Origin of the sequence: Streptomyces sp. JJ38 (genome assembly GCF_019303475.1) — a bacterium.
GTDB lineage: Bacteria > Actinomycetota > Actinomycetes > Streptomycetales > Streptomycetaceae > Streptomyces.
The window spans coordinates 116,545-169,873 of record NZ_JABLSI010000006.1 but is presented as its reverse complement, the minus strand read 5'-3'; the positions used below and the strand labels follow the sequence as shown (position 1 = coordinate 169,873).

56 protein-coding genes and 1 pseudogene (2 of these 57 running past the window's edge) are annotated in these 53,329 nt (G+C 73.7%); 35 read left to right on the top strand and 22 right to left on the bottom strand.

Annotation, left to right across the window (positions count from 1 at the left end; translation table 11 throughout):
• Together HPT28_RS05080 and HPT28_RS05075 are read right to left on the bottom strand one after the other, a co-directional pair.
• Positions 1–277, bottom strand: partial view of an Hsp20/alpha crystallin family protein gene (locus HPT28_RS05080; RefSeq protein WP_219089650.1) — the 5' portion only. The gene continues 146 nt to the left of window position 1, outside the view; the window shows 277 of its 423 coding nt (coding positions 1–277); it begins with the start codon at positions 275–277; the stop codon falls past the left edge of the window.
• Positions 278–600: 323 nt separating this feature from the next.
• Entirely contained in the window at positions 601–1,284 is a 684-nt protein-coding gene (locus tag HPT28_RS05075; protein WP_219089648.1) for a CBS domain-containing protein, read from the bottom strand.
• A gap of 185 nt (positions 1,285–1,469) precedes the next feature.
• On the opposite strand from HPT28_RS05075, the gene HPT28_RS05070 reads away from it, so the two are divergent.
• Positions 1,470–1,946 (top strand): cyclic nucleotide-binding domain-containing protein, encoded by a 477-nt coding sequence (locus HPT28_RS05070; RefSeq protein ID WP_219089647.1) that lies wholly within the window; start codon positions 1,470–1,472, stop codon positions 1,944–1,946.
• 231 nt (positions 1,947–2,177) lie between these two features.
• Entirely contained in the window at positions 2,178–3,911 is a 1,734-nt protein-coding gene (locus HPT28_RS05065; protein WP_374226917.1) for a GAF domain-containing protein, read from the top strand.
• A 12-nt stretch (positions 3,912–3,923) separates the two neighbouring features.
• On the opposite strand, the gene HPT28_RS05060 is transcribed toward HPT28_RS05065, so the two are convergent.
• Together HPT28_RS05060 and HPT28_RS05055 are read right to left on the bottom strand one after the other, a co-directional pair.
• On the bottom strand, positions 3,924–4,619 hold the full coding sequence (locus tag HPT28_RS05060; protein ID WP_219089645.1) for a response regulator transcription factor: 696 nt from the start codon (positions 4,617–4,619) through the stop codon (positions 3,924–3,926).
• 132 nt (positions 4,620–4,751) lie between these two features.
• Positions 4,752–5,441, bottom strand: a complete 690-nt coding sequence (locus HPT28_RS05055) for a CBS domain-containing protein (protein ID WP_219089643.1) — start codon at positions 5,439–5,441, stop codon at positions 4,752–4,754.
• Positions 5,442–5,682: 241 nt separating this feature from the next.
• Between HPT28_RS05055 and HPT28_RS05050 the strand changes: the two genes are divergently transcribed.
• The 6 genes and pseudogenes from HPT28_RS05050 (at position 5,683) to meaB (ending at position 14,595) form a co-directional block, all read left to right on the top strand.
• Positions 5,683–6,462: an HAD family phosphatase gene (locus HPT28_RS05050; RefSeq protein WP_219089711.1), complete on the top strand. Its 780-nt coding sequence runs from the start codon at positions 5,683–5,685 to the stop codon at positions 6,460–6,462.
• Positions 6,459–8,879, top strand: a complete 2,421-nt coding sequence (locus HPT28_RS05045) for a glycoside hydrolase family 65 protein (RefSeq protein WP_219089641.1) — start codon at positions 6,459–6,461, stop codon at positions 8,877–8,879. The genes HPT28_RS05050 and HPT28_RS05045 overlap by 4 nt, the downstream gene beginning before the upstream one ends.
• Before the next feature lie 174 nt (positions 8,880–9,053).
• Positions 9,054–9,245 (top strand): annotated as a pseudogene (locus HPT28_RS05040) (DUF1918 domain-containing protein); the annotation flags it as partial.
• Between the two features lie 203 nt (positions 9,246–9,448).
• Positions 9,449–11,332, top strand: a complete 1,884-nt coding sequence (locus HPT28_RS05035) for a methylmalonyl-CoA mutase subunit beta (RefSeq protein WP_219089638.1) — start codon at positions 9,449–9,451, stop codon at positions 11,330–11,332.
• The gene (scpA, locus tag HPT28_RS05030; RefSeq protein ID WP_219089636.1) at positions 11,332–13,542 is read left to right on the top strand and encodes a methylmalonyl-CoA mutase; all 2,211 of its coding nucleotides are present in this window, start codon (positions 11,332–11,334) and stop codon (positions 13,540–13,542) included. The genes HPT28_RS05035 and scpA overlap by 1 nt, the downstream gene beginning before the upstream one ends.
• Before the next feature lie 48 nt (positions 13,543–13,590).
• Positions 13,591–14,595 (top strand): methylmalonyl Co-A mutase-associated GTPase MeaB, encoded by a 1,005-nt coding sequence (gene meaB / locus HPT28_RS05025; RefSeq protein WP_219089634.1) that lies wholly within the window; start codon positions 13,591–13,593, stop codon positions 14,593–14,595.
• A 196-nt stretch (positions 14,596–14,791) separates the two neighbouring features.
• Here the strand turns inward: meaB and HPT28_RS05020 are convergent, their stop codons facing one another.
• Positions 14,792–15,391, bottom strand: a complete 600-nt coding sequence (locus tag HPT28_RS05020) for an FMN-dependent NADH-azoreductase (RefSeq protein WP_219089709.1) — start codon at positions 15,389–15,391, stop codon at positions 14,792–14,794.
• Positions 15,392–15,497: 106 nt separating this feature from the next.
• Here HPT28_RS05020 and HPT28_RS05015 point away from each other — a divergent pair, with 106 nt between their 5' ends.
• From HPT28_RS05015 to HPT28_RS05005, 3 genes are all read left to right on the top strand, one after another.
• On the top strand, positions 15,498–15,905 hold the full coding sequence (locus HPT28_RS05015; protein WP_219089632.1) for a helix-turn-helix domain-containing protein: 408 nt from the start codon (positions 15,498–15,500) through the stop codon (positions 15,903–15,905).
• 25 nt (positions 15,906–15,930) lie between these two features.
• Positions 15,931–16,773: a hypothetical protein gene (locus HPT28_RS05010; protein WP_219089630.1), complete on the top strand. Its 843-nt coding sequence runs from the start codon at positions 15,931–15,933 to the stop codon at positions 16,771–16,773.
• Between the two features lie 82 nt (positions 16,774–16,855).
• Complete coding sequence (locus tag HPT28_RS05005) at positions 16,856–17,194, top strand: rhodanese-like domain-containing protein (RefSeq protein WP_219089628.1); 339 nt, start codon at positions 16,856–16,858, stop codon at positions 17,192–17,194.
• A 63-nt stretch (positions 17,195–17,257) separates the two neighbouring features.
• On the opposite strand, the gene HPT28_RS05000 is transcribed toward HPT28_RS05005, so the two are convergent.
• From HPT28_RS05000 to paaA, 5 genes are read right to left on the bottom strand one after another with little or no spacing between them, the layout of a single operon-like run.
• Positions 17,258–18,322 (bottom strand): 2Fe-2S iron-sulfur cluster-binding protein, encoded by a 1,065-nt coding sequence (locus HPT28_RS05000; protein WP_219089707.1) that lies wholly within the window; start codon positions 18,320–18,322, stop codon positions 17,258–17,260.
• A gap of 2 nt (positions 18,323–18,324) precedes the next feature.
• A complete protein-coding gene (gene paaD, locus HPT28_RS04995; RefSeq protein ID WP_219089626.1) occupies positions 18,325–18,846 on the bottom strand; it encodes a 1,2-phenylacetyl-CoA epoxidase subunit PaaD in 522 nt (173 codons plus the stop codon).
• Positions 18,843–19,541 (bottom strand): 1,2-phenylacetyl-CoA epoxidase subunit PaaC, encoded by a 699-nt coding sequence (gene paaC, locus HPT28_RS04990; RefSeq protein WP_219089705.1) that lies wholly within the window; start codon positions 19,539–19,541, stop codon positions 18,843–18,845. The genes paaD and paaC overlap by 4 nt, the downstream gene beginning before the upstream one ends.
• Before the next feature lie 35 nt (positions 19,542–19,576).
• The gene (paaB, locus tag HPT28_RS04985; RefSeq protein WP_219089624.1) at positions 19,577–19,870 is read right to left on the bottom strand and encodes a 1,2-phenylacetyl-CoA epoxidase subunit PaaB; all 294 of its coding nucleotides are present in this window, start codon (positions 19,868–19,870) and stop codon (positions 19,577–19,579) included.
• The gene (paaA, locus tag HPT28_RS04980; RefSeq protein ID WP_219089622.1) at positions 19,867–20,862 is read right to left on the bottom strand and encodes a 1,2-phenylacetyl-CoA epoxidase subunit PaaA; all 996 of its coding nucleotides are present in this window, start codon (positions 20,860–20,862) and stop codon (positions 19,867–19,869) included. The genes paaB and paaA overlap by 4 nt, the downstream gene beginning before the upstream one ends.
• Before the next feature lie 123 nt (positions 20,863–20,985).
• Between paaA and HPT28_RS04975 the strand changes: the two genes are divergently transcribed.
• Positions 20,986–21,972, top strand: a complete 987-nt coding sequence (locus tag HPT28_RS04975; protein ID WP_219089620.1) for a DUF5819 family protein — start codon at positions 20,986–20,988, stop codon at positions 21,970–21,972.
• Entirely contained in the window at positions 21,969–23,321 is a 1,353-nt protein-coding gene (locus HPT28_RS04970) for an HTTM domain-containing protein (protein ID WP_257578038.1), read from the top strand. The genes HPT28_RS04975 and HPT28_RS04970 overlap by 4 nt, the downstream gene beginning before the upstream one ends.
• 9 nt (positions 23,322–23,330) lie before the next feature.
• Here HPT28_RS04970 and HPT28_RS04965 read toward each other — a convergent pair whose 3' ends face one another.
• Entirely contained in the window at positions 23,331–24,230 is a 900-nt protein-coding gene (locus tag HPT28_RS04965) for a cytochrome c biogenesis CcdA family protein (protein WP_219089618.1), read from the bottom strand.
• Positions 24,227–24,838, bottom strand: coding sequence for a redoxin domain-containing protein (locus tag HPT28_RS04960; protein ID WP_219089616.1), 612 nt, complete (start codon positions 24,836–24,838; stop codon positions 24,227–24,229). The genes HPT28_RS04965 and HPT28_RS04960 overlap by 4 nt, the downstream gene beginning before the upstream one ends.
• Positions 24,839–25,139: 301 nt before the next feature.
• Between HPT28_RS04960 and HPT28_RS04955 the strand changes: the two genes are divergently transcribed.
• Positions 25,140–25,913, top strand: a complete 774-nt coding sequence (locus tag HPT28_RS04955; protein ID WP_219089615.1) for a flavodoxin family protein — start codon at positions 25,140–25,142, stop codon at positions 25,911–25,913.
• A 15-nt stretch (positions 25,914–25,928) separates the two neighbouring features.
• On the opposite strand, the gene HPT28_RS04950 is transcribed toward HPT28_RS04955, so the two are convergent.
• Complete coding sequence (locus HPT28_RS04950; protein ID WP_219089613.1) at positions 25,929–26,390, bottom strand: NUDIX domain-containing protein; 462 nt, start codon at positions 26,388–26,390, stop codon at positions 25,929–25,931.
• Between the two features lie 200 nt (positions 26,391–26,590).
• On the opposite strand from HPT28_RS04950, the gene HPT28_RS04945 reads away from it, so the two are divergent.
• Together HPT28_RS04945 and HPT28_RS04940 are read left to right on the top strand one after the other, a co-directional pair.
• Positions 26,591–27,241 (top strand): DUF5701 family protein, encoded by a 651-nt coding sequence (locus HPT28_RS04945; protein ID WP_257578037.1) that lies wholly within the window; start codon positions 26,591–26,593, stop codon positions 27,239–27,241.
• 109 nt (positions 27,242–27,350) lie between these two features.
• Positions 27,351–27,959, top strand: coding sequence for a CatB-related O-acetyltransferase (locus HPT28_RS04940; protein ID WP_219089703.1), 609 nt, complete (start codon positions 27,351–27,353; stop codon positions 27,957–27,959).
• Positions 27,960–28,023: 64 nt separating this feature from the next.
• On the opposite strand, the gene HPT28_RS04935 is transcribed toward HPT28_RS04940, so the two are convergent.
• Genes HPT28_RS04935 through HPT28_RS04925 form a run of 3 tightly spaced genes read right to left on the bottom strand, consistent with a single transcriptional unit; the run spans position 28,024 to position 29,818 of the window.
• Positions 28,024–28,719 carry a hypothetical protein gene (locus HPT28_RS04935; protein WP_219089609.1) on the bottom strand — a complete coding sequence of 232 codons (696 nt, stop codon included), beginning with the start codon at positions 28,717–28,719 and terminating at the stop codon, positions 28,024–28,026.
• Positions 28,716–28,994: a DUF397 domain-containing protein gene (locus HPT28_RS04930; protein WP_219089607.1), complete on the bottom strand. Its 279-nt coding sequence runs from the start codon at positions 28,992–28,994 to the stop codon at positions 28,716–28,718. Before HPT28_RS04930 ends, HPT28_RS04935 begins: the two co-directional genes overlap by 4 nt.
• Positions 28,991–29,818, bottom strand: a complete 828-nt coding sequence (locus tag HPT28_RS04925; protein ID WP_219089605.1) for a helix-turn-helix transcriptional regulator — start codon at positions 29,816–29,818, stop codon at positions 28,991–28,993. Before HPT28_RS04925 ends, HPT28_RS04930 begins: the two co-directional genes overlap by 4 nt.
• 117 nt (positions 29,819–29,935) lie before the next feature.
• Here HPT28_RS04925 and HPT28_RS04920 point away from each other — a divergent pair, with 117 nt between their 5' ends.
• From HPT28_RS04920 to HPT28_RS04905, 4 genes are all read left to right on the top strand, one after another.
• Positions 29,936–30,169 (top strand): hypothetical protein, encoded by a 234-nt coding sequence (locus tag HPT28_RS04920; protein WP_219089603.1) that lies wholly within the window; start codon positions 29,936–29,938, stop codon positions 30,167–30,169.
• A gap of 366 nt (positions 30,170–30,535) precedes the next feature.
• Entirely contained in the window at positions 30,536–31,513 is a 978-nt protein-coding gene (locus HPT28_RS04915; RefSeq protein WP_219089601.1) for a hypothetical protein, read from the top strand.
• A 43-nt stretch (positions 31,514–31,556) separates the two neighbouring features.
• Positions 31,557–31,799 (top strand): type II toxin-antitoxin system Phd/YefM family antitoxin, encoded by a 243-nt coding sequence (locus HPT28_RS04910; RefSeq protein WP_219089600.1) that lies wholly within the window; start codon positions 31,557–31,559, stop codon positions 31,797–31,799.
• Entirely contained in the window at positions 31,799–32,173 is a 375-nt protein-coding gene (locus HPT28_RS04905) for a type II toxin-antitoxin system VapC family toxin (protein ID WP_219089598.1), read from the top strand. Before HPT28_RS04910 ends, HPT28_RS04905 begins: the two co-directional genes overlap by 1 nt.
• A 67-nt stretch (positions 32,174–32,240) precedes the next feature.
• On the opposite strand, the gene HPT28_RS04900 is transcribed toward HPT28_RS04905, so the two are convergent.
• Positions 32,241–32,711, bottom strand: a complete 471-nt coding sequence (locus tag HPT28_RS04900; protein WP_219089596.1) for a hypothetical protein — start codon at positions 32,709–32,711, stop codon at positions 32,241–32,243.
• 133 nt (positions 32,712–32,844) lie between these two features.
• On the opposite strand from HPT28_RS04900, the gene HPT28_RS04895 reads away from it, so the two are divergent.
• Positions 32,845–33,462 carry a TOPRIM nucleotidyl transferase/hydrolase domain-containing protein gene (locus HPT28_RS04895; protein ID WP_219089594.1) on the top strand — a complete coding sequence of 206 codons (618 nt, stop codon included), beginning with the start codon at positions 32,845–32,847 and terminating at the stop codon, positions 33,460–33,462.
• A gap of 16 nt (positions 33,463–33,478) precedes the next feature.
• Here HPT28_RS04895 and HPT28_RS04890 read toward each other — a convergent pair whose 3' ends face one another.
• Complete coding sequence (locus tag HPT28_RS04890) at positions 33,479–33,958, bottom strand: SRPBCC domain-containing protein (RefSeq protein WP_219089593.1); 480 nt, start codon at positions 33,956–33,958, stop codon at positions 33,479–33,481.
• Positions 33,955–34,515, bottom strand: a complete 561-nt coding sequence (locus HPT28_RS04885; protein ID WP_219089591.1) for a dihydrofolate reductase family protein — start codon at positions 34,513–34,515, stop codon at positions 33,955–33,957. Before HPT28_RS04885 ends, HPT28_RS04890 begins: the two co-directional genes overlap by 4 nt.
• 126 nt (positions 34,516–34,641) lie before the next feature.
• Between HPT28_RS04885 and HPT28_RS04880 the strand changes: the two genes are divergently transcribed.
• The 3 genes from HPT28_RS04880 to HPT28_RS04870 are packed head-to-tail and all read left to right on the top strand — an operon-like array spanning position 34,642 to position 37,267.
• Positions 34,642–35,853 carry a cytochrome P450 gene (locus HPT28_RS04880; protein WP_219089589.1) on the top strand — a complete coding sequence of 404 codons (1,212 nt, stop codon included), beginning with the start codon at positions 34,642–34,644 and terminating at the stop codon, positions 35,851–35,853.
• Complete coding sequence (locus tag HPT28_RS04875; protein WP_308119080.1) at positions 35,850–36,650, top strand: TrmH family RNA methyltransferase; 801 nt, start codon at positions 35,850–35,852, stop codon at positions 36,648–36,650. The genes HPT28_RS04880 and HPT28_RS04875 overlap by 4 nt, the downstream gene beginning before the upstream one ends.
• Positions 36,651–36,706: 56 nt before the next feature.
• A complete protein-coding gene (locus tag HPT28_RS04870) occupies positions 36,707–37,267 on the top strand; it encodes a Uma2 family endonuclease (protein ID WP_257578036.1) in 561 nt (186 codons plus the stop codon).
• Between the two features lie 77 nt (positions 37,268–37,344).
• Here the strand turns inward: HPT28_RS04870 and paaN are convergent, their stop codons facing one another.
• Complete coding sequence (paaN, locus tag HPT28_RS04865; protein ID WP_219089585.1) at positions 37,345–39,039, bottom strand: phenylacetic acid degradation protein PaaN; 1,695 nt, start codon at positions 39,037–39,039, stop codon at positions 37,345–37,347.
• 86 nt (positions 39,040–39,125) lie between these two features.
• Here paaN and HPT28_RS04860 point away from each other — a divergent pair, with 86 nt between their 5' ends.
• Positions 39,126–40,679 carry a 3-hydroxyacyl-CoA dehydrogenase gene (locus HPT28_RS04860; RefSeq protein WP_219089583.1) on the top strand — a complete coding sequence of 518 codons (1,554 nt, stop codon included), beginning with the start codon at positions 39,126–39,128 and terminating at the stop codon, positions 40,677–40,679.
• Positions 40,680–40,714: 35 nt separating this feature from the next.
• On the opposite strand, the gene HPT28_RS04855 is transcribed toward HPT28_RS04860, so the two are convergent.
• The gene (locus HPT28_RS04855) at positions 40,715–41,935 is read right to left on the bottom strand and encodes an RNA-guided endonuclease TnpB family protein (protein ID WP_219089581.1); all 1,221 of its coding nucleotides are present in this window, start codon (positions 41,933–41,935) and stop codon (positions 40,715–40,717) included.
• Positions 41,936–42,114: 179 nt separating this feature from the next.
• Here HPT28_RS04855 and HPT28_RS04850 point away from each other — a divergent pair, with 179 nt between their 5' ends.
• Positions 42,115–42,699 (top strand): TetR/AcrR family transcriptional regulator, encoded by a 585-nt coding sequence (locus HPT28_RS04850; RefSeq protein WP_219089579.1) that lies wholly within the window; start codon positions 42,115–42,117, stop codon positions 42,697–42,699.
• A 237-nt stretch (positions 42,700–42,936) separates the two neighbouring features.
• On the opposite strand, the gene HPT28_RS04845 is transcribed toward HPT28_RS04850, so the two are convergent.
• The gene (locus HPT28_RS04845; protein WP_219089577.1) at positions 42,937–43,419 is read right to left on the bottom strand and encodes an Lrp/AsnC family transcriptional regulator; all 483 of its coding nucleotides are present in this window, start codon (positions 43,417–43,419) and stop codon (positions 42,937–42,939) included.
• 197 nt (positions 43,420–43,616) lie between these two features.
• Between HPT28_RS04845 and pdhA the strand changes: the two genes are divergently transcribed.
• The 9 genes from pdhA to HPT28_RS04800 all read left to right on the top strand — a co-directional run.
• Positions 43,617–44,768 carry a pyruvate dehydrogenase (acetyl-transferring) E1 component subunit alpha gene (pdhA, locus tag HPT28_RS04840; RefSeq protein ID WP_219089575.1) on the top strand — a complete coding sequence of 384 codons (1,152 nt, stop codon included), beginning with the start codon at positions 43,617–43,619 and terminating at the stop codon, positions 44,766–44,768.
• Positions 44,765–45,823, top strand: coding sequence for an alpha-ketoacid dehydrogenase subunit beta (locus tag HPT28_RS04835; protein WP_219089573.1), 1,059 nt, complete (start codon positions 44,765–44,767; stop codon positions 45,821–45,823). Before pdhA ends, HPT28_RS04835 begins: the two co-directional genes overlap by 4 nt.
• Positions 45,823–47,235, top strand: a complete 1,413-nt coding sequence (locus HPT28_RS04830; protein WP_219089571.1) for a dihydrolipoamide acetyltransferase family protein — start codon at positions 45,823–45,825, stop codon at positions 47,233–47,235. Before HPT28_RS04835 ends, HPT28_RS04830 begins: the two co-directional genes overlap by 1 nt.
• Before the next feature lie 113 nt (positions 47,236–47,348).
• A complete protein-coding gene (locus HPT28_RS04825) occupies positions 47,349–48,254 on the top strand; it encodes an NTP transferase domain-containing protein (RefSeq protein WP_219089570.1) in 906 nt (301 codons plus the stop codon).
• Between the two features lie 32 nt (positions 48,255–48,286).
• The gene (locus tag HPT28_RS04820) at positions 48,287–49,597 is read left to right on the top strand and encodes a molybdopterin molybdotransferase MoeA (RefSeq protein WP_219089568.1); all 1,311 of its coding nucleotides are present in this window, start codon (positions 48,287–48,289) and stop codon (positions 49,595–49,597) included.
• A gap of 14 nt (positions 49,598–49,611) precedes the next feature.
• Positions 49,612–50,790, top strand: coding sequence for a TrkA family potassium uptake protein (locus HPT28_RS04815; protein ID WP_219089567.1), 1,179 nt, complete (start codon positions 49,612–49,614; stop codon positions 50,788–50,790).
• Between the two features lie 107 nt (positions 50,791–50,897).
• Positions 50,898–51,875, top strand: a complete 978-nt coding sequence (locus tag HPT28_RS04810; protein WP_219089565.1) for an NAD(P)H-quinone oxidoreductase — start codon at positions 50,898–50,900, stop codon at positions 51,873–51,875.
• Positions 51,876–52,202: 327 nt separating this feature from the next.
• Complete coding sequence (locus HPT28_RS04805; RefSeq protein ID WP_219089563.1) at positions 52,203–52,763, top strand: hypothetical protein; 561 nt, start codon at positions 52,203–52,205, stop codon at positions 52,761–52,763.
• 38 nt (positions 52,764–52,801) lie between these two features.
• Positions 52,802–53,329 carry the 5' portion of a bacterial proteasome activator family protein gene (locus HPT28_RS04800; protein WP_219089561.1) on the top strand. The gene runs 18 nt beyond the window's last position, so 528 of the gene's 546 nt are visible here — the first part of the coding sequence; it begins with the start codon at positions 52,802–52,804; the stop codon falls past the right edge of the window.

Here is a 53,329-nt window from a genome sequence, read left to right as displayed (position 1 = left end):
ACCCGTAGCGGATCTCGCTGCGGTGCTTGTCGACCTCGCGCTCGGTGCGCTCGGCCTTGACGGTGAGAACGCCGTCCTCGACGGTGACGTCCAGGTCCTCGACGTCGATACCGGGCAGCTCCGCACGGATCACGTACCGGCCTTCCTCCGTGTACTCCTCGACGCGCATGGTGTAGAGGTCCGCCATGCCCGGCATCGTGAAGCGGGTCGGGAAGTCCTCGAACCAGTCGGGCAGCTCCGCGAAGGGGAACCGCTGCCTGCGTGCGAGCGTGGCCATGACCAGGTCTCCTCCTCACTCTCGACTCTCGTGTGGCGACGTGGTGACGCCCTTCGCCTTCAGTGAACCGCGCGGGCACCGGCCGTCGGCAGGGCCGAACGTCCCGCGCGGGTCCCGGGTCGGCACGGGGGCCGGTCGGCCCTCGCGTGGGCCCGCGCGAGGTGTTTTCCTGGAAGTGACGGAAAGGGTCCGATACGAGAGACGCGGGGAAGCGGTTAGAGGCCCGCGCACCGCGTAATCAGGGTCCGCGAGAAGCGGATGGGCCCTTTCCGCCGTCGCGTGCCGCCCGTGCCCCGCACGTCGCGGCGGCCGGTCGCGGGCGTTCAGCCGGTGGGCGCGTTCGCGGTGTCGCCGGTGGTGTCGTCCGTGTGGAACGACAGGTGCTCGTCCACGGCCACCACGCCGTCCACGGCGCGGCACAGCCGGACGACGAGCGGCACCGTGCTCCTCGACTCCACCGTGCCCCGCAGGGTGACCCGCCCCGCCCGCACGTCGACGGCGAGCTGGTGGGGGGCCAGCCCGAGGGTGTGCTGCAGGACGTCGAGCTCGATCTCGTCGTGGATGGCCTGGTCGTGGCGGAGGAAGACCCGCAGCAGGTCGGAGCGGCTGACGATGCCGACGAGCCGGTCCGCCGCGTCCACCACGGGCAGCCGCTTGACGCCCTGGACCTCCATGAGCTGGGCCGCCTCGACCACCGTCCACTCCGGGCGGGCGCAGATCGCCGGTGCCGACATCAGCTCCTCGGCCCGCGCCCCCTCGGCCTTGGCGTGCTGCCAGGCCTCCAGGTGCGGCACGACCGTCAGCCCTGAGGCGTCGGGCTGGTCGCTCGCCTTGCGCAGGAGGTCCGCCTCGGAGACGACGCCCATCGGGCGCCCGGCCGCGTCCACGACGGGCACGGCCGTGACCCCGTTGTCGGCGAGCAGCTCCACGATCTCCTTGAACGGCAGGTCCCGCGGGGCCTTGACGACGTTCCGCGTCATGAGGTCCCGCACGGTGCGATGGCGCATGATCCACTCTCCGTTCGTCCCGCTCGTCGTCGGCGACCCCTTCAGCCTCCGCCCCGCCCGGCACCTCGGGGAGGGCCGTGCGGGTCCGCCCCACGGGGCCCTTCGGTCCTGCCCCGGCCGGGCTGTCCGGCGTCAGGATGGAGCGGGAACGGTTCAGGCTCGGCGGCGACCCGGGAGGCAGCACCATGATCACCACTTCGAACAGCCTGCTGAGCTCGCTGCCGGAGGAGGGCCGGGCACGGCTGCTCGCCCTGTCGCGTCCGGTGGAGTATCCCGCCGGAACGCGGATCTTCCGCGAGGGGCAGCGGGCCGACCGGTTCTGGATCATCCGCAGCGGGACCGTGGCGATCGATCTGCAGGTGCCCGGCCGCCGCCCCGCCGTCGTCGAGACGCTCCGCTCGGGCGACCTGATCGGGTGGTCGTGGCTGGTGCCGCCGCACGCCTGGCACCTGGGGGCCGAGGCCCGCAGCCACGTCCGGGCGTGGGAGTTCGACGCCGTCCACGTGCGCGAGCTGGCGGAGGAGGACCCGGGTCTGGGCTACACGCTGGCCGTGCGGGTGGCGGAGATCGTCGGGCACCGGCTACAGCACGCCCGCACCCGGCTGCTCGACCTGTACGGGCCGTACGGCAGCGGCCAGTGGCCGGAGGGGAGCCTCCGCTGAACCGGTGAGCCCACCGCCCGGCTCATCCGTGCCCGCCGCACTCCGGCTGGTCGTGGAGCCACACCGGTCCGATTCCGGCCGCCGAGGTCCACCACGAGGCGGCCCCCGGCCGCGATCGCGTGCCCGCCGTCCGGCCTACGCGTGCCCGTCGCGCCGTGCGGCGGGCACGGGCCTGCCGGTACCGTGAGGCGGGGGGACCGCCGCACCTTCGGACACCCGCAGGAGGCCCCCGTGACCACGGAGTGGGGCGGATCGTCCGAGGGCCTGCCGCGGCTGCCCCTGGACGAGCTCGTGGACGAGCTGCAGGCCCGCGTCGACGAGATGCGCCGGACCCGGGACCGGGTGCACAGCCTGCTCGAAGCCGTGCTGACGGTGGGCAGCGAGCTGGATCTGCCGCAGGTGCTGCGCCGCATCGTGGAGGCCGCGACGGTGCTGGTCGATGCCGAGTACGGGGCGCTGGGCGTGATCGGCGACGACGGCATGCTTGCGCGGTTCGTGCCCGTGGGCATCAGCGAGGAGCAGTACGCGGAGATCGGCCACCTGCCCACCGGGCACGGCCTGCTCGGCGAGCTGATCCGGCACCCGAGGCCGCTGCGGCTGGCCGACCTCTCCGCGCACCCCGCCTCGCGGGGCTTCCCCGCAGGCCACCCGCCGATGCACACGTTCCTCGGCGTACCCGTCCGGGTGCGCGACGAGGTGTTCGGCAACCTCTACCTCACCGAGAAGCGCGGCGGCCGGGCGTTCGACGCCGAGGACGAGTCCGTGCTCTCGACGCTGGCCGTGGCGGCGGGGGTCGCCATCGAGAACGCCCGGCTGTACGAGCAGGCCCGCAACCGTCAGCGGTGGCTGGAGGCCAATGCCGAGGTCACCGCCAGCCTGCTCTCGGGCGCCGATGAGTCCGCCGTCGTCGAGCTGATCGTCCGGCAGGCCCGGCACATCCTCCACGCGGAGCTGGGCGCCCTGGCCGTTCCCGTGCACGACGGCGCCGAGCTGCGCTTCGTGCGTGTCTCCGGTGAGCGGTGGGAGGGGCACCAGGGGCTGGTGGTCCCGGCCGAGGGCTCGTTCGTGGGCGCGGCGGTGCGTGCGGGGAAGCCCATCACCAGCCCCGACATCGCCCACGATCCCCGCGTCACCGGGGGGCCGCGGCGTTGGCAGGGGCTGGGGCCCGCGGTCGCGGTGCCCATGGAGTCCCGGGAGGACGTGCGCGGGGTGCTGCTGCTGGCCCGCGAGGAGCCCCCGGCGTTCGGGGAGTACGAGGCCGCGCCGCTGCTGACCTACGCCGGTCAGGCCGCGCTCGCCATGGAGCTGGCCGACCGGCGCCGGGACGCGGAGCAGGTCGCGCTGCTGGAGGACCGCGACCGCATCGCCCGCGACCTCCACGACCTGGCCATCCAGCGGCTGTTCGCCACCGGGATCTCACTCCAGTCGGCCTTGCGCTTCGTCGATCACCCCGAGGCCGAGCATCGGCTCCTGCACGCCGTGGACGACCTGGACGAGACGGTTCGCATCATCCGCTCCACCATCTTCGGTCTGCGCCGCCGGGAGCCGGGAGTCCGTCGGCACGGGCTGCGGGTGCGGGTGGCGGAGGCGGCCGAGGAGGCGGCGCGGGCGCTGGGCTTCACTCCGTCGCTGCACACCGAGGGCCTGGTGGACACGGACGTTCCCGCCGAGGTGGGGGACGAGGTGGTCACCGTGCTGGCGGAGGCGCTGACGAACGTGGCCCGGCACGCCCACGCGACCGCCGCCGACGTGGCCCTGGTCGTCGGCGGCGGCCGGGTGAGCCTGACCGTGCGGGACGACGGTGTCGGCATCCCCGTGGGCGGACGCCGCAGCGGGCTGCTCAACCTGGCGGAGCGCGCCGAGCGGCTCGGCGGCGGGCTGACCGTCGAGACAGCGGAGGCCGGCGGTACCCGGCTCGTCTGGTCGGTTCCCCTGGGCGGTGCCGGGCCGCCGCGGGACGGGTAGGCGAACGGTCGGTCAGTGGGGGCGGTGTGGCGCGGTCGTGGGCGGCGCGTGGGTGGCCAGGACGGCCGCCTGGACGCGGCGCTCGACGCCCAGCTTGGCCAGCAGCCGCGAGATGTTGTTCTTGACCGTCTTCTCGGACAGGTAGAGCCGTCGGCCGATCTGCCGGTTCGTCAGGCCCTCCCCGATCAGGTCCAGGATCTCCCGCTCCCGGGGGGACAGGGCGGCCAGCGCGGAGTCCTCCGCGGGGGCGTTCTGCTCCTGGCGCAGGTTGTCCAGCAGCCGTGCGGTGGTCGCCGGGTCCAGCATCGACCGGCCCGAGGCCACCGTCCGTACGGCGGCGACCAGGTCGGAGCCCTTGATCTGCTTGAGCACGTACCCGGCCGCGCCCGCGAGGATCGCGTCGAGCAGCGCGTCGTCGTCGTCGAAGGAGGTCAGCATCAGGCAGGCGAGGTCCGGCAGGCGCGAGCGCAGTTCGCGGCAGACGGCCACCCCGTCGCCGTCCGGCAGCCGCACGTCCAGGACCGCCACGTCGGGGCGCAGCGCGGGGATGCGGGCCAGGGCTTGGTCTGCGGTGGCGGCCTCGCCCACGATGGCGATGTCGCCCTCGGCGTCCAGCAGGTCGTGCAGGCCACGGCGGACCACCTCGTGGTCGTCCAGGAGGAAGACCTCGATCTGCTGCTCTGCCGCGGCCTCTGGTGTCCGGTTCATCGTTCCGTCCTCGGCTGCTCGTGGGAGCGTCCCGCGGATTCCATCGTGCGGGGCGCGGGCGGGCGCCGCCATGGGCCGACCGGCCCCGCGAGGCGGCCGTGCGGGCCGTCGTGCTGCCGACGCGGGCCGTCGTCAGGGCGCCGAACCGACGGTCTCCTGCCCGGTCCGCCGCGCCGTCGCGATGTCGCCGCGGTCGAAGCACACGTCCACGACGCCCTCGACGGCGCGGGCCATCCGGGTGGCCAGGGGGACGAGCGCGGGGTCGCCGAAGGCTCCGGTGAAGGTCACCACGCCCTCCTCCACGCGGACGCCGATCGCCGGCCTGCGGTGCGGGAACAGCGGTTCGACGACCTGCCGACGCACCTCCTCGGCGAGCTCCTCGTCCGCACGGAGGAACACCTTCAGCAGGTCCGCCCGGCTGACGATGCCCGCGAGCCGGCCCTCGCCGTCCACCACGGGCAGCCGCTTCACGTGCCGTACGGCCATCGTGCGGGCCGCCTGGGCGAGGGTGGCGCTGGCGAACACGGAGACCGCCGGGCTGGACATCAGGTCCCGGGCCACCAGGCCCCCGGCCTTGGCCAGCTCCTCCAACCGCCGGTAGCGCTCGAAGGCGGAGGTGTCGCTGTCGCGGAACTCCTCCTTGAACAGCAGGTCCGCCTCGGAGATCACGCCGACGACCCGGCCGTCGCCGGCCAGCACCGGCATCGCGCTGATCCCCCACTGCCGCAGGGTCCGGGCGACCTCCTTGAACGGCGCGTCCGGGCTGACGGCGACGACGGTCTGGGTCATCACGTCGCTGACGGTGTGGGGCGAGGTGTCCATCGCGTCCTCCCGCGGCCGGTGCCGGCACCTTCCACCGTCAGCCTGCGGGAGCCCGGCTCCCCCGGGCAGGGGCCACCCGGCCCCGCCCCGACGCCGACCGGCCTCAGCCCGCCGCGCCCCGCGGGAGTCGCGGCGGCCGTCGTCATGGCCCACGATGGGGACGTCGGCCCCCGCCGCCGGCCGCCCATCGACCCGATCGACCCGGCCGACCCGTTCCCCGGGCCCGGAAGAGGCGCGGATGATGACGTCACCGCCCCCGCTCGCTCCGCCGCCGCGCGGGGCCCGCGCCGTCGTGTTCGACACCGACGGCGTCCTGCTCGACTCGGCGGGGCTGCACGCCGCGGCCTGGAAGGCCGCCTTCGACCCCTGCTTCGCGGCCGCCGGGCAGCCGCCCTTCGACCCGGACGCGGAGTACCGGCGCTGGGTGGACGGCCGGTCCCGGCTGGACGGTGCCGCCGCCCTGCTGGCCGCCCGCGGGCTCCGGCTGCCGCCGGGCGATCCCGCGGACGGTCCGGGCACCGGCAGCGTCCACGCGCTCGCCGCGGCCAAGGAGGCCGCGTTCGCCCGGGGCCTGGCCGAGCGGGATGTGCCCGCGCTGCCCGGCGCCCCGCCGCTGCTGCGGGCGCTGGGGGACGCGGGAGTGGCGTGCGCGGCCGTCTCCGCCTCCCGGCACGCTCGTCAACTGCTGCGCCGCGCGGACCTGCTGGAGTGGTTCGCCGTCGTCGTGGACGGCGCCGAGGCGGCACGGCTGGGCCTGCCCGGCAAGCCGGACCCGGCGCTGTTCCTGGAGGCGGCCGCCCGGCTGGGCGTGCCCCCGGCGGAGTGCGTGGCCGTGGAGGACGCGGTGGCGGGTGTCGAGGCCGCCCGGCGCGGCGGCTTCCGGACCGTCGTCGGCGTGGACCGGACGTCGGGCGGGAACGGTGCCGGAGCTCAGGAAGACGCACTGCGGGCCCACGGCGCCGACGTCGTCGTCTCCCACCTGGCCGAACTGCTGGACGCGGCCGTGAGGACCCCGACATGAGCGAGCACGGGGATGGCCGCCGGTGGGAGTACGAGGGGTACGACCCCGACCAGGAGCGGCTGCGCGAGGCGCTGTGCACGCTCGGCAACGGCTACTTCGCCACCCGGGGCGCCGCGCCCGAGGCCGTGGCGGGCCCCGCCCACTACCCGGGCACCTACCGCGCCGGCTGCTACAACCGTCTGACCTCGCGGGTCGCCGGGCACACGGTCGAGAACGAGGACATGGTCAACCTGCCGAACTGGCTGCCGTTGCGCTTCCGCGTCCGGGAGACGGGGGACGGCGCCGCCGGCCCGTGGCTGTCACCGGACGACGCCGAGGTGCTGGCGTACCGGCAGAGCCTCGACCTGGCCGGGGGCACCCTCACCCGCCGGATGCGGCTGCGTGACGGGGCGGGCCGGGTGCTCGGGGTGCGGCAGCAACGGCTCGTGCACCTGGTCGACCCGCACCTGGCCGCGCTGCGCACCGAGTTCACGGCGGAGGGCTGGACGGGCGTGCTGGAGGTCGAGTCGGCGCTCGACGGCGACGTCCGCAACGAGGGCGTTGAGCGGTACCGGGCCCTGCGCGGGCGGCACCTGACGGGCTGGCGCACCGGGGAGACCCCGCAGGGCGTGCTGTGGCTGGAGTGCCGCACCAGCTCCTCCGGCGTCCGGCTGGCGCTGGCGGCGCGGACCCGGTCGGCCGCGCCCGACCCGGAGCCGGTGCGGGCGCGGGCGGCGGAGCGCGCCGTCACACAGACCCTGAACGTCCCGCTGGCTGAGGGGCGCACGGTCGCGGTGGACAAGGTCGTCGCGCTGCACACCTCGCTGGACGCGGCCGTCAGCGACCTGGTCTACGCGTGCGAGTGCCGGGTGTGTGACGCGCCGCAGTTCGAGCGACTGCGCGCCACGCACCGGGCCGCGTGGGCGCGGCTGTGGCGGCGGGCGGAGCTGACGGCGCCCGGCGAGCCGGGCCGCCTGCTGCGGCTGCACCTGTTCCACGTGCTGCAGACGCTCTCCCCGCACACCGCGGGGCTCGACGTCGGCGTGCCGGCGCGGGGGCTGCACGGCGAGGCGTACCGCGGGCACGTCTTCTGGGACGAGCTGTTCGTGCTCCCGTACCTGAACCTGCACCTCCCCGAGGTCTCACGCGCGCTGCTGCTCTACCGGTACCGGCGGCTTCCGAGGGCGGTGCAGTCGGCCGTGGCGGCCGGTCGGCGCGGGGCGCTGTACCCGTGGCAGAGCGGCAGCGACGGCCGCGAGGAGACCCAGCGGCTGCACCTCAACCCGCGCTCCGGACGCTGGCTGCCGGACCACTCCCACCTCCAGCACCACGTCGGCTCGGCGGTGGCCTACAACGTGTGGCACTACGGCCGGACGACGGGCGACCTCGGCTTCCTGCACGGTCCCGGCGCCGAGATGCTGCTGCAGATCGCCCGCCTGTGGGGCGACGCGGCCGTGTGGGACGGGGCGCGGGGCCGCTACCGCATCCGCGGGGTGCTGGGGCCCGACGAGTACCACGACGCCTATCCCGGCGCCGTCCGGCCGGGGATCGACGACAACGCCTACACCAACGTCACCGCCGCCTGGGTGCTGGCCCGCGCCCTGGACCTGCTGCGCGAACTGCCCGAGCCGCGGCGGGGCGAGCTGGCCGAGCACCTCGCCCTGTACCAGGAGGAGACCCGCCGGTGGGAGGAGGTGTCCCGGAAGCTGTACGTGCCCTGGCACCGCGGCGTGATCAGCCAGTTCGAGGGGTACGGCGACCTGGCCGAGCTCGACTGGGCGGCCTACCGCGAGCGCTACGGCGAGTTCCGGCGGCTGGACCGGGTCCTGGAGGCGGAGGGGGACAGCGTCAACCGCTACCAGGCGTCGAAGCAGGCGGACGTGCTCATGCTCGGCTACCTCTTCCCGCCGGACCGGCTCGCGGACCTCTTCCGGCAACTGGGCTACCGGATGGACGACGAGCTGTGGCGCGCGACCGTGGACTACTACCTGCGCCGCACGAGCCACGGCTCCACCCTCTCCAGCGTCGTCCACGCCTGGGTGCTGGCCCGGGCCCGCAGGCCGGACAGTTGGGCGTTCTGCCGGGAGGCGCTCCTCGGCGACGCCGCCGACCTCCAGGGCGGCACCACGCCCGAGGGCGTCCACCTGGGCGCGATGGCCGGCACGCTCGACCTCGTGCAGCGGGGCCTCACGGGCCTGGAGGCCGACGGAGACGGCGACGGCCTGCGGCTCGACCCGGCTCCGCTGCCGCAGCTCTCCCCCTTCTGCGTCTCGGTGCGTTACCGGGGGCACTGGGGTGTGCGGCTTCGGCTCCAGGGCCGACGGCTGGAGGTCACCGTCCCCGCCTCCGCCGAGGCACCCCTGCCGCTGACCGTCGCGGGTCGCGCCTACGCCGTCGCCCCCGGCTCCTCCCTCGTCGTCGACCTCCCGGTCGCCTGACCCCCTGACCCCCCTGGCCCCCTGGCCCCGTGCGCCCCGTGCGCCCCGTGCGCCCCGGCAAAGGGTCGAACGGCCCGGGGCGAGGGCCGCTCGACCCCTGTCTCCGGGCGCCCGCGGTGCCACGGTGGTCAGGAACGGACGAGCGGTTCGGGCGCGAGCGGGACGGTGATGGCGATGCGGGCGCGGGTCGGAGACCAGCTCATCGTGCGGACCCCGAGCGACGGCGTCGCCCGGCGCGACGGTGAGATCGTCGGGTTGCACCACGCGGACGGCACACCCCCCTACGACGTGCGCTGGTCCGACACCGGGCGGGTCTCGCTCGTCTTCCCCGGCCCGGACGCCCACGTGCACTCCCTGCGCCCGGCCCGGGGCCCGGAGGAGGACCCCAGGGAGCGTGTTCCGTGACCGGAGTCATGGATTCAGCCTGGCGGAGCCGGGGAATGGATGGCCCCTCCACCGGTTCGTGGCCCCTGAAACCGTCTGTACGGGCCCCTTATTCTCCTCCGAGAGTCCAAGGTCACAGCGGTGCGGCGCTGCGCTCCCGGGTGCGGACGGCCTAGCCTGCCGCTATGACGGTCCTGCCTGATGACGGGCTCTCTCTGGCCGCCGAGTTCCCGGAAGTCACGCGCGCGCAGTGGCAGCACCTCGTCGAGGGTGTGCTGCGGAAGTCCGGCGCGAGTGACGCCACCGGGGCAGGAGCCGAAGAGGCGCTCTCCACCGCGCTAGAGGACGGGCTCAGCACCCGCCCGCTGTACACCTCCGACGACGCCCCCGAGGGTGGCGCCGGGTACCCGGGCTTCGCCCCCTACGTACGGGGTGGCACCCCCAAGGGCGCCTCGCCGGCGGGCTGGGACGTGCGTCAGCGGTTCCGGTGCGCGGACGCCGCCCGCACCCACGAGGAGGTCCTGGGCGACCTGGAGAACGGCGTCAGCTCGCTGTGGCTGGTGCTCGGCCGGGCCGGGCTGCCGGTGAGCGCGCTCCCGGCCGCGCTGGAGGGCGTCTACCTGGATCTCGCCCCCGTCGTGCTGGAGCCGGGCGAGGAGTTCGACGCCGCGGCCCGGGCGCTCCTCGACGTCCACGAGCAGCGTGGCGTCGCGCCGTCGGAGGTGCGCGGCAACCTGGGCGGTGACTCGCTCGGGCTGCTGGCCCGCACCGGGGACGACGCGCCGGTGGACGAGCTGCTCGCGGACGCCGTCCGGTGGGCGGGCCGCGTCGGCGGCACCCACCCGGGGCTGCGGGCCATGACGGTCGACGCGCTGCCGTACCACGAGGCCGGGGCCTCGCCCGCCGAGGAGCTGGGCTGCTCCCTGGCGACGGCGGTGGCGTACCTGCGGAGTCTGACGGAGGCCGGGCTGAGCGCCGAAGCGGCCTGCCGCCAGCTGGAGTTCCGGTACGCGGCGACGGCCGACCAGTTCACGACGATCGCCAAACTGCGCGCGGCCAGGCGGCTGTGGGCGCGGGTCGCCGAGGCGTGCGGCGTCACCTCGGACGCGGCGGCGCAGCGCCAGCACGCCGTGACGTCGTCGGTGATGATGACCCGCCGCGACCCGTGGGTGAACATGCTGCGCACGACGGTCGCGACGCTCGCGGCCGGGGTGGGCGGGGCGGATGCCGTGACGGTGCTGCCCTTCGACGACGCGGCGGGGCTGCCCGACGCGTTCGCGCGCCGCATCGCCCGCAACACCTCGACGATCCTGATCGAGGAGTCGCACTGCGCGCGGGTCGTCGACCCGGCCGGCGGCTCCTACTACGTGGAGCGGCTGACGGAGGAGCTGGCACGGGCGGCCTGGGCGTGGTTCCAGGAGATCGAGGGAGCGGGCGGCCAGCGGGCCGCGCTGGGCTCCGGCCTGGTCGGCGAGCGCGTCGCGGCCACCTGGGCGCGGCGCCGCGAGGCGCTGGCGCACCGCCGCGAGCCGGTGACGGGCGTGAGCGAGTTCCCGCTGCTGGACGAGGAGCCGGTGCGCCGGGACCCGGCGCCGGAGCCGCTGTCCGGCGGGCTGCCCCGGGTGCGCAGGGACGACGCGTACGAGGTGCTGCGGGCGCGCTCGGACGCGCACCGGGAGGCCACGGGCGCGCGGCCGAAGGTGCTGCTGGCCGCGCTGGGCTCGGCCGCCGCCCACACCGGGCGGGTGACCTTCGCCGCGAACCTGTTCCAGGCGGGCGGCGTCGAGCCCGTGACGGTGCCGGTGGACGCGGAGAGCGCGGCCGGCGCGGTGCGCGAGGCCGGGGCCACGGTGGTGTGCCTGTGCTCCAGCGACAAGGTCTACGCCGAGGAGGCCGCCGCGGTGGCCGAGGCGGTCAGGGGCGCGGGCGCCCGCACGGTGTTCCTCGCCGGGCGCCCCGGTGAGCTGCGCGAGACGCTGGAGGCAGCCGGGGTGAGCGGGTACGTCGCCGTCGGCGGGGACGCGGTGGGCCTGCTGGCCGGCGTCCTGGACGAGCTGGGAGTGAAGTGATGAGCCACATCCCCGACTTCACCGGAGTCGAGCTGGGGGGCGCCGCCCCGAAGGGTGACGCCGAGGCGTGGCGGGCCGCGTTCGCGGCGGCGGCGGACGGGCGGGGCCCGGAGGAGAGCGTCTGGGAGACGCCCGAGGGCATCGGCGTCAAGCCGCTGTACACCGCCGACGACGTGGCGGGCCTGGACTTCCTGGACACCTTCCCGGGCGCCGCGCCCTATCTGCGCGGCCCGTACCCGACGATGTACGTCAACCAGCCGTGGACGATCCGCCAGTACGCGGGCTTCTCCACGGCCGAGGAGTCCAACGCCTTCTACCGGCGGAACCTGGCGGCCGGGCAGAAGGGCCTGTCCGTCGCGTTCGACCTGCCCACGCACCGCGGCTACGACTCCGACCACCCGCGGGTGACGGGTGACGTCGGCATGGCGGGCGTCGCGATCGACTCGATCTACGACATGCGGCAGCTGTTCGACGGCATCCCGCTGGACCGCATGAGCGTGTCGATGACGATGAACGGGGCGGTGCTGCCCGTCCTGGCGCTGTACATCGTCGCCGCCGAGGAGCAGGGCGTCCCGCCCGAGAAGCTGGCCGGAACCATTCAGAACGACATTCTGAAGGAGTTCATGGTCCGCAACACCTACATCTACCCGCCGCAGCCGTCGATGCGGATCATCTCGGACATCTTCGCGTACACCTCGCAGAAGATGCCGCGCTACAACTCGATCTCCATCTCCGGCTACCACATCCAGGAGGCCGGGGCCACGGCCGACCTGGAGCTGGCCTACACCCTGGCCGACGGCGTCGAGTACCTGCGCGCCGGGCTCGGAGCGGGGCTGGACGTGGACGCGTTCGCGCCGCGGCTGTCGTTCTTCTGGGCGATCGGCATGAACTTCTTCATGGAGGTCGCCAAGCTGCGCGCGGCGCGGCTGCTGTGGGCGAAGCTGGTGAAGGGCTTCGACCCGAAGAACCCCAAGTCGCTGTCGCTGCGCACGCACTCGCAGACCTCCGGCTGGTCGCTGACGGCGCAGGACGTGTTCAACAACGTGACGCGGACCTGTGTCGAGGCGATGGCGGCCACCCAGGGCCACACCCAGTCGCTGCACACCAACGCGCTGGACGAGGCGCTGGCGCTGCCCACCGACTTCTCCGCGCGCATCGCCCGCAACACCCAGCTGCTGCTGCAGCAGGAGTCGGGCACCTGCCGGACCATCGACCCGTGGGGCGGCAGCGCCTACGTCGAGCGGCTGACGTACGACCTGGCGCGCCGGGCCTGGAGCCACATCCAGGAGGTCGAGGAGGCCGGCGGCATGGCGAAGGCCATCGACGCGGGCATCCCCAAGCTCCGGGTGGAGGAGGCCGCGGCCCGCACCCAGGCGCGGATCGACTCCGGGCGCCAGCCGGTCATCGGCGTCAACAAGTACCGCGTCGCCAGCGACGAGCAGATCGAGGTGCTCAAGGTCGACAACTCGGCCGTGCGCGCCCAGCAGATCGACAAGCTGCGGCGGCTGCGCGAGGAGCGCGACGAGGCCGTCACGCAGGACGCGCTGCGGGCGCTGACCGCCGCGGCCGAGAAGGGCCACCAGGACGGCGGTTCGCTGGACGGCAACCTGCTGCACCTGGCCGTGGGCGCCGCCCGGGCGAAGGCGACCGTCGGTGAGATCTCCGACGCACTGGAGAAGGTGTACGGACGGCACGCCGGTCAGATCCGTACGATTTCCGGTGTGTACCGAGAAGAGGCAGGGCAGTCCTCCGCGTTGGCGGGCACCCGCGAGCTGGTGGGCGACTTCGAGCGGGCCGAGGGCCGCCGTCCGCGCATCCTGGTCGCCAAGATGGGCCAGGACGGGCACGACCGCGGCCAGAAGGTCATCGCCACCGCCTTCGCCGACCTGGGTTTCGACGTCGACGTCGGCCCGCTGTTCCAGACGCCGGACGAGGTGGCGCGGCAGGCGGTGGAGGCCGACGTCCACATCATCGGCGTCTCCTCGCTGGCCGCCGGGCACCTTACGCTCGTCCCCGCGCTGCGGGACGAGCTGAGGGCGCAGGGCCGGGAGGACATCATGATCGTGGTGGGCGGGGTCATCCCGCCCGCGGACGTGGAGCCGCTGCGGGAGATGGGCGCCGCCGCGGTCTTCCTGCCGGGCACGGTCATCCCGGAGGCCGCGCACGACCTCGTGCGCACCCTCGCCGCCGACCTCGGCCACGAACTGTAGGACCACGGCAACACTGGCACTGAAGGCACGGACCGTAGACGGGTGGGCATGGCTGGCCGTATGGGGAAGCCGGATCTCGACACGTACGTACAGGGCGTCCTGGAGGGCTCACGGGCCTGGGTCGCCCGGGCGATCACGCTCGTCGAGTCCAGCCGTCCCGACCACCGCAGGCTGGCGCAGCAGCTCCTCACCGAGCTGCTGCCGCACGCCGGCAAGGCGCGGCGCGTGGGCATCAGCGGGGTGCCCGGCGTGGGCAAGTCGACGTTCATCGACGCGCTCGGCACCCTGTTGACCGGGCTCGGTCACCGGGTCGCCGTCCTCGCCGTCGACCCGTCCTCGGGCCGCACCGGGGGCTCGATCCTCGGCGACAAGACGCGCATGGCCCGGCTCGCCGTGGACCCGAACGCCTTCGTGCGGCCCTCGCCCTCCGCGGGCACGCTGGGCGGGGTCGCGCGGGCCACCCGGGAGTCGATGGTCGTCATGGAGGCCGCCGGGTACGACGTCGTGCTCGTGGAGACCGTCGGCGTCGGGCAGTCGGAGACGACGGTCGCGGCGATGACGGACACCTTCCTGTTGCTGTCCCTCGCCCGCACCGGTGACCAGCTCCAGGGCATCAAGAAGGGCGTGCTGGAGCTGGCCGACCTCGTCGCCATCAACAAGGCGGACGGACCGCACGAGCGGGACGCCAAGGCCGCCGCCCGGGAACTGGCCGGCGCGCTGCGGCTGTTGCAGCCGCCGAACGCCGAGTGGAGCCCGCCGGTGCTGACGTGCAGCGCCCGCGAGGGCACCGGGCTCGAAGCGCTGTGGGAGCGCGTCGAGCAGCACCGCGCCCTGCTCGCCGGGACGGGGGCACTGGCGGCGAAGCGCAGCGAGCAGCAGGTGGAGTGGGTCTGGTCGATGGTGCGGGACCAGCTGCTCGACCGCCTCACCCACCACCCCGAGGTCCGGGCCCTCGCTCCCGGGCTGGAGGCCGACGTCCGCGCCGGGAAGCTCACCGCCTCCCTCGCCGCGGACCGCATCCTCACCGCCTTCACCGGTACCGAAGCCGTCTAGCCCCGCGCGGCGGCCGCGGGCTGCGCACCGGGCACCCCTGCGCGGGGGTGCCCGGTGCCGGGGGCTGCGCTTGCCAGCCCTGCGCCTCAGCGCAGACCTCCCAAGCGCGCGGGGCAGTGCCCGGCTCGGCTGGGCGGCGTGCCCCGGAGGAGTGCGGGGAACCGCGCCAGCGCGCGGGGCGGCGTCGTGGAGCGGCTCAGGCGTGGGCGGCGGCGAGGACCTTGGCGCGCTGGCGGGCGGCGGCGTCCGCGGCGTCCCGGGACTGCTCGAACAGCGGGATCAGGTCCTTCATGGCGGGCACGGACGGCGCCATGGTCAGCTCGGGCACGATGAACTCGACGTCCAGGCCCATCTGGGTGCCGAGGACGTACTGCAGGTAGTTCTGTACGTAGTCGTTGCCCTCCTGCGGGGTGCCGGGGCCGTAGGAGCCGCCGCGGCTGGCGACGACCGTGGTGGGCGTGCCGGCGGCGCTCGGCTCGGAGCCACCGAACGTGCGGCCCATGACCAGCACGTGGTCGAGCCACGCCTTGAGCGTTGAGGGGATCGTGTAGTTGTACATCGGCGCGCCGATGAGCACGGTGTCGGCCGTCTCCAGCTCGCGGATGAGGGTCTCCTGCAGTGCGGAGCCGAGGCCGGAGACGTCCAGGTGCGGCACGGGCTCGGTGGAGAGGTCGCGGTAGACCACCGTGCCCTCCGGGTGCGCGTTCTCCCACTCGGCGCGGAAGGCCGCGGTGACGGCGCGGGACGCGCTGTTGTCGCCGTTCAGGGAGGTGTCGACGTGCAGCAGAGTGGCCATGAGGTTCTCCTCGGAGATAAGTAGGTGCACTTCCGTCTGCACCTATTGATAACACAGCTGCTTACTTTTCGAAAGTTCCTAGTGCCCTGTGCGGTACGCTGAGGGCATGGCCGAGCAACGAGCACAGACCGAGGTGACGGCGCCCCCGGCGTCTGCCGGTTCTCCGTCCGGCTGCTCCTCGCCCACGGACGGCATCACCCGCGTCTTCGAGCTGCTGGGCAAGCGCTGGACGGGCCTGATCATCGCCGCGCTGATGAGCGGCCCCGGCCACTTCGCCGAGCTGCGCCGCGCCGTGCCCGGCATCAGCGAGCGCATGCTCTCCGACCGCCTCGGCGAGCTGGCGCACCTGGACCTCGTCCTGCGCAGCGTGGACGAGGGCCCGCCCCTGCGCGTCACCTACCGGCTGACGGAGGCGGGCATGGCGCTGCGCCCCGCGCTGGTCGAGCTGACCCGCTGGGCCGACGCCCACCTGCCCGAGGGCGGCGCCTCCTGCCCGCAGCAGTTCCAGCCCTGAGCGGCGCGCACGTAGGGTGGCGGGGATGAGTACGCCGCAGCAGCCCACGCAGGCCCAGCCGGAAGAACCGGAGCAGCCGGAGCAGCCGGAACCCGCCACGGACCGGCTGGAACGCGCGGTCCGCGCGGCGGAGTCGGCGCTGATCGAGTACGAGATCGCGGTCGAGAGCTTCCGCATCGAGATCGAGAACTTCTCCCGCCTGCACCAGCAGCGCCTGGGCCCCGTCTACCTGCGGCTGGACGAGCTGGACGCGGCCATCGCCGAGGCGATCGCCGCCCGCACCCAGGACCCGGAGGACATCGCCCGGGCCCGCGAGGCCCGCGCGGCCGTCGCGCCGATGCCCGGTGTCGACGCCCTCCTGGGCGGCTGGATGCAGTCCGAGGGCGTGTCGCCCGAGGCGCAGGCCATGCTGACCGAGCGGGCGGTGACCCCGCCGGAGCGGGTCCGGCCCGGCGAGGAGGCCCGCCGCCGCTATCGCGAGCTGATGCGCAAGGCGCACCCCGACCTCGTCACGGACGAGGACGAGCGGCGCCGCCGCGAGGAGTTCGTCGTCCGGGTCAACCGGGCCTACGCCGAGGGTGACGAGGCCGCGCTCGCCGCGCTCGCCGAGGAGTGGGCCGCCGGCCCGCGCCCGGAGCCCGAGCCGCTGAGCCGGGGCGAGGAGCTGTACGCCCGGCTGGAGTGGCTGGCCGCCCGCAAGGACTGGCTCAGTCAGGTCGTGGCGGAGTTGGAGGACAGCGCCGTCGGCAGCATGCTGAAGCTGGCGCAGAACGATCCGGACGGGCTGCTGGAGGAGATCGCCGAGCAGCTCGCGGCCCAGGTGGCCGAGCGCGAGCAGCGGCTCGCCGAGCTCCAGGCACAGCCCTGAAGCGCGGCCCCGAGCCGAGTTCCCGAGCCGGACGCCGGTCCGGCCCCCCCCGAGCCGGAGCACTGAGAGGACGCAGAACACCATGCACTACGGCCAGATCCCGTCCGTGGACGTCAAGGACGTGCCCGCCGACGCCTTCCTGCTCGACGTGCGCGAGCCGGACGAGTGGGCCGCCGGGCGGGCCGAGGGCGCCCTGCACATCCCGATCGGGGAGATCGTCGCCCGGGTGGGCGAGGTCACCGAGCGGGCCGGGGACGCCCGGGTGCACGTGGTGTGCCGGGTGGGCGGCCGGTCCGCGCAGGTCACCCAGTTCCTCGTCGCCCAGGGCGTGGACGCCGTCAACGTGGACGGCGGCATGCAGAGCTGGGCCGCCGCCGGCCGCCCGCTCACCGCAGACGGCGGGGACGCCTTCGTCCTGTAGCCGGTGGCGCTGTAGCGGGTGGCGCCGGGCCCGCTGGAAGCAGACGGCCCCGGCGCCTCGGGCTCAGGCGTCGAAGTCCACCGTGACCGTGGGGGTCGCCGGGTGGGACTGGCAGGCCAGGACGTAGCCCGAGTCCACCTCGTCGTCCTCCAAGGCGTAGTTGACGTCCATGCGCACCTCGCCGTCCAGCAGCCGCACGCGGCAGGTGCCGCACACGCCGCCCTTGCAGGCGTAGGGCGCGTCGGCGCGGTGGCGCAGCACCGTCTCCAGCACCGTTTCGCCCGGCTGGGCGGGCCAGCTGCCCTGCCGTCCGTCCAGCGTGGCCGTGACGGTGGCCTCCGGCCCGGAGCCGCCCGCGGCGGGAGCGGCCGGGCGCGCCGGGCTCTCCCCGACGCTCCCCTCGACGTGGAAGATCTCCTGGTGCACCCGGCTCCGGGGGACGCCGAGGCCGAGCAGGGCCTGCTCGGCGCCGTCGACGAGGCCGTGCGGGCCGCACAGGAACCAGCCGTCGACGTCCGCGACGGGCAGCAGGGCGGGCAGCAGCTCCGTGAGCCGTTCGGCGTCCAGCCGCCCGCTGGGCAGGCCCGTCTGCCGCTCCTCGCGGGAGAGGGTGTGGACGAGGTGGAAGCGTTCGGGGAAGCGGTCCTTGAGCTCGGCCGTCTCCTCCAGGAACATCGCGGAGGCGGCGGTGCGGTCGGTGCGGATCAGGCAGAACCGCGCGGACGGCTCCCGCTCCAGCAGTGTCGCGGCGATGGACAGCACCGGGGTGATGCCGCTGCCGCCGACGACGGCCGCGAAGTGGCCGGGGCGGGGCTCCAGCACGAAGCGGCCGGTGGGCGGCATGACGTCCACCTCGTCCCCGACGGCCAGCTCCTTGAGCGCGAAGGACGAGAACGCGCCCGCCTCCACGTGCCGGATGCCGACCCGCAGCACGGGCTCGGCGGTGGCGGGGGCGCAGATCGAGTAGGTGCGCCGGACCTCGATGCCGTCGATGACGCGGCGCAGGGTGATGTGCTGGCCGGGGACGTGCCGGTAGGTCTCCCGCAGCTCGGGCGGCACCGCGAGGGTGACGGCCACGGCGTCGTCCGTGAGCCGGTCCACGGCGGCGACGCGGAGCGCATGGAAGATCATCACAGCTCCTTGAAGTGGTCGAACGGCTCCTGGCAGGCGGTGCAGCGGCGCAGCGCCTTGCAGGCGGTGGACGAGAACCGGCTCAGGAGCTCGGTGTCGGTGGAGCCGCAGTTGGGGCAGCGGATGCCCAGGGTGAGCGGGACGGGGCCGCCGTCGGCCGCCCGGCCGGGGCGGGGCGGGGCGATCCCGGCCTCGGCGAGCTTGCGGCGCCCCTCGGCCGTGATGTCGTCCGTGGACCAGGCCGGGGCGAGCACCGTGCGCACCGCCACATGCGGTATCCCGCGCTCGTGCAGGACCCGCTCGACGTCGGCGGCCATCGTCTCGATGGCGGGGCAGCCCGTGTACGTCGGCGTCAGCTCGACCTCGACCCGGCCGGGGCCGGTCAGGTGCAGCCCGCGCAGGACGCCCAGCTCGGCCAGGCTGACCTGCGGCAGCTCCGGGTCCGGCACGGCACCGGCCAGGGCGCGCAGCTCGGCCTCCACCGGCGTCTCGCACCCGGCCTCGGGCGCGGGGGCGCTCACCACGACGCCCCCGGGTGGCTGCGGTGCAGGTGCTGCATCTCGGCGAGCAGCCGCCCGAACGGCTCGGTGTGGACGCCCTGCCGCCCGGCCCCGGCCGCCCACGGCGACGTCTGCGGGCCCTCCGGCACCGTCAGCGTGGCCTGGGTGAGGATGCCGGTGACGCTGGAACGCCAGGTGGCCTCCAGGGCGTCCCACTCGACGTCGAGGCCCTCGACCGGCTGGAACAGCTCGCCGGTGTACCGCCACAGCGCATCCACCGCCTGCTGCATGCGGGCGTGGCTCTCCTCGGTGCCGTCGCCGAGGCGCAGCGTCCACTGCTCGGCGTGGTCCCGGTGGTAGGCGCACTCCTTGACGGCCTTGGCGGCCAGCGCGGACAGGGGCTCGGTGCCGCCCGCCAGCTGCCCGTACAGCAGCTCCTGGTAGGTGGAGAAGTAGAGCTGACGCGCGATGGTGTGCGCGAAGTCCCCGCCCGGCTGCTCGACGAGCTGGACGTTGCGGAAGTCGCGCTCCTCGCGGCGGAACGCCAGCTCGTCCTCGTCCCCGGAGAGGGAGAGCAGGGTGCGGGCCTGGCCGAGGAGGTCCAGCGCGATGTTGGCGAGCGCGACCTCCTCCTCCAGCTCCGGCGCGTGCCCGGCCCACTCGCCGAGCCGCTGGGCGAGGATCAGCGCGTCGTCCCCCAGGGCGAGGGCCGCCATGTTCCCGGGGCTGCCCGGACGGGCCGCGGTGCCGCTCACAGGTTCTGCACCCCTTCCGGGACCTCGTAGAAGGTGGGATGCCGGTACGGCTTGTCCGCCGAGGGCTCGAAGAACGGGTCCTTCTCGTCCGGCGAGGAGGCGGTGATCCGCGCCGAGGGCACGACCCAGATGGAGACGCCCTCGTTGCGCCGGGTGTACAGGTCCCGAGCGTTGCGCAGGGCCATCTCGGCGTCCGGCGCGTGCAGGCTCCCGGCGTGGGTGTGGGACAGGCCGCGCCGGCCGCGCACGAAGACCTCCCACAGTGGCCAGTCCGTCCGTGCTGCGTTCACGCTGCCTCTCCCTTCCCCTGGGGGCCGCTGTGCTTGGCCGCGTAGGCCGCGGCGGCCTCGCGTACCCATGCCCCGTTCTCGTGCGCCCTGCGGCGCTGGCTGATCCGCTGTTCGTTGCACGGGCCGTTGCCCTTGAGCACCTGCTTGAACTCCGACCAGTCGATCGGGCCGAAGTCGTGGTGGCCCCGCTCCTCGTTCCACCGCAGCTCCGGGTCGGGCAGGGTCAGGCCCAGCGACTCGGCCTGCGGCACGCAGATGTCCACGAAACGCTGGCGGAGCTCGTCGTTCGAGTGGCGCTTGATCTTCCAGGCCATCGACTGCGCGGAGTGCGCGGACTCGTCGTCCGGCGGGCCGAACATCATGAGGGACGGCCACCACCAGCGGTCCACCGCGTCCTGCGCCATGGCCTTCTGCGCCTCGGTGCCCCGGCTGAGGGCGAGCAGCAGCTCGTAGCCCTGCCGCTGGTGGAAGGACTCCTCCTTGCAGACGCGGATCATCGCCCGTGCGTAGGGCCCGTACGAGCAGCGGCACAGCGGCACCTGGTTGGTGATCGCCGCGCCGTCCACCAGCCAGCCGATCGCGCCGACGTCGGCCCAGGTGAGGGTGGGGTAGTTGAAGATCGACGAGTACTTCTGGCGGCCCGTGTGCAGCTTGTCCAGCAGCTCGTCCCGGCTGGCGCCGAGGGTCTCGGCGGCGCTGTAGAGGTAGAGGCCGTGCCCGGCCTCGTCCTGCACCTTCGCGAGCAGGATGGCCTTGCGGCGCAGCGAGGGGGCGCGGCTGATCCAGTTCGCCTCGGGCTGCATGCCGATGATCTCGGAGTGCGCGTGCTGGGCGATCTGGCGCACCAGGGTGGCCCGGTAGGCGTCCGGCATCCAGTCCCGCGGCTCGATGCGCTCGTCCGCCGCGACGGCGGCGTCGAAGGCCGCCTGGAACGCCTCCTCGGACCCCCGTCCGGACGCGCCCGGGTCCTGCTCCGGCAGCACTGTCGTCATGCTGAGCCCCTCCGTAGTCGAACCGACCGACCGATCGTTCGGTTCAATGATTGGCGCGACCCGTCCCGGCTGTCAAGGAGTGGCTAACCTCTGGGGGGACGCACCAAGGAAGACGGGGAACGCATGGAGTCGAACGAGCAGCCGCCCACGCGGCGGCCCACCGCGCCCTCCTGGGCGCGGGACGCCGCGTCGCCGCAGGCCACCGGCGCGGACGGGCCGACGGGCCCGGCGGACGCCGCCCCCGGGACCGCCGAGGCCCCTGGCCCCCGCGAGGTCTCCGACACCGACGACGGTCCCGGCCCGGCCGCGGCGCATGACCCCGACCCGGCCGCGACACCCGGTTCCGACGCGGCGGCGGCGCATGACCCCGGTTCCGGACCCGGCTCCGACCGCGGTGCGGCGCGGGGCTCTGACCAGGCCCCCGCCGTCCCCGCGCTCTCGGGGCTCGCCGGGCCGCCTCCCGGGGACGCGGCCGGCGGCGTCATATCCCTGCCGCTCGCCTCGAAGCTGGTCCTCATCGCCGCCGCGGCCGTGCTCGCCGTCGTCGTCGCCGCGCACCTCGCCGCCGTCTTCCTCCACGTCGCGCCGTCCAACACCGTCAGCCGACAGCACGACGAGACGCTGGACGAGTACATCTACCCGGAGTTCGAGCAGAACTGGCGGCTCTTCGCCCCCAACCCGCTGCAACAGAACATCGCCGTGCACGCCCGCGCCGAGATCCGCGACGAGGACGGCACCCTGCGGCGTACCGGCTGGGTCGACCTCACCGCGATCGACGCCGAGAACATCCGCGGCAACCCGTTCCCCAGCCACACCGACCAGAACGAACTCCGCCGCGCCTGGGACTTCTTCAAGGGCTCCCACGACGACGACAACCAGCCCACCGGCCCGCGCGGCGAGATGTCCGAGACGTACCTGAAGCGCATCGCGATGCTGCGCCTCGGGGACCGCCTCGACGTCGACCGCGTCACCAAGCTCCAGCTGCGCTCGGCCCGCACGACCGTCGAGCGCCCGGAGTGGAGCAACGAGTCCGTGGACACCAGCACCCGCTACCGCGTCCTGCCGTGGTGGCCCGTCGCCAGCGCCGACATCCCGGAGGCCGCCCGATGACGCACCACCCGGCCTCTGCCTCCCCGCCCCCGGTCCCGCCCGCGTCCGAGGGGAAGGCGGCCGACCGCAAGCAGCCCCTCGCCGTCCGCTTCGACCGTGCCCTGCTGACCGGTTTCCTGCGCGTCACCGGCTCCGCGCTGGGCCCGTACCAGACGGCGATCGTGCGTATCGGCTTCGCCGCGACCTGGCTGTTCTTCCTCCTGCGCGAGATCCCGCACCGCCACGAGCTGTACGGCCCCGACTCCCCGTGGAGCTTCACGCTCGCCGAGCGGCTGATCGACCGCAACGACGCCTTCACCGTCCTGCTGTGGTCGGACAGCACGCTCTGGTTCGAGGCGGTCTACCTCCTCGCGATCGCCGCCAGCGCGGCCCTCCTCGTCGGCTGGCGCACCCGCACGGCGTCCGTCTTCTTCATGATCGGCGTGCTGTCCCTCCAGAACCGCAGCGTCTTCATGGGCGACGGCGGCGACAACGTCATCCACCTGATGGCGATCTACCTCGTCCTGACCCGCTGTGGCCGGGTGTGGTCCCTCGACGCCCGCCGCGCCCGCCGCCGGGGGGCCGACGACGGCCCGGACGTGACCGGGATCGTGCTCGCCGCCGTCACCGGGCTGGCCCTGGTCACGAGCATCGCCCTCGGGCTGCTGTCCATCGGCTGGATTCTCGTCTTCTGCGCCCTCTGGCTCGCCCAGGCCGCCTGGTGGGCCGTCCGCCGCTTCGGCAACACGTCGACCCGTACGACGTTCGACGGCCTGACCAACCTGCTGCACAACAGCGCCCTGCTCGTGATCATGGCCGAGGTCTGCCTCATCTACGCGACCGCCGGCTGGTACAAGGTGCAGGGCTCGCGCTGGCAGGACGGCACCGCCGTCTACTACCCGATGCACCTCGACTACTTCTCGCCCTGGCCCGCCCTCTCCGAGCTGCTGGGCAGCAACGGGGTCATGGTGATGCTGATCAGCTACGGCACGGTGATCGTCCAGGTCGCCTTCCCGTTCACGCTGTTCAACCGGCGGGTCAAGAACGTCCTGCTGGCCGTCATGATCGCCGAGCACCTCTCGATCGCCGTGATCCTGGGCCTGCCCTTCTTCTCCATGGCGATGATCGCGGCCGACGCCGTCTTCCTGCCCACCGTCTTCCTGCTCTGGCTCGGCGCCCGCGCCTCCGGCCTGACGTCCCGCCTCCGCCGCCGCCCACCCGCCGCTCCGGCCCCCGTACCCGGCCCCCGCACGTCCCCCGAGCTCGCCGCCTCCGAGCCGGACCCGACGCGCCCCGCCCCCGAGCCCGCCTCCGTCGCCCCGCACCGCACCGGTTCCGACCGGCACGGCCGCGGGGACCAACAGGAGTGACCGCCGGCCTCACGTCCCGGACCGGCCGGGGCCTTTGGACGGCGACGGGGGCCGGGTGGCGCGCCGACGGTGCACCGAGCCGACGGCGGCCAGGGCCGCCAGCAGCACCGCCGCCGCGCCCGCGACCGGCCAGAAGCCCAGGTCGTTCAGCCAGCGGGTGATCTCGCCCTGCCACCGCGTGGCGGTCGTGACCACCGGGTCGTCCGCGGCCTCGCCGCTCAGCACCCGCAGTTCGTACCACCCGTAGTACGCCACATACGCCCCGGCCAGGAGCAGCAGGACGCCACTGGCCCGGGTGACATAGGGCAGGGCCCCGCGGACGCGGGCGATCAGCGCCTGCCGGGACAGCGCCACGGCCAGCGTCAGGGCACCGACGACCACGCCCATCCCGGCCGCGTAGGCCAGGAAGACGCCGATCACGCCGGGGACGCTGCCGCCCCGGAAGGCCGTCGACGTCAGCGCCAGGAACGGCCCGACCGTGCAGGAGAGCGAGGCGACGGCGTAGGAGACGCCGTACAGCGCCATCGAGCGCGCGGAGTCGGACGGACGCCCGCCCCCGCGCGGCTTGGGCTTCGGCACCGGAAGCCGCAGTTCACGCCCGCTGAGCAGCCAGCCCCCGGTCAGCAGCAGAACGACGCCGATGACCACCGTCACCCACGGCAGCCACCGCTCGACGGAGAGGGCGAGCGGTGAGACGACGAGCCCGAAGGTCCCGAAGACGAGAGTGAACCCCCCGGTCATCGCCGCCGTGGCCACCCCCGCCCGGCGCAGCGCCGCCGAACGGCGCCGCTCGCCCTCCCCGCCGCCCACGAACAGCCCGAGGTAGGCGGGGAGCAGAGCGAAGCCACACGGGTTGACGGCGGCGAGCATGCCCGCCGTCACCGCGAGCGAGTAGGGGACGGAGCTCACGAACCGGCCAGTTCCGCCACGCGCTGGTTCAGCTGGTCCGCGCTCATCGTTCCGGGCACGACCTCCACCTTGCCGGTCTTGTCCACGAACGCGAGAGCGGGCTGGGCGGCCACGCCGAAGCGCGACCACACCGCGCCGTCCGCGTCCACGGCGTGCTGGAACCCGTCGAGCTCGTGCGTGGAGACGAACTTCTCCATGTCCGCCGTGCCGCCCTTGCCGGGGACACCGACGAACGTGACGTCGTCCCCGTGTTCCTCGGCCGCCTCCTTGACGTGCGGGGCCTCGGCCGCGCACACCGTGCACCACGGTGCCCAGAACCAGAACACGGCGCTCTCCCCGGCCAGGGAGGCGCCGTCGAACGCGGAGCCGTCGAGCGTGGTGGCCGTGAACCGCAGCTCCTCCGGCACCGCGCCGCCCTCTCCTGCGTCCCCGCCGGCGCCCTCGCCCGGGTCGTCCTCCGCCGCCTCCCGGCCGGACGCGCCCTCGGCGGCGGCCGAGCCGGTGGCGCCGTCCCCGTCGTCGCCGCACGCGGCGGTCAGGGTGGCCAGCGCGACGACGCAGACAGCGGCGGCGGTAGTGGTGCGGAGACGCGAAGTACGCCTGTACATAAAGGGGTTCCCTTCCGGAACGCCGGGCCCGGACCCGGATCGCCGACAGCGGCGGACGGCACGACAACGCCGCCCCCTGCATTTCACGCTAGCCGCCTCGCGCCCGGCGCTCTGTGAGCGTGCTTACACTGCGGTGCCCGACAGGGCGGTCGGCCCGGGGGAGACGCACGGAGCTCGGCCCCACTCCGACGGCCCCCGGCCTCCGCGACCGTGACGCGGGGACGCTTGGGCTCCCGGACGGGTGAACCTGGGCGCGCGGCGCCTGCCGCATGGCCACCCCGAGGGCACCCGGCCGGGTTGGATGGAGGGCACCCCGCAGCCTCCGCCCCGGCAAGGAGCTCCCGTGTCCGACACCGCGTCCGCCCCGCCCCAGCGCCGCTACGACGACCTGCGCGCCCTGTTCGTCAACTGCACCCTCAAGCCCTCGCCCGAGCGGAGCCACACCCAGGGCCTCATCGACATCAGCCGCGGGGTCATGGAGGCCCAGGGCGTGCGCGTCGACCAGATCCGCGCCGTCGACCACGACCTCGCCCCCGGCGTCTACCCGGACATGACCGAGCACGGCGCCGCCAGCGACGCGTGGCCCGTCCTCTACCAGCGGGTCATGGACGCCGACATCCTCGTCCTCGCCGGGCCGATCTGGCTCGGCGACAACAGCTCCGTGATGAAGCGCGTCATCGAGCGCCTCTACGCCTGCTCCGCCATCCTCAACGACGCCGGGCAGTACGCCTACTACGGCCGGGCCGGAGGCTGCCTGATCACCGGCAACGAGGACGGCGCCAAGCACTGCGCCATGAACGTCCTCTACTCCCTCCAGCACCTCGGCTACGCCATCCCGCCTCAGGCCGACTCCGCCTGGGTCGGCGCGGCCGGGCCCGGCCCCTCCTACCTCGACCCCGGCTCCGGCGGCCCCGAGAACGACTTCACCAACCGCAACACCACCTTCATGAGCTGGAACCTCATGCACATGGCCCGGCTGCTCAAGGACGCCGGCGGCTTCCCCGCCCACGGCAACCAGCGCGCCGAGTGGGACGCCGGCTGCCGCTTCGACTTCCCCAACCCCGACTACCGCTGACCCCGTTCCCCGCGCTCACATCCTGCGAGGCCCGGTGCGGTGGATCAGCGGCCGGTGGGCGGGCTGGAGGGCCTCGGGGAGGGCGTCGGGGGCGAACCAGCCGGCGTCGAGGATCTCGAACGCGTCGAGGTCGAGCGTCCCGCCGACGAACTCGGCCTCGTAGGCCACCTCCACCCGCAGCCGGAAGCCGCTCTTGAGGTGGATCAGCTCACCGGCCCGCACGTCCAGCCCGGTCTCCTCCCTCACCTCGCGCTCGACGGTCCGGCCGAACTCCTCGCCCCGCACCGCGAAGCCCGACGGCAGCCCCCACTGCCGCCCCTCCGGCCACAGCCGGTGCTTCAGCAGCAGGACGCGACCCGCCTCGTCCCGGACGACGCCGGTCACGCCCACCATGAACGTCGCGTTGGCCCACCACAGCAGCCGCCACTGCACCGACCCCCGCAACGCGTGCCACCCCCACGCCGCCAGCCGTTTCACCGGGTCTCCTTCGCGGATGTCCAGCAGGGGCGATGCGGCGGACGTCGCGGTGGTCGAGCGTCAGCGCGGACCCCGGGACCGGCAACCGCGCGAACCATGATCGTCGTCTTCCTCAACGGCATGAGGACATGGTGCCCCGGCCTGCACACCAGGCGCCCGGGCCCAGCCTCGTTACACTGGACCGCGCCCCGAGGAGTGCCTTGACCAGCAGCTCGCCCACCGTCGCCTCGCTCCCGCCGCTCGCCGCCCAGGCGGAACACCTCATCGAGCTCGGAATACCCGAGCTGGCGGGGATGCGCGTAGAGGACCTGCGCACGTTCGCCGCGGACTCCGGCCGGGCCACCGGCGGCGACCTGCTCGCCGTCCACCCGGACCGCCTGTCCGCATCCGCCATCGCACCGCTGCTCCGCCACGACGGCAAGCCCGGTTTCGTCGTCACCGACATGCCCGACGTCGACCACTTCGCCCCCAGCGCCGTCGACCTGCCAGACGCTCCCCTGTACGTCGTCAACGGCCTCGACCGTGGGGACCGCCTGGCCAACTGGACTCCCAAGGAAGCCCTGCCCGTCCTCAGCGAGGAGGGCCGCAGCCCCTTGCTGCTCACTGAGGGCATGCACTGGGTGCTCCAACAGCCGACCGCCCTTGAGCGCAACCACTGTTTCATGACCATCGGTTCCCGCCTCCGCAAGGCCAACGGCACCCTGGACGCCCGTACTCCGGCCCTCTGGATCAGCAACGGCACGGGGCGCGACGGCCGCGAGCGGCGCAATGCCCCGAAGGTCGGCTGGTGCTGGTGGGGCAACCGCCACACCTGGCTGGGCATCGCCTCCGCCGAGAGCCGCAGGCCGTAGCCGTGCCTGCGGCTCACGCCCAGCGATCCCCCAAGCGACGCCAAGCCTCCCGGACAAGGAACCACTCGTGACACGCTCGATCCCCGCCGACCCGACCGTCGTGCACCCCATGCCCGAACAGCCGCGCCTGGTGCTGCTCAAACCGCTGGTCAGCTCACCGCTGATCGAGGTCGGGGAGTTCTCCTACTACGACGATCCGTCGGACCCGACCGCCTTCGAGACCCGGAACGTGCTCTACCACTACGGGCCGGAGAAGCTGATCATCGGCAAGTTCTGCGCCCTGGGCGAGGGCACGCGGTTCATCATGAACGGCGCCAACCACCGGATGGACGGCCCCTCGACGTTCCCCTTCCCGATCATGGGCGGGTCCTGGTCCGAGCACTTCGACCTGATCACCGGTCTCCGCGGCCGGGGCGACACCGTCGTCGGCAACGACGTCTGGTTCGGCTACCAGTCATTGGTCATGCCCGGTGTTCGCATCGGACATGGGGCCGTCATCGCCTCGGGCTCCGTCGTCGCGGACGACGTTCCCGACTACGGGATCGTCGGCGGCAACCCCGCCCGGCTCATCCGCCGCCGGTACGGCGACGCGGACATCGACCGCCTCCTGGCCGTGGCGTGGTGGGACTGGCCGCTTCAGCACATCACCGACCACGTCCGCACCATCATGTCCGGCGGCGTCGGCGATCTCGAGCAGGCTGCGGCCGAACTGGCTTGACAACAGGGCTGGTTCTACCGTCCGGACGCCGGGCGGTAGAACTCCTGTGCCCCTGGGCCGCGCGTCAGGGTTGCTCGATGAGGCGGTCGATCATCGTGGCCATCGCCGCGTCCACGTGCTGGTTCAGCTCCTCCGGGGTGTACCGCCCGCGCTTCCCCTCGAGCTGGACCGAGATGATCACCGGCCCCTTGCGCGCCATGGCGGTCGCGAAGCGCCGGGGGCTCTTGGGCAGCGTGCTGCCTTCCTCGCCCTCGTCGGCGGCGAACAACCCCGACTCCGCGTACCCCTCGTCCACGCCGTCCAACGTCAGCGGGCGCATGCGCACCTCTGTGAAGACCACTGAGCCGTAGTCCTGCGTGCCGCACTCTCCGGAGCGTCCCTCCGACATGGCGTACCACTGCTCCGCCGTGGCCTGCTCCTTGTGGACGAGCACCTGGGAGAACGCGTCCAGCGTGGCGGTGCCGGAGAGCCGTTGGAGGCCGGTCTGCTCCGGTGCCTCGTCCCGCATGTCCTGCCAGCTGCACTCCTCGTCGAGCTTGCCCCACGGCGTGAGCTCATGCTCGTAGAAGTCCTCGCTGGGCTTGAACTTCTCGCCCCAGTCCTCGGGTTCGAGCTGGACGCGCTGAATCAGGGCATGGGTCTGCTGTTCGGTCTGCGGCGGCGTCCACTCCGGGGCGTCGTCGCCTCCTCCGCAGGCGGAGGCCAGGACAGCGACGAGGGCGAGGGCGAGCGTGGTCGCGCGTATGCGATACGACGTCATGCGCTGACGTCGGCGACGAACGCGGCCCACGCGGCGGCGGGGAACACGAGCACATCGCCCCCGGCCCGCTTGCTGTCCCGTACCGGGACGACCCCCTCACACCCGTCCGCCACCTCGACGCAGGCTCCATAGGACTTGTCGCTGTGGCTGGACTTGCGCCACCTCGCGGCCCCGGGGAAGTCACGGGCCACCTCGACGCAGTTGCCACCCGTGTTGTTGCTGCGGCTGGACTTACACCAAACGGCAGTGCTGAGATCAAGGGGCTTGTGGCTCATGCGTATTGCTCCTTCATCGTGTCCCGGATCAGGCGCTCTGAGGCGGCCGGTGGGAGTGCGTGGACCTGCAACAGGTCGTACGCGTGAGCGTATCGGGTGACCCGGTCCGGGAGCTCCACCAATTCGCCACTGTCGTAGCCCTCCAGATACGCCACGTCCGGGCCGTCCGGGAGGGAGAGGAGAGTGAGCGACCCCCCGGTGATGGGGTGCTGTTCCGCTTCAAAGGGCAGCACTTGAAGTGTGATGTGGCGACGTTTCGCCATCGACAGCAGATGGCTCAACTGTTCGTGCATGGTGACCTTCTCGCCTACCTGCCTTCGCAGAGCGGCCTGGTCGAGCACTGCCCAGAGAAACGGTGGGTCGTCCCCCTCCAGCAGGACACGTCGGCTGATGCGCGCTTCGATCTGGCGATCCAATTCCTCCTCGTTGAGATGGGGTAGCCCTTCGCGCAGCGTGATTCGCGCATAGGCAGGGGTCTGGAGGAGCCCAGGTACAGACTGAGCTGTGTATTCGAGGATCTTCACCGCGCGCGCCTGCTTCTCCATGAACGCGCGCACCCAGTCGACGTACGTCTCACGGGTCATGTGCCACCAGAGGTCGGTGATCTCGCCATCGGCCTCCAAGGCCAGGTCGATGGCTTCCGCCAGGGCTCTCGGCGGCGGGTCGGTGGCCAGCTCGATCTGGGCGATGCGGTTGTGGGTGACGTGGACCTGGCAGCCCAGTTCCCTCTGCGTCCAGCCGAGCGCCTCACGGCGCTTGCGGACTCTGGAGCCGAGGTAAGCGGCCATCGACGCGCGGGGGTCAAGTGGCTTTGCAGCAGGCATGGGTTCGCCTCGTTTCAGCCTTCTGGTCCTGAAGGGCTTGACACTGCACATCGTAGATTCGAGGCACCACGCTGTGTGCTGAACGGGGATACCCAACGTGAAAGGTGAAGAGAGCACATGGCGATGACCGATGGACGCCGGAACGCGCTGGCGCGGCTGCGGGAGGCGGAGGAGGCGGCGAACGATCTCCGGGAGCAACTGCGCAAGTCGGCGGTGGTGTTGCCGTCGCTGCGGATCGACCCGGTGTCGGCGGCGGGGAGCGAGCCGGCGCCGTTGATCGACCTGGGGCGGTGCAACCTGGAGACGGTGCGCCGGCTCGTCGTCGCCCTGCGGCAGCGGGAGGGGCTGTGACGGCGCCGCCGCCGCGCGGGGCGTGCGCGGTGGACACGCGGGACGGCCGGGTGGGGGAGGTCATGGCCCACGGCGGGGCGTATGTCCAGCTCCGGCCGCTGCTGGGCGGGCGGGAGTGGGACTGCCCACCGGATCTCCTCCGGGCGGCGACACCGGACGAGCGGCTCTCGGCCCGTCTTCGTGAGCTGAATCGTCGCAGTCGGGGCGGTATTTGACCGTTCGTGACCGAGTGGCACTTGCCGGTTACTTTGTGGAATAACGTGACCTCAGTACCACGTTCCGTCCGCAAAGAAGGCGGCCCCCAACAACGGTGCTAGCCACACCGGTTGAGGGCCTTCATCGCCAAGGTCACTAGGAGGCCCTGGGATGCTCCGGCATGTTAGCGCGCCGACGCGCTTCTACTCGCAGATTCCGAACGAACTCATCCGCAACCCGCGTCTGAACGGGACGGCCGTCCGCCTGCTGAGCTGGGCGTTGTCGCTGCCCGCGGACTCCCGCGAGACGTTGACCTCGCTCGCGGAGAGGATGCCCGAGGGTCGGATGGCCGTCCGCAAGGCGCGCGGTCAGCTCACCGAAGAGGGATACGTCCACACCCGGCACCTCCAGTGCGCCGAGAGCGGGCGGTGGCGGACGGTCGTGCTGGTGTCCAACACGGCGCTGAGGACGGCCGAGGAGGTGGACGCCGCGTTCGCCGCCTGCACCGCCGGGCAGCCGCCGAGTGACCAGGACCCGCCGGTCGGCCCGCCGCCGGAGCAGGCGCTCGGCGAGCAACCCCTTGAGAACAACGGGGAGAACACCCACCACCCTCCCCGCCCCGAGCCCGCGTCCGAAGCGGCGCCGGACGCGGAGCCGGAACCGGCGCCCGGTCCGGAGCCGGACGGGGCCGCCGTGCGGGCGTTGGTGGACGTCGGGCGGGCGGAGCCCAGGCTGCGGCTGGGCCTGGCCGAGGCGGCGCGGCTGGCGCCGCTGGCGCGGGAGTGGCTGGCGAGAGGCGTGAGCCTGGCCGAGTTCCGGGAGGCGATGACGGCCGGGCTGCCCGGCCGGGTGTACGCCCCGGCGAAGCTGTTGGCGCACCGGTTGCGGGAGAAGCTGCCCGCGCCCGTCGCCCCGCCGGAGCCGCCCGGCCCCCCGGCGCCGCCCCCGCCACCGCTGGCGGAGTGCGCCGAGTGCTGCGATCCGCTGCCCCGGGGCCAGCTCTCCGGCATCTGCCGGGGCTGCGCGGGCCTCACCCCGCCGCCGGACCCGGGCCCCGGGCTCCCACCCGGCGCCGCCAAGGCCCGCGCCGCCTTCGAGGCGGCCCGCGCCGCATCCGGCACGCGTGGGCGAGGGCGGCGCTATGCTTAGTCCAGCGCTTAGTCCAGTGGGCGGATCTCTATGCGAGGCAGCGATGGAAGAAGCCCGTCAGTACAACGTGCACGAAGCCAAGACACACCTCTCGCGCATCTTGGAACAGGTCGCCAGTGGTGAGGAAGTCGTGATCAGCAAGGCGGGGGAGCCTGTCGCCAAGGTCGTTCCGCTGCGTTCCAGAGTGCGGCGGAGCGGGCGCGGTTCGCTGCGCGGGCTGATCAAGATCCGGGACGACTTCGACGAGCTCCCCGATGATCTTGCCGACGCTTTCGGGATGCGCTGATGAGGCTTCTGCTCGATACGCACATCGTCCTGTGGTGGCTTGAGGACTCTCCCGAGCTCTCCGGGGAAGTCAAGGATCTCCTCGAAGTCGAGCCCCATGTGTACGTCAGCGCCGTGACCCCCTGGGAGATCGCGATCAAGCAGTCGCTGGGCAAGCTGGTCGGCCCGGACGACCTCGCGGAGCGGGTCCGCGACAGCCAGTTCCGCAGCCTGCCGATCACCGCCGGGCACGGGGTCCGGGCAGGGCGGCTGCCGGGGCACCACAGGGACCCCTTCGACCGGGTACTGATTGCCCAGGCGCAGGTCGAAGGGCTGATCCTCGTCACCCGTGACAAGTGGATGCCCCAGTACGACGTGCAGGTCATGGCCGTCTGAGCCCTGACGCCGGGCTCGGGAGGCCGCGATCAACGGCTCGCGGTGGCCGAGGAGGAGCACGGCCCGATCACCGAGGAGGAGATCCGGCAGGTGCGGGACGGGCCGCAGCGCTGCGAGAGGCCGTGAGCCCCTTCCTCAGCAGCGCCAGGCCGAGCAGAGCCATCAGCGTCCCGGAGGCGCCGGACATCAGCCCGATGCCCACTTCCCCGTCCGGATCGCCGATCCCGTCCGGAGGGAGATCCACGTCCAACCACTCCAGCACCATCCAGGCCTGAGTGAACAGCAGGACACCGCAGGCAAGCAGCAGGCCGCCCAGGGGGGAGTCGAGGCGCTGCCGAGGGCGTGCCCTGCCCTTGGCGAGCCACCCAACGACTCCTCCCGCCACGAGGGCCACCGGCAGTGCGAGGAATTGGCCGATCATCAGCCCGGTGAGCAGGGCGAGACGCAGGTGGTCGACCCCCTCGCCCCTCGGCTCGACGATGAGGACACAGGCCCCTCCCGCGAGGAGACCGGTCGCCACGGTGCGCAGAAGAATCACGGCATCATCATGGGCGAGTCCGTTCGACGTGCGGTGCGACATCGGCGAGCGCGGGTCCCGCGCACCTCGGCGGACTGCCGAGAGCGGCGAAAACCGGCTACCGCGACAGCCGGGAGAGGCGGAGACTCGTGCCATGGGTGACATGGGGGAGTTCCGGGACGCGGTCGTCGGGTGGGCGGCCGGTGGGCCCGGCGGGCCCGCGCGCGAGCTGGCGGCGGGCCTGGCCGTCCGGACGGCCGTCCTGCTGGAGGGGCCGAGCGATGTCGCGGCCGTCGCGGCGCTGGCCGCGAGCCGGGGGCGGGATCTGGAGGCCGAGGGCGTCTGCGTGCTCTCGATGGGCGGGGCCATGAGCGTCGGGCGCTTCGCGCAGCTGCTGGGCCCGCCCGGCCTGGGGTTGCGCCTGACGGGGCTGTGCGACGAGCGGGAGCGGCCGTACTACGCCCGGGGCCTGGAGCGGGCCGGCGCGGCGGAGGGCGGGTTCTTCGTCTGTACGGCGGATCTGGAGGACGAGCTCATCCGCGCGCTGGGTGCGGCGCGGGTGGAGGAGCTCGTCCGGGCGGAGGGCGAGCAGCGCGCCCTGGAGAGCTTTCTGCGTCAGCCCGCGCAGCGTGACCGCTCGCAGGAGCAGCGGTTGCGGCGCTTCCTCGGCACGAAGAAGGGGCGCAAGATCCACTACGGCCGGGTCCTCGTCGAGGCCCTCGATCCCGACGGTGTGCCCGCCCCGCTCGACGGCCTGCTCGGCAGCCTCTGACCGCGCTGTGGCGGGCTCACCCTGGGTGCTCCAGGAGGCGGGCGAGGTTGTCGAGGGCCATGCGCATGCCGGTCTCGTTGTCGGCGGGGGCGACGGCCTCGGGGAGGCCGGTGTGCAGCACGCTGACGTCGGTGCCGCCGCCTGGGGCGTCGGTGAGCGTGGTCGTGATCGTCATCAGGCCCTGGAACGCCGGGTCCTCGGTCTCGAACTCCATCTCCTCCACGACTTCCCCGTCCGGCACGAGCCGGGTGAAGCGGCCGTGGTAGGTGTCGGTGCGCGCGGTCGACTTGCCGGAGGTGCTCGCCGGGTCGTCGTAGGTGAGGGAGACGCGGAAGGCGCCGCCCTCGTGAGGCTCGAAGGTGTGCACGCGGCAGCTCATGCCCGCCGGGACGCGCCAGCGGGGGATGGCCGCCGGGTCGAGCAGGGCGCGGTAGACGTCGGGGCGCGGGGCGGCGACGTGGCCGGTGGTCCGGGTGGTGTGGGTGGTGTGGGTCATCGGCGGGCGTACTTCGGGGCGTAGGTGAGGATGACGAGGCCGGTGGAGTGGGTCTCGGTGCCGGTGAGCTCGAAGTCGACCTTCGCCATGTCGCGGTAGAGCAGGTCGGCGGGCTGGGCCTTGCCGGAGAGGACGGGGTGGAGCCACACCCGGAACTCGTCGAGGAGGCGGTGCTCCAGCATCAGCCGGGTGACGTCGCCGAAGCCGTACTGGAGGATGCCGCCGCCGTCCTCCTCCTTGAGCGCGCGGATGCGGGCGGCGACGTCGTCGGCGATGACGTGGCTGTTCGTCCACTCCGGGTCGGTCAGGGTGCTGGAGACGACGTACTTCGGCATGCTGTTCATACGGTCGGCGAAGGCGTTCTGGCCGGCCTGCGCGGACCAGGCGGGGAAGAAGCCCTCGTACGTCCCGCGGCCCATGATCAGCGCCTCGCTCTCGAAGAGCTGCCGGCGTGCGGCCTGCTCGGCCTGCTCGCCGAAGTAGTCCATGTGCCAGGACTGCATGTTGGTGATGTCGCCGTCGAGCGTCATGTACGTGGCGTTGACGATCTTGCGCATGGGGTGTGCTCCTCGGTGTGCCGGGTACCGCGCGTGCGGTGCCGTCGCGGGATTGGACGCCCCGGTCGGCGGAAACTCATCGCGGTTGCCGTTTCGGTGGGGGCGGTGCGGGCAACCGAAGGCGCCATGGACAGCACTCTCGCCCTCGCCGCCGAAGGTTACGCATGGTTGCCGGACCGGTGGCGGACCCACACCGGTCCCGTCGTCCGCACCCGGCTGCTGGGCCACCCGGCGGTGGGGCTGCGGGGCCCGGAGGCGGTGCGGTTCTTCTACGACGACCGGCACGTGGCGCGGCGGGCGGCGCTCCCGGAGCCGGTGATGGCGACGCTGTTCGGGCGCGGCGGGGTGCAGTCGCTGGACGGGGAGGCGCACCGGGAGCGCAAGGCGCTGCTGATGGACGTGGTCTCCCCGCCGGAGCGGGTGGAGGCGCTGGCGGAGGGCTTCGCGGCGGCGTGGGAGGAGGCGTTGCCGGGGTGGCTGGGTGACGGCAGGATCGTGCTCTTCGACGAGGCCGGGGTCGTGCTCACGCTGGCCGTGGCCCGGTGGGCGGGGGTGCCGCTGGCCGGGCACGAGGCGCGCCCGCTGGCGGCGGACCTGCTGGCCATGGTGGACGGCTTCGCGACGGCCGGGCCCCGGCACTGGCGTGGGCGGAAGGCGCGGGTGGAGCGCGAGGCGTGGCTGGTGGAGCTGGTCGAGGGCGTCCGTTCGGGTGAGGTGGAGACGCCGCGGGGGTCGGCGCTGGAGCGGATCGCGACACACCGCAACGCGGACGGGGAGCCGCTGGAGCCGCACGTGGCGGCCGTCGAGGTGCTGAACGTGCTGCGGCCGACGGCCGCCGTGGCCTGGTACGCGGCGTTCGCGGCGCACGCCCTGCACCGATGGCCGCGGCACCGGGAGCGGCTGGGGGAGGCGGCGTACGCGTACGCCTTCGCGGACGAGGTGCGGCGCTTCTATCCGTTCGCGCCGTTCGTGGCCGGGCGGGCGGTGACGGACCTGACGTGGCACGGGGAGCCGATCCCGTACGGCTCGTTGCTGCTGCTGGACCTGTACGGGCAGAACCACGAGCGGGCGCTGTGGGGCGACCCGTACATCTTCCGCCCGGACCGCTTTCTGGGCGGCGGTGTCGACCCGCGGCTGCTGGTGCCGCAGGGCGGCGGCGATCCGGAGTCGGGCCACCGCTGCCCCGGTGAGTCGGCGACGCGCTCGCTGATCGCCGCGGTGGCGGCCCGGCTGGCGGAGCTGTCCTACGCGGTGCCGTCGCAGGACCTGACGATCCCGCTGGGCCGGATTCCCACCCGTCCGCGCAGCGGGATGGTGCTCAGTAACCTGGCCCGGTGACCAGGGAGAACACAGAGGCGGCCGAGCGGGCCGTGCGGGCGTGGCGGGCCTCGGTGGCGGGCGGGGCCGTGCTGCTGGACGGCTTCCACGCGGTGAAGCACGCGTTGCGGTTCGGGGCGGACGTCGGCGTCGTCCTCGCCCGGGACGCGGCGGCCGTGCGCGCGCTGGCCGGGGAGCTGGCCCCGGACGTGGCGGAGGAGCTGGCGGGGCGGGTGGTCGAGGTGGACGGCGGGGTGCTGCGGGAGCTGGTGCCCAGGCCGCATCCGACCGGGGTGGCCGCACTGGCCGTCCGCCGGGGCCGGGAGGCCAACCTGGCGGCTCTGCGGGCCCGGCCCCGGAGCGCGCCCGTGGTGCTGCTGGAGGACCCGCGCAACCTGGGCAACGTGGGCGCCGTCGTCCGGCTCGCGGCGGGGCTGGGCGCCACCGGCGTCGTCACGACGGGGCCGGCCGACCCGTGGCATCCGGCGGCCGTGCGGGGCGGTGCGGGCCTGCACTACGCGACGGCCGTGGAGCGGGTGACGCCGAAGGAGCTGCCGCCGGGGCCGCTGTACGTGCTGGACCCGGAGGGCGCCGACCTGCGCGGGTCCGTCGTCCCCGACGACGCGGTGCTGGCCTTCGGCACCGAGCGGCACGGGGTCTCGGCGGAGCTGAAGGCCCGGGCCGACCACCTGCTGGCCCTGCCGATGCGCCCGAACGTCTCCAGCTACAACCTGGCGACCAGCGTCGCGATGACCCTCTACCACTGGTCCTGCGGCCCCGGAAAGGCTGACCGCACGCCCGTTTCCCGCGTACGGTGAGTACCAGCCGGGCTCTCCCCGACCGGAGCGGAGGCGAAGACGTGACGATGCCCGCCATGAGTGCGCGTCCCGGAAACCTGCGTTCCGTCGCTGAGGAGATCGAGCGGGCGACCGGTCTGCGTGTCGAGATTCTGGGAGGGAAGCTCGTGATGTCCCCGACCCCGCGGGGGAAGCACGCGGGCGTGATCCGGCGGTTGCGCAAGCAGATCGAGCCCGTGTTGGCCGACGGGCTCGGAGCGTACGAGGTGTCGTCGATCGCGATGCCGGACGACCCGGACGACTACTGCACCCCCGACCTCGTGATCCTCCCCGAGGAGTGGGACCAGGACGACGACTGGCTGGCGGACCCGCGGGATGTGGAGCTCGCGGTGGAGGTCATCTCCAAGTCCGAGCGCGCGAAGGACATCGCGGGCAAGGGCGAGTGGTACGCGGCGGCTGGCGTCCGGCTGCTGCTCAGCGTCGACCCTCGGCGCGGCGCGTGGACGCTGCGCAGCAGGCCGAAGGCGGACGAGTACCAGGGCGTACTGCACGGGGAGTTCGGGGACGACGTGCCGCTGCCGGAGCCGTTGGGCATCGTGCTCGACACCGGTTGTCTGCCGGTTTACGACGCCCCCTGAGCGCCGGGCTCCCCCACGCCGTCGACCCCCGCGCGGTGACGGTGCGCGGGGGCCGACGGCGGGATCAGGCGTCAGGGTCAGGCCTGGCGGCGGACCTCGACCATGCGGAAGCGCGGAGCGACGAAGGCCGCGTCGCACAGGGTGGCGTTGGCGGCGGGGTTGCCTCCGGAGCCGTGGAAGTCGGAGAACGCGGCCGTCTGGTTGACGTAGACGCCGCCGGTGAGGTTGAGGGAGAGCTGGGCGCACTCCTCCAGGCAGGCGTCCTCGATGAGCCGCTCGGCCTCGGCGTCGGTCGTGTAGGCGCCGACCGTCATGGCGCCCTGCTCCCGCACGGTGCGGCGCAGCAGCGCGACGGCGTCGGCCGTGGAGTCGACGGCGACGGCGAAGGAGACCGGGCCGAAGCACTCGCTGAGGTAGGCGGACTCGGCCTCCGGCGCGGCGGCGTCGAGCTTGACGATGGCCGGGGTGCGCACGGTGGCGTCGGGGAACTCGGGGTGCTCGACCGCGCGGGAGGCGAGGGCGAGCTCGCCGAGCGAGGGCGCGGCGTCGAGCCGCTCGCCGACGCCCGGGTTGACGATGGCGCCGAGCAGGGCGGTGGCGCGGGTGTCGTCGCCCAGGAGCTTGTCCACGGCGCCCGCGAGGTCGGCCACGAGCTCGTCGTACGTCTTGTGCCCGGCGTCGGTCCCGATGCCCTGACGCGGGATGAGCAGGTTCTGCGGGGTGGTGCACATCTGGCCGCTGTAGAGGGACAGCGAGAAGGCGACGTTGGCGAGCATGCCGCGGTAGTCGTCGGTGGAGTCGAACACGATCGTGTTGACTCCGGCCTTCTCGGTGAAGACCTGCGCCTGGCGGGCGTTGGCCTCCAGCCAGTCGCCGAAGGCGGAGCCGCCGGTGTAGTCGACGATGCGGATCTCGGGGCGGGTGGCGAGCGTCCTGGCGATGCCCTCGCCGTCACGCTCGGCGGCCAGGGCGACGAGGTTGGGGTCGAAGCCGGCCTCGGCGAGGGTCTCGCGGGCGATGCGCACGGTGAGCGCGAGCGGCAGCACGGCGCGCGGGTGCGGCTTGACGAGGACGGCGTTGCCCGTGGCCAGGGAGGCGAAGACGCCCGGGTAGCCGTTCCAGGTGGGGAAGGTGTTGCAGCCGATGACGAGGGCGACGCCGCGCGGGACGGCGGTGAACTCCTTCGTCAGCTCCAGCGGGTCCCGCTTGCCCTGCGGCTTGGTCCAGCGGACGGCGGCGTCGGGGGTGCGGGTCTGCTCGGCGTAGGCGTAGGCGACGGCCTCCAGGCCGCGGTCCTGGGCGTGCGGGCCGCCGGCCTGCATCGCCATCATGTAGGCCTGTCCGCTGGTGTGCATGACGGCCTGGGCGAACTCGTGGGTGCGCGCGTTGATCCGGGTGAGGATCTCCAGACAGACGGCCGCCCGTGCCTCGGGGCCGGCGTCCCGCCAGTCGGGGACGGCCGCGCGCATGGCGGGCAGCAGGACGTCCGCGTCGGCGTGCGGATACTCGATGCCGAGGTCGACGCCGTAGGGGGAGCGCTCGCCGCCCGTCCAGCCGTCGGTGCCGGGCTGGTCCAGCTCGAAGCGGGCGCCGCGCAGCGCGTCGAAGGCGGCCTGCCCCTCGGCCGCGCTCAGCGAGCCGTTCTCCCCGTAGGCCTTGGGGTGCTCAGGGAAGGGCGACCAGTAGGCCCGGGTGCGGATGGTCTCCAGGGCCTGGTCGAGAGTGGGGCGGTGCTGGTCGATCAGCTTCCTGGCGCTGAGCGCTGTGGTCATCGAAGACCAACTCCTCGTCGAGCTGTGCGCGAGCTTGCGGACAACGGCTAGAGTAACCGAACGATCGGTCGGGACAAGGGGTGGAAATGGCCAGCGAGGACAAGGCACCACAGACCGCACGGTCAGACGGGGCGTTCGGCACGGTCGCCGTCGTCGGGACGGGCACGATGGGGCAGGGCATCGCCCAGGTGGCCCTGGTCGCCGGGCACCGGGTGCGGCTGCACGACGTGGCGCCCGGGCGGGCCGAGCAGGCCGCCGCGGCGATCACCGGGCGGCTCGACCGGCTGGTGGAGAAGGGCCGGATGACGGCCGAGGCCCGCGAGGCCGCCGCCTCCCGGCTGCACGCCGTGGCCGAGCTGGGCGAGCTGGCCGACGCGGAGATCGTCATCGAGGCCGTGCTGGAGGAGCTGGGCGCCAAGCAGCTGCTCTTCGAGGCCCTGGAGTCCGTCGTCGCCGAGGACTGCCTGCTGGCCACCAACACCTCCTCCCTCTCCGTGACGGCCGTCGCGGGCGCGCTGCGCCGCCCCGGGCGCTTCCTCGGCCTGCACTTCTTCAACCCGGCGCCGCTGCTGCCGCTCGTGGAGGTGGTCAGCGGCCACGCGACGGACGAGGCCGCCGCCGTCCGGGCCCGCGACCTGGCCGCGGCCTGGGGCAAGACGCCGGTGCGCTGCACCGACACCCCGGGCTTCATCGTCAACCGGGTGGCCAGGCCGTTCTACGCGGAGTCCTTCCGGCTGCTGGAGGAGCGCGCCGCGGACCCGGCCACGCTGGACGCCGTCCTGCGGGAGAGCGGCGGCTTCCGGATGGGCCCCTTCGAGCTGACCGACCTCATCGGGCAGGACGTCAACGAGGCCGTCACCCGCAGCGTCTGGTCGTCCTTCTTCCAGGACCCGAAGTTCACCCCGTCCCTCGCCCAGCAGCGGCTGGTGCAGTCCGGGCGGCTCGGCCGCAAGTCCGGGCACGGCTGGTTCGCCTACGGGGACGGGGCGGCGGACGTCGAACCGCACACCATGCCCCCGCACCCGGCCCCGCGCCAGGTGACGGTGCACGGCTCGCTGGGCCCGGCGGCCGTGCTGCCCGCGCTGCTGGAGAAGGCCGGGATCGGCGTCGTCCGGGCCGAGGCGGAGGAGGCGGAGGCCGGTTCGGAGGGGGCCGGCGGGCACCTCGTCCTGCCCGGTGGCTCGAAGCTGTGCCCCGCGAACGGCCACGCGCCCGCCCTCGGGGAGATCCACCTCGACCTCGCCCTCGACTACCGCACCGCGGAGCGGGTGGCGCTCGGGTGCGCCGACGACGTCCCCGAGACCGACCGGGCGGCCGCGGCCGGGCTCTTCCAGGCCCTGGGCAAGCGGGTCAGCCTCGTCGAGCCCGTCCCCGGCCTGGTCGTGGCCCGCACGGTGGCGATGCTGGCCGACCTCGCCGCCGACGCCGTCGCCCGTGGCGTGGCCACCGAGGCCGACGTCGACACCGCGATGCGGCTCGGGGTGAACTACCCGCGCGGCCCGCTGGAGTGGTGCGACGCGCTCGGCGCGGGCTGGGCCGTGGGCGTCCTGCGCGCCCTGCACGCCGCCTACCCCACCGGCCGCTACGCCCCGTCCCAGGGCCTGCTGCGCCGCTCTGGGCCGATCGGGGGACAATCTTGACATCCTCCCTTCCCTGAGGGGAGGGGATTCCTGGCTCAGGCTGCCTCCGGGAGCAGCGCTCCTGGGGGTCTTGCGCCATCAGCGCCAGCCGGGTTGAGACCAGCCCGGACCAGCATCACGCGGGCGGAGTTCTTGTCCCTGGGGGATACGGCTCCGCACGCGGTGCAGGTGTAGGTACGTTCCGAAAGGGGAAGTGCGTGCTTGGTTCTCGCTCCGCACGACGCGCAGTCCATGGTGGTGTGCGCGGGGTGCACCAGACGCACATCGCGTCCGTGCTTGCGGCCCATCTCGATCAGGGCCGTCTTCGTGGCGCCAATCCCCGCGTCGGCGGCTTTGCGGGCCATGGTGGTCTTGGCCAGGAACTTCGGCCGGAAATCCTCAACCGCGATCGCGTCGTGGTCCCGGACGACACGCTTGGCCCACTTGCGGGCGGTGTCCTGCCGCTGACGGGAGACCTTCTTGTGCAGCTTCGCGGTATGCGCCTGGGCCTTCCGGTAGCCGTCGGACGCGGCCTGCCCCTTGGCGGGGCGGCGCCGGGCCATCATCCGCTGATAGCGCGCCAAGCGCTGAGCGGCGTTCCTCCCGTGCTGGGCATGGGAGAGGTCATGGGCGACGCTCGTGGTGGTGGCGGTTTCCCTGACGCCCCAGTCGACGCCGAGCACCGCCCCAGTCTCCGGGAGCGGCTGCACCTTGGCCGCGACGACGAACGACGCGTACCAGTGCCCGATGCTGTCGCGATACACCCGCACCGAGGAGGGTGTGGCCGGGAGCCCGCGGGACCACACAGGCGTCAGCACGATCCCGCCCGCGAGGTGCAGGCGGCCGCCCCTGAGGCGGAACCCGCGCCGCGTGTAGTTCAGCGTGGGCAGCGCCTCACGCTTCCGCTTGATCCGGGGCATCCCCGCGCGCTGCCGCATCGGCAGCCCGGCCTTGATGTCCTTCATCGCCTTGGCGCGGGACTTGGCGAAGTCCCGGATGGTCTGCTGCTGCGGCACCGAGCTGCCTTCACGCAGCCAGGCCACCGCCCTGCGGGCCTCGGTCAGCATCTTGTCGAGTTGCGCCGGACCGCACATCGTCCGCTTGGCCGCGTCCCGGTTCCGGGCGTGGACCTTGCGGGACATGGCAACGCATTCGTTCCAGATCCACCGGCAGCGCGCCCACTCGGCCATAAGACCAGCGCGTGCGGTCGACGACACGCGCAGCCGGTAGGTGTACCGGGCAAGCCCGGCATCCCCCGCCTTCGCTTTCCTCGTCATACCCAACAACCTACCCGGAGGGACCGACAGTTGAGAGTTCCCGATCACGCGGCCCGCCTCACCACCACCGCGGTGGACGCCGAACCGCCACGGCGGCACTTCGCTTCTCCCCGCCCTGCTCCCCAGGAGCTTCGTCTCCTCCCCGGCCTGAAGACCGGGACATCCACGAAGGTGACCTGGTGACCATGGCACGCCGCGACACGTACACCCCGGACACCCTGTTGGCCGTCGCGGTGCGCGTGTTCAACGAGCGTGGCTACGACGGCACGAGCATGGAGCACCTGTCGAAGGCCGCCGGGATCTCCAAGTCGTCCATCTACCACCACGTGCGCGGCAAGGAGGAGCTGTTGCGCCGGGCCGTCTCCCGGGCGCTGGACGGCCTCTTCGGCATCCTCGCCGAGCCGGGCGCGCGGGACGGCCGGGCGATCGAGCGGCTGGAATACGTCACGCGGCGCACGGCCGAGGTGCTGATGGCCGAGCTGCCGTACGTGACGCTGCTGCTGCGGGTCCACGGCAACACGGACACCGAGCGGTGGGCGCTGGCCCGCCGCCGGGAGTTCGACCAGCAGGTCGCCGAGCTGCTGAAGCAGGCGGCGGCCGAGGGGGATCTGCGCGCCGACATCGACGTGCGGCTGGCCACCCGGCTTCTCTTCGGCATGATCAACTCGATCGTGGAGTGGTACCGGCCCGAGCGCGGCTCGGCCGAGCCCGAGGTCGCCGCCGCCGTCGTCCGCATGGCCTTCGCGGGCCTGCGGGTGACCTGAGCGGCCGGCGGCTTCCCACGCCGTGGCCGGGGTTCGCTTCCCTTCCGCCGGACTCTCGACGTGGGGTTCGCCGCCGTCGCGGCGGGCTTTTCCCGGGGCTCCGCCCCGGGGCCCCGGACCCGCGGGCCCCGGCCGCCCGGCTGCGGTGCCGGGGGCTGCGCTCGCCAGCCCTGCGCCTCAGCGCAGACCTCCCAAGCGCGCGGTGTCGTGGCCGTTCGCGCGGTTCCCGGCTCCCCGTCAGGGCGTGGGGTGGAGGTCGGTCTCCTCGAAGACGAGGAGGGTGCGGGTGCTCAGCACCTCGGGGATGGACTGGATGCGGGTGAGCACCAGCTCGCGCAGGGCCCGGTTGTCGGCCGTGTGGACGAGCAGGAGCACGTCGAAATCCCCGCTGACCAGCGCGATGTGGGTGGCGCCCGGCAGCTGCTGGAGCTGCTCGCGCACGGTGCGCCACGTGTTCTGCACGATCTTGAGCGTCACGTAGGCGGAGGCGCCCTGGCCCGCCCGCTCGTGGTCGACGCGGGCGCTGAAGCCGCGGATGACGCCGTCGTCGACGAGCCGGTTGATGCGGGCGTAGGCGCTGGCCCGGGAGATGTGGACGCGGTCGGCGACCGAGCGGACGGAGGCCCGGCCGTCCGTCTGGAGGATGCCGAGGATCTGCCGGTCGACCGCGTCCAGCGGCCGGGGCGTGAGGCCCGTTCCGGCCATCTGTTCATCCGCCATGGCGTGCGGCCCTCCCTCGTTGGACGTCTGGCGCGCGACCCCGGGTGTGGACGGCCATTCGTCCACGGCGGCGCACCACCTGTAGCCAGAATGCACGCCAGACCGAACAATCGGTAGGGGAGAGACCCCGGTCACCCCGAGGCTCGCCACCCCCCGCCCACCCGTCCGCCCGCCGCCCACCCGGAGGTGTGCCCGACATGACGGTCGTCGCGCAGACCGGCGCGTATCGCCCCGCCCCGCCGCCCGCCTGGCGCCCGCGTACCGACGCGGCGCCGCTGCTGCCGGACGAGGAGCCGTACCGCCTGCTGGGCACCGGTGCCGAGCTCGACCCGGAGCTGATGGCCGAGCTGTACACGCAGCTCGTCAAGGGTCGCCGCTACAACCAGCAGGCCACCGCCCTGACCAAGCAGGGCAGGCTGGCCGTGTACCCGTCCACGACGGGTCAGGAGGCGTGCGAGGTCGCCGCCGCGCTCGCCCTCAAGGAGCAGGACTGGCTGTTCCCCTCCTACCGCGACACCCTCGCCGTCGTCGCCCGCGGGGTGGAGCCCGCGCAGGCCCTCACGCTGCTGCGCGGTGACTGGCACTCGGGCTACGACCCGCGGGCGTGCCGCGTCGCGCCGCTGAGCACGCCGCTGGCCACGCAGCTGCCGCACGCCGTCGGCCTCGCCCACGCGGCCCGGCTGCGCGGTGACGACGTCGTGGCGCTCGCCATGGTCGGCGACGGCGGCACCAGCGAGGGGGACTTCCACGAGGCGCTGAACTTCGCCGCCGTCTGGCAGGCGCCCGTCGTCTTCCTGGTGCAGAACAACGGCTTCGCGATCTCCGTGCCGCTGTCCAAGCAGACCGCCGCCCCGACGCTCGCCCACAAGGCCGTCGGCTACGGCATGCCCGGCCGCCTGGTGGACGGGAACGACGCCCCGGCGATGTACGAGGTGCTGTCGGAGGCCGTCGAGCGGGCCCGGCGCGGCGCCGGACCGACGCTCATCGAGGCGGTGACGTACCGGATGGACGCGCACACCAACGCCGACGACGCCACCCGCTACCGGGGCGACGCCGAGGTGGACGAGTGGCGCGAGCACGACCCGGTCGCCCTGCTGGAGGCCGAGCTGACCCAGCGCGGCCTGCTGGACGAGGCGGGCGTCGCCGCGGCCCGGGAGGCCGCCGAGGCCATGGCCGCGAAGCTGCGGGACAGCATGAACGCGGACGCCGAGCTGGACCCGATGAGCCTGTTCGACCACGTCTACGCCCAGAAGACGAGCCAGCTGCGCGAGCAGGCCGACCAGCTGCGGGCCGAGCTGGCCGCGGCCGAGGAACAGGACGCGGCGCAGCACGAGGAGGACCACCGATGAGCACGGCGGCCACCAGCCGACCGGGCGGCCCGACGACGACGGCCGCCCCCAAGCCCACCCCGCTCGGCCAGGCGCTCAACCGCGCCATGCGGGACGCCATGGCCGAGGACCCGACGGTCCACGTGCTCGGCGAGGACGTCGGCACCCTCGGCGGCGTCTTCCGCGTCACGGACGGCCTGGCCAAGGAGTTCGGCGAGGACCGCTGCACCGACACCCCGCTGGCCGAGGCCGGCATCCTCGGTGCCGCCGTGGGCATGGCGATGTACGGGCTGCGGCCGGTCGTGGAGATGCAGTTCGACGCGTTCGCCTACCCGGCCTTCGAGCAGCTCATCTCGCACGTGTCCCGCATGCGCAACCGCACGCGCGGCGCGCTGCCCATGCCCATCACCGTCCGGGTGCCCTACGGCGGCGGCATCGGGGGCGTCGAGCACCACAGCGACTCCTCCGAGGCGTACTACATCGCCACCCCCGGCCTGCACGTCCTCACCCCGGCGACCGTGGCCGACGCCTACGGCATGCTGCGCGAGGCCATCGCCTCGGACGACCCGGTGATCTTCCTGGAGCCCAAGCGGCTCTACTGGTCCAAGGACGCCTGGGACCCGGAGGCGCCGACGGCCGTCGAGCCCATCGGCCGCGCTGTCGTCCGCCGGACCGGCACCTCCGCGACGCTGCTCACCTACGGCCCGTCCGTGCCCGTGTGCCTGGAGGCCGCCGAGGCCGCCCGGGCCGAGGGCTGGGACCTGGAGGTCGTGGACCTGCGCTCGCTGGTGCCCTTCGACGACGAGACGGTCACCGCGTCCGTGCGGCGCACCGGGCGGGCCGTCGTCGTCCACGAGTCCACCGGCTTCGGCGGGCCCGGCGGCGAGATCGCCGCCCGCGTCACCGAGCGCTGCTTCCACCACCTGGAGGCGCCGGTGCTCCGCGTGGCCGGTTTCGACCTCCCCTACCCGCCGCCGATGCTGGAACGCCACCATCTGCCCGGTGTGGACCGCATCCTGGACGCCGTGGACCGGCTCCAGTGGGAGTCGCGGTGGACGGAAGGGGACGTGCGCTGATGCCCGAGGTACGCGAGTTCACACTGCCGGATCTGGGCGAGGGCCTCACCGAGGCCGAGATCACCCGCTGGCTGGTGGAGGTCGGCGACGTCGTCGCCGTGGACCAGCCGGTCGTCGAGGTCGAGACGGCCAAGGCCATGGTCGAGGTGCCGTGCCCCTACGGCGGCGTGGTCACCGCCCGCTTCGGCGCCGAGGGGGACGAGATCCCCGTCGGCGCGCCCCTGGTCACCGTCGCCGCCTCCTCGCCGTCGTCCGCCGACGGCCCGGGGGCCGACGACGCCGGCGAGCAGACCACCTCGGAGCGGTCCGCCGCCGAGCAGGAGGGCTCCGGGAACGTCCTCGTCGGCTACGGCACGGCCGCCGCGCCCCGCAGGCGCCGCCGCAGCGCCTACCGCCCCACCCTGTCCGCCCCCGCGGCTCCCCCGCCCGCCCCGGCCGCCTCCGCGCCCTCTCCCGGACTCCGTCCGGTGGGGCCCCCGGTCGCTGGGAGTCCCCCCGGACGGAGTCCGGTGGAGGCCAACGGCACCGCGCTCGCCGTCATCTCACCGCTCGTGCGCCGCATCGCCCGGGAGCGCGGCATCGACCTGCGCACCGTCTCCGGGACGGGCCCGCAGGGCCTCATCCTGCGCGCCGACGTCGAACGGGCCGCCGCACCCTCCCCCGAACCCGCCGCACCCGCCCCGGCACCGGCGCCCTCCCCCGGACTCCGTCCGGGGGGACCCCCGGCGGGCGAGCGGCTGCCGCTCAAGGGCCTGCGCGGCGCCGTGGCGGACAAGCTCTCCCGCAGTCGCGGCGAGATCCCCGACGCCACCTGCTGGGTGGACGCCGACGCCACCGAACTCCTCGCCGCCCGCCGGGCCATGAACGCGGCGGGACCCAAGATCTCGCTGCTGGCCCTGCTCGGCCGCATCTGCGTCGCCGCCCTGGACCGCTACCCCGAGCTCAACTCGACGGTGGACACCGAGCGGCGCGAGATCGTCCGGCTGCCCGCCGTGCACCTGGGCTTCGCCGCGCAGACGGACCGGGGCCTGATGGTGCCCGTCGTCAAGGACGCCCACCGGCGCAACGCCCAGGACCTCAGCGCCGAGTTGCAGCGGCTCACCGACGTGGCGCGGGAGGGCAGGCTCGGCCCGGCCGAGCTGACCGGCGGCACGTTCACCCTCAACAACTACGGGGTCTTCGGTGTCGACGGCTCCACGCCGATCATCAACCACCCCGAGGCGGCCATGCTCGGCGTCGGCCGCATCGTGCCCAAGCCGTGGGTGCACGAGGGCGAGTTGGCGGTGCGGCACGTCGTGCAGCTCTCCCTCACCTTCGACCACCGCGTCTGCGACGGCGGCACGGCGGGCGGCTTCCTGCGCTACGTGGCCGACTGCGTCGAGCACCCCGCGGTCCTGCTGCGCACCCTGTAGTCCGCGTGGCCCTCGCCGGGCCGCGCCCGCGGGACGGCCGCCGCACCGGCCGTCCGGCCCGGGCGGCCGGGTGGCCCGTACCCTCGGGCCACCCGGGCCGTACGCTCTACCTCGTGACGGACACGGATGACGCGGGCGGCGCCTACGGCCGGTACGGCCGGTACGACGCCGTCGTGCTGGCCGGCGGGGCCGCCCGGCGGCTCGGCGGCACCGACAAGCCCGCCGTCACCGTGGGCGGGCGCACCCTGCTGGACCGCACGCTGTCGGCCTGCCCGGACGCCGGACGGGCCGTCGTCGTCGGCCCCCGCAGGCCCACCGCCCGCCCGGTGACCTGGGCGCGCGAGGCCCGCCCCGGCGCCGGGCCGCTGGCCGCGCTGGCCGCCGGGCTCGACCACGTCACCGCCGGGACCGTGCTCGTGCTCTCCGCCGACCTGCCCTTCCTCGGCCCCGACGCCGTCCGCCTGCTCCACGCCGAGCTGGCGCGCGCCCCGGAGGCCGAGTGCGTGCTCGCCACCCACGGCGGGCGCGACCAGCCGCTCCTGGCCGTCCACCGGGCCGAGCCACTGCGCCGCGAGCTGGCGCTGCTGGCCGCCGAGCACGGCCGCCTGGACCATCTGCCGCTGCGGCTGCTCACCGCCGAGCTCGCCGTCCGCCGGGTACCGCTCGCCGCCGAGACCGCCGCCGACTGCGACACCTGGGGCGACATCGCGGCGGCCCGCGCGCGCATCAGGGAGCATGGGCGTGTGCTGGAAGAATGGACCACCGCAGTCAAGGCGGAACTCGGCCTCGATCTCGACGTCGACATCAACGCCGTACTCGATCTCGCGCGTGACGCCGCGCACGGCGTGGCCCGCCCGGCGGCGCCACTGACCACGTTCCTGGTCGGCTACGCCGCCGCCCTCCAGGGCGGCTCCCCGCAGGACGTCACCGTCGCCCTCCGCAAGGCCGCCGCCCTGGCCGACCGCTGGAACCAGGAGGCGTCGGGCGGCCCGGACGCCGCCCCACCCGCCGTCGGCTGACGGCCGAGGAACACGTCGAGGGAACAAGGCCGATGAACCCCACACCCCCCAACCCGCCGATGAACGACGAGTTCGACGACGCCCTGGCCCTGGCCAACGGCGCGGCGGGCCTGGCTCCCGCGCCCCCGCCGCGCCGCCCCGACCCGGCGACGCCGGGCGGCGGAACGGCCGTGTCCTGGGCCGACGCACGGGCCGCGGCGCGGGCGGCGGGCCGGGCGGGCGAGGCCGTCGAGCTCCCCCTGAGCGAGGCGCTCGGCCACACGCTCGCCGCGCCGCTGCCCGCCCTCACCGATCTGCCCGCCTTCGACACCTCCGCCATGGACGGCTGGGCCGTGGCCGGCCCCGGGCCCTGGGAGCTGGACGAGGCCGACCCCGGCATCCTCGCCGGAGACAGCCCCGCGCGGCTGCCCGACGGGCACGCCGTGGCCATCGCCACCGGCGCCCGCGTCCCCGAGAACGCCACGGCCGTCCTGCGCCGCGAACACGGCTTCGCGGGCGGTGGCCGGCTCACCGCGCCCGACACCCCGGCGCACGGCGCGGACATCCGGCCCCGCGGCCAGGAGTGCCGCACCGGCGACCTGCTGCTGCCCGCCGGAACGGCCGTGACCCCCGCCGTGCTGGGGCTGGCCGCCGCCGCCGGGTACGACACGCTGCCGCTGACCCGCCGGCCGCGGGCCGAGGTGCTCGTCCTCGGCGAGGAGCTGCTGACCGAGGGCGTGCCCGCCGAGGGGCGCATCCGCGACGCCCTCGGTCCCCTCGTCGGCCCCTGGCTGGCCGGCCTGGGCGCCGACGTCGTCGCCACCCGGCACCTGGGGGACAGCGCCGACGCCCTGCGTCAGGCGCTCGCCGAGACGGGGAGGGAGGGCGGGGTCGACGTCCTCGTCACCACCGGGTCGACGGCCGCGGGCCCCGTGGACCACCTGCGGCCCGCCCTGACGGAGGCCGGGGCCACGTTCGTCGTGGACGGCGTCGCCGTGCGGCCCGGCCACCCCATGCTGCTCGCCGTCCTCCCCGACGGGCGGCACGTGGTGGGGCTGCCGGGCAACCCGCTGGCCGCCGTCTCCGCGCTGCTGACCCTGGCCGAGCCGCTGCTGCGTGCCCTGGCCGACCGGGACCCGGACGAGGGGCCCGGCACCGCGCGGCTCGGCGAACGCGTGCCCGGGCACCCCACCGACACCCGGCTCGTGCCCGTCGCCCACCGTTCGGGGACCGCGGCTCCGCTGCGTTACCACGGCCCGGCTATGCTCCGGGGGATCGCCTCCGCAACGGCGCTGGCGGTCATCCCGCCCGGCGGCGCCGGCGCGGGCGCCTCCGTCCATCTGCTCGGCCTGCCCCGGAACTGACCGGTGACCCCCGCATGAAGCTCCGCAACCCGATCGTCACGCGTCGGCACAAACTGACCTACGCCGACGACTACACCTTCCGGGTGCAGCTCCCGCGGCAGCTCACCGGCCCGCTGATCCAGGTCGCCAAGCGGCTCCTCATGGCGCACGTCGTGCTGCTGAGCGCCGTCCTCATCGTCTACCTCGACCGCGACGGCTACGTGGACAACGTGGGGGACGGGATCACCCTCCTCGACTCGGTCTACTACGTGACGGTGTCGCTCTCCACCACCGGGTACGGCGACATCTACCCGGCCTCGGAGACCGCCCGGCTGCTGACGACCTTCGCCATCACGCCGCTGCGCATCCTGTTCCTGATCATCCTGGTCGGCACCTCCCTGGAGGTACTGACCGAGCGCACCCGCCAGCAGTGGCGGCTGTCCCACTGGAGGTCCACCGTGCGCGACCACACGGTCATCGTCGGCTTCGGGACGAAGGGCCGCTCGGCCGCCGAGACCCTGCTCTCGGCGGGCGCCACGAAGGAGCAGATCGTCGTCGTCGACCCGAGCGCGAAGGTCATCGACGCGGCCAACGCGGACGGCTTCGCCGGGGTCGTCGGCGACGCCACCCGCTCCAGCGTGCTGGAGCGGGCCCGCATCGACCGGGCCCGGCGCATCATCATCGCCACCCAGCGCGACGACACGGCCGTGCTGGTGACCCTCACGGCCCGGCAGCTCAACCGGAAGCTCAACATCGTCGCCTCGGTGCGGGAGGAGGAGAACGTGCCGCTCCTGCGGCAGTCCGGCGCCGACTCCGTGGTCACCAGCTCCGGCGCGGCCGGGCGGCTCCTCGGGCTGTCCCTGGTCAGCCCCAGCGCGGGCCAGATCATGGAGGACCTCATCCAGACCGGCATCGGCATGACGCTCGCCGAACGGCCGGTCACCAAGGCCGAGGCCGGGCGTTCCCCGCGCGAGTGCCCCGACCTCGTCCTCGCCGTCATAAGGGGCCACCGGCTGCTGCACTTCGACGACCCCGAGGCGGCGACGCTCCAGCCGCTGGACCGGGTCGTCGTCATCCGGCGCGCCCACGACGAGCAGGCGGTGCCCAAGCTGCGCAAGGGCGACGAGGACGACACCGGCGAACTGCGCAACCCCCCGCGCATGCAGCCCCCCAAGCGTGACTGGCAGGCCCCCCGCGACGACCTCGGGCAGTGAGCGGGGAGCCTCCGGGGCGCCAACTGGCCCGCAGGACCCACTCGATCGTCGGAGACCCGACACGTCGCGATCACCGGACCGTCTCACACAACCGGTAGCGTCGGAGCATGCACGCGATCACGATTCCCGAACCCGGTGGACCCGAGGCGCTGGTGTGGGCCGAGGTGCCCGACCCCGAGGCCGGGGAGGGCGAGGTGCTGATCGAGGTCGCCGCGACCGCCGTGAACCGGGCGGACCTGTTGCAGCGTCAGGGCTTCTACCCGCCGCCCGAGGGGGCGTCACCCTATCCGGGCCTGGAGTGTTCCGGGCGGATCGCGGCCGTCGGTCCCGGCGCCTCTGGGTGGGCCGTCGGGGACGAGGTGTGCGCGCTGCTCAGCGGCGGGGGATACGCGGAACGCGTCACCGTCCCCGCCGGTCAGGTGCTGCCCGTGCCGCGGGGCGTCGACCTCGTGACGGCCGCCGCCCTGCCCGAGGTCACCGCGACGGTGTGGTCCAACGTCTTCATGGTGTGCAACCTGCGGCCCGGCGAGACCGTGCTCGTGCACGGCGGCGCCAGCGGCATCGGCACCATGGCCATCCAGCTCGCCAAGGCCGTCGGGGCCCGGGTCGCCGTCACCGCGGGCAGCCGCGAGAAGCTGGCGCGCTGTGCCGAATTGGGGGCCGACATCCTCGTCAACTACCGGGAGCAGGACTTCGCCGAAGAGGTGAAAGCCGCGACGGACGGCCACGGCGCCGACGTGATCCTGGACATCATGGGCGCCAAGTACCTGAAGCCCAACGTGGCGGCGCTCGCGGTCAACGGACGCATCGTCGTCATCGGCATGCAGGGCGGCGTCAAGGGCGAGCTGAACCTCGGCGCGCTGCTCGCCAAGCGTGGCGCCATCGCGGCGACGACGCTGCGCGGCCGGCCGGTGGACGAGAAGTCCGCCATCGTCGCCGCCGTGCGCGAGCACGTGTGGCCGCTCGTCGAGAGCGGCCGGGTGCGGCCCGTCGTGGACCGCACGCTGCCGCTGAGTGACGCCGCCGAGGGCCACCGGGCGCTTGAGGAGGGCGGACACGTGGGGAAGGTCGTGCTGGTGCGATGAAACCGGCCTAGTGGGGCGGGATGGTTACCGAGAGTACGAGTTCATACCCGAGATGCCGGGTATGAGCCACTGTGTGACCCTGGTCACTGGTCAGTGTGAACCACGGGTCCGGAGAGCCGACAGGGCCACGCGGGACCGACCGGGTCGCGTGGCACCCACGGGGTCGGCCGGAACCGACCGAGCCGACAGGGTCCCGAGAGCCGACCGGGCCCACCAGATCCGACAGAGCCGTGAGGGCCCGCGGGGCCATGAGTGCCCACGGGGCCGTAAGGGGCCACAGGGCCGTGAGAGCCGCAGGGTCACGAGGGGTGGAAGGGGCGTGAGACCGTGAGAAGGTCCGCCATCGGGCTGCTCGTCAGCGTCGCCGTCCTGGTGCCCACGCCGGCCGTCGCCACCGGCCCCGAGCCCTCCCAGGAGCCCACCGGGCCACCCGCCTGGTACCGCGACGACGGCTTCCGGATCTCCCCCGAGCCGGGCTTCGGCCCGGGCGGCACCCCGCCCAGCTGGACGTGGACCCCCGAGCCGCCGGAACCCCCGAGCAGCTCGCCGACCCCCTCGCCCTCCCCCACCGGCCCCACCCCCGAACCCTCCGGCTCGCCCTCGCCCACCGCCTCCGACCGGTCCGCCCCCGCGGCGAACCCCGCGCCCCCCAGGCCGCAGGCCCCGGCCCACCAGTGGGTGCCGCTGCCCGACCGCCCGGTGGAGACCTTCGGCAGCTACGACCTCTACGCCGACTACGCGGACCCGGCCGACACCGCGAGGCACTCCGGGCAGGCCGCCGCCGAGCCCGTCATCGGCCCCGTCCTGCCCGTCCTCTCCCTCGGCGCCGGGTTCGCCTCCGTCGGCCTCGGCCTGGCCTTCCTCGGGCTGCGGTTGCGGCGGAGCTGAGCGTCGGGCCGGGGGGTGTGGGTGTGCAGAATGGACGCATGACACAGCCGACGAACGAACAGCCGCAAGACCGTTCACATGTCCTCGTGGTCGGCCCGGACGGCATGGCGCTGGGCACGCCCGGCGGCGGGGAGGGCGACGAGGAGTCGCACGAGGTCCCGGTCACCGAGATGGTGGAGCAGCCCGCCAAGGTCATGCGCATCGGCAGCATGATCAAGCAGCTGCTCGAGGAGGTGAAGGCGGCCCCGCTCGACGAGGCCAGCCGCGCCCGGCTGAAGGAGATCCACCACAGCTCCGTCAAGGAGCTGGAGGACGGCCTCGCGCCCGAGCTCATCGAGGAACTCGAACGCATCTCCCTGCCCTTCATGGACGACGCCGTGCCCAGCGAGGCGGAGCTGCGGATCGCGCAGGCCCAGCTCGTGGGGTGGCTCGAAGGACTCTTCCACGGCATCCAGACCGCGCTGTTCGCCCAGCAGATGGCCGCGCGGGCCCAGCTGGAGCAGATGCGCCGGGCGCTCCCGCCGGGGATGAACGCCGAGGAGGCCGAAGGCCGCGCCCCCGGCCGC

What these genes read in the sequence shown, in the direction of transcription:
- paaC (WP_219089705.1), bottom strand. Translation starts at nt 19,541, where the DNA reads ATGGCGGCCCTCGCCCTGGGGGACGACGCGCTGATCCTCGCCCAGCGG.
- HPT28_RS05075 (WP_219089648.1), bottom strand. Translation starts at nt 1,284, where the DNA reads ATGCGCCATCGCACCGTGCGGGACCTCATGACGCGGAACGTCGTCAAG.
- HPT28_RS04855 (WP_219089581.1), bottom strand. Translation starts at nt 41,935, where the DNA reads ATGACGAGGAAAGCGAAGGCGGGGGATGCCGGGCTTGCCCGGTACACC.
- HPT28_RS04920 (WP_219089603.1), top strand. Translation starts at nt 29,936, where the DNA reads ATGGCGATGACCGATGGACGCCGGAACGCGCTGGCGCGGCTGCGGGAG.
- HPT28_RS04820 (WP_219089568.1), top strand. Translation starts at nt 48,287, where the DNA reads ATGAACCCCACACCCCCCAACCCGCCGATGAACGACGAGTTCGACGAC.
- HPT28_RS05005 (WP_219089628.1), top strand. Translation starts at nt 16,856, where the DNA reads ATGCACTACGGCCAGATCCCGTCCGTGGACGTCAAGGACGTGCCCGCC.
- HPT28_RS05020 (WP_219089709.1), bottom strand. Translation starts at nt 15,391, where the DNA reads ATGGCCACTCTGCTGCACGTCGACACCTCCCTGAACGGCGACAACAGC.
- HPT28_RS04860 (WP_219089583.1), top strand. Translation starts at nt 39,126, where the DNA reads ATGGCCAGCGAGGACAAGGCACCACAGACCGCACGGTCAGACGGGGCG.
- HPT28_RS04960 (WP_219089616.1), bottom strand. Translation starts at nt 24,838, where the DNA reads ATGTACAGGCGTACTTCGCGTCTCCGCACCACTACCGCCGCCGCTGTC.
- HPT28_RS04835 (WP_219089573.1), top strand. Translation starts at nt 44,765, where the DNA reads ATGAGCACGGCGGCCACCAGCCGACCGGGCGGCCCGACGACGACGGCC.
- HPT28_RS04845 (WP_219089577.1), bottom strand. Translation starts at nt 43,419, where the DNA reads ATGGCGGATGAACAGATGGCCGGAACGGGCCTCACGCCCCGGCCGCTG.
- HPT28_RS04970 (WP_257578038.1), top strand. Translation starts at nt 21,969, where the DNA reads ATGACGCACCACCCGGCCTCTGCCTCCCCGCCCCCGGTCCCGCCCGCG.
- HPT28_RS04830 (WP_219089571.1), top strand. Translation starts at nt 45,823, where the DNA reads ATGCCCGAGGTACGCGAGTTCACACTGCCGGATCTGGGCGAGGGCCTC.
- HPT28_RS05010 (WP_219089630.1), top strand. Translation starts at nt 15,931, where the DNA reads ATGAGTACGCCGCAGCAGCCCACGCAGGCCCAGCCGGAAGAACCGGAG.
- HPT28_RS04925 (WP_219089605.1), bottom strand. Translation starts at nt 29,818, where the DNA reads ATGCCTGCTGCAAAGCCACTTGACCCCCGCGCGTCGATGGCCGCTTAC.
- paaN (WP_219089585.1), bottom strand. Translation starts at nt 39,039, where the DNA reads ATGACCACAGCGCTCAGCGCCAGGAAGCTGATCGACCAGCACCGCCCC.
- HPT28_RS05035 (WP_219089638.1), top strand. Translation starts at nt 9,449, where the DNA reads ATGACGGTCCTGCCTGATGACGGGCTCTCTCTGGCCGCCGAGTTCCCG.
- HPT28_RS04955 (WP_219089615.1), top strand. Translation starts at nt 25,140, where the DNA reads ATGGAGGGCACCCCGCAGCCTCCGCCCCGGCAAGGAGCTCCCGTGTCC.
- paaA (WP_219089622.1), bottom strand. Translation starts at nt 20,862, where the DNA reads ATGACGACAGTGCTGCCGGAGCAGGACCCGGGCGCGTCCGGACGGGGG.
- HPT28_RS04815 (WP_219089567.1), top strand. Translation starts at nt 49,612, where the DNA reads ATGAAGCTCCGCAACCCGATCGTCACGCGTCGGCACAAACTGACCTAC.
- meaB (WP_219089634.1), top strand. Translation starts at nt 13,591, where the DNA reads ATGGCTGGCCGTATGGGGAAGCCGGATCTCGACACGTACGTACAGGGC.
- scpA (WP_219089636.1), top strand. Translation starts at nt 11,332, where the DNA reads ATGAGCCACATCCCCGACTTCACCGGAGTCGAGCTGGGGGGCGCCGCC.
- HPT28_RS04810 (WP_219089565.1), top strand. Translation starts at nt 50,898, where the DNA reads ATGCACGCGATCACGATTCCCGAACCCGGTGGACCCGAGGCGCTGGTG.
- HPT28_RS04930 (WP_219089607.1), bottom strand. Translation starts at nt 28,994, where the DNA reads ATGAGCCACAAGCCCCTTGATCTCAGCACTGCCGTTTGGTGTAAGTCC.
- HPT28_RS05045 (WP_219089641.1), top strand. Translation starts at nt 6,459, where the DNA reads ATGAGCGAGCACGGGGATGGCCGCCGGTGGGAGTACGAGGGGTACGAC.
- HPT28_RS04870 (WP_257578036.1), top strand. Translation starts at nt 36,707, where the DNA reads ATGAGTGCGCGTCCCGGAAACCTGCGTTCCGTCGCTGAGGAGATCGAG.
- HPT28_RS04910 (WP_219089600.1), top strand. Translation starts at nt 31,557, where the DNA reads ATGGAAGAAGCCCGTCAGTACAACGTGCACGAAGCCAAGACACACCTC.
- HPT28_RS05015 (WP_219089632.1), top strand. Translation starts at nt 15,498, where the DNA reads ATGGCCGAGCAACGAGCACAGACCGAGGTGACGGCGCCCCCGGCGTCT.
- pdhA (WP_219089575.1), top strand. Translation starts at nt 43,617, where the DNA reads ATGACGGTCGTCGCGCAGACCGGCGCGTATCGCCCCGCCCCGCCGCCC.
- HPT28_RS04895 (WP_219089594.1), top strand. Translation starts at nt 32,845, where the DNA reads ATGGGTGACATGGGGGAGTTCCGGGACGCGGTCGTCGGGTGGGCGGCC.
- HPT28_RS04915 (WP_219089601.1), top strand. Translation starts at nt 30,536, where the DNA reads ATGCTCCGGCATGTTAGCGCGCCGACGCGCTTCTACTCGCAGATTCCG.
- HPT28_RS04935 (WP_219089609.1), bottom strand. Translation starts at nt 28,719, where the DNA reads ATGACGTCGTATCGCATACGCGCGACCACGCTCGCCCTCGCCCTCGTC.
- HPT28_RS05060 (WP_219089645.1), bottom strand. Translation starts at nt 4,619, where the DNA reads ATGAACCGGACACCAGAGGCCGCGGCAGAGCAGCAGATCGAGGTCTTC.
- HPT28_RS04940 (WP_219089703.1), top strand. Translation starts at nt 27,351, where the DNA reads ATGCCCGAACAGCCGCGCCTGGTGCTGCTCAAACCGCTGGTCAGCTCA.
- HPT28_RS05070 (WP_219089647.1), top strand. Translation starts at nt 1,470, where the DNA reads ATGATCACCACTTCGAACAGCCTGCTGAGCTCGCTGCCGGAGGAGGGC.
- HPT28_RS04890 (WP_219089593.1), bottom strand. Translation starts at nt 33,958, where the DNA reads ATGACCCACACCACCCACACCACCCGGACCACCGGCCACGTCGCCGCC.
- HPT28_RS04880 (WP_219089589.1), top strand. Translation starts at nt 34,642, where the DNA reads ATGGACAGCACTCTCGCCCTCGCCGCCGAAGGTTACGCATGGTTGCCG.
- HPT28_RS04885 (WP_219089591.1), bottom strand. Translation starts at nt 34,515, where the DNA reads ATGCGCAAGATCGTCAACGCCACGTACATGACGCTCGACGGCGACATC.
- HPT28_RS04905 (WP_219089598.1), top strand. Translation starts at nt 31,799, where the DNA reads ATGAGGCTTCTGCTCGATACGCACATCGTCCTGTGGTGGCTTGAGGAC.
- HPT28_RS05055 (WP_219089643.1), bottom strand. Translation starts at nt 5,441, where the DNA reads ATGGACACCTCGCCCCACACCGTCAGCGACGTGATGACCCAGACCGTC.
- HPT28_RS04975 (WP_219089620.1), top strand. Translation starts at nt 20,986, where the DNA reads ATGGAGTCGAACGAGCAGCCGCCCACGCGGCGGCCCACCGCGCCCTCC.
- HPT28_RS05050 (WP_219089711.1), top strand. Translation starts at nt 5,683, where the DNA reads ATGACGTCACCGCCCCCGCTCGCTCCGCCGCCGCGCGGGGCCCGCGCC.